Origin of the sequence: Bacteroides luhongzhouii (assembly GCF_009193295.2) — a bacterium.
In the GTDB taxonomy this organism is placed as follows: Bacteria; Bacteroidota; Bacteroidia; order Bacteroidales; family Bacteroidaceae; genus Bacteroides; species Bacteroides luhongzhouii.
On sequence record NZ_CP059973.1, the window covers coordinates 1,326,444 to 1,384,114 of the forward strand.

The 57,671-nt window shown below is 42.8% G+C and carries 42 protein-coding genes and 2 pseudogenes (2 of these 44 cut by a window edge); 20 read left to right on the forward strand and 24 right to left on the reverse strand.

The genetic code is table 11. The annotated features are described in order from the left end of the window. From GD631_RS04885 to GD631_RS04900, 4 genes are all read right to left on the reverse strand, one after another. Positions 1–218: the 5' portion of a hypothetical protein gene (locus tag GD631_RS04885; protein WP_049701509.1), read on the reverse strand. The gene continues 13 nt to the left of window position 1, outside the view; only the first 218 of its 231 coding nucleotides appear in the window; it begins with the start codon at positions 216–218; the stop codon falls past the left edge of the window. Between the two features lie 1,127 nt (positions 219–1,345). Beyond that, the gene (locus GD631_RS04890) at positions 1,346–3,097 is read right to left on the reverse strand and encodes an RNA/DNA-binding domain-containing protein (protein WP_223225807.1); all 1,752 of its coding nucleotides are present in this window, start codon (positions 3,095–3,097) and stop codon (positions 1,346–1,348) included. A gap of 13 nt (positions 3,098–3,110) precedes the next feature. Beyond that, on the reverse strand, positions 3,111–3,725 hold the full coding sequence (locus GD631_RS04895; protein WP_143256610.1) for a polysaccharide deacetylase family protein: 615 nt from the start codon (positions 3,723–3,725) through the stop codon (positions 3,111–3,113). A gap of 111 nt (positions 3,726–3,836) precedes the next feature. Beyond that, complete coding sequence (locus tag GD631_RS04900) at positions 3,837–7,250, reverse strand: glycosyltransferase family 117 protein (RefSeq protein ID WP_143256611.1); 3,414 nt, start codon at positions 7,248–7,250, stop codon at positions 3,837–3,839. A 172-nt stretch (positions 7,251–7,422) separates the two neighbouring features. On the opposite strand from GD631_RS04900, the gene GD631_RS04905 reads away from it, so the two are divergent. The 10 genes and pseudogenes from GD631_RS04905 (at position 7,423) to GD631_RS04950 (ending at position 20,346) form a co-directional block, all read left to right on the forward strand. Next, complete coding sequence (locus GD631_RS04905) at positions 7,423–7,965, forward strand: RNA polymerase sigma-70 factor (protein WP_143256612.1); 543 nt, start codon at positions 7,423–7,425, stop codon at positions 7,963–7,965. 57 nt (positions 7,966–8,022) lie between these two features. Beyond that, a complete protein-coding gene (locus GD631_RS04910; protein ID WP_143256613.1) occupies positions 8,023–9,033 on the forward strand; it encodes a FecR family protein in 1,011 nt (336 codons plus the stop codon). Between the two features lie 162 nt (positions 9,034–9,195). Then, positions 9,196–12,540 (forward strand): TonB-dependent receptor, encoded by a 3,345-nt coding sequence (locus GD631_RS04915; protein WP_143256614.1) that lies wholly within the window; start codon positions 9,196–9,198, stop codon positions 12,538–12,540. Positions 12,541–12,558: 18 nt separating this feature from the next. Further along, positions 12,559–14,160, forward strand: coding sequence for a RagB/SusD family nutrient uptake outer membrane protein (locus tag GD631_RS04920; protein WP_143256615.1), 1,602 nt, complete (start codon positions 12,559–12,561; stop codon positions 14,158–14,160). 62 nt (positions 14,161–14,222) lie between these two features. Further along, positions 14,223–15,176 (forward strand): glycoside hydrolase family 18, encoded by a 954-nt coding sequence (locus GD631_RS04925; RefSeq protein ID WP_143256616.1) that lies wholly within the window; start codon positions 14,223–14,225, stop codon positions 15,174–15,176. A gap of 54 nt (positions 15,177–15,230) precedes the next feature. Next, positions 15,231–16,871: a BT_3987 domain-containing protein gene (locus GD631_RS04930; RefSeq protein WP_143256617.1), complete on the forward strand. Its 1,641-nt coding sequence runs from the start codon at positions 15,231–15,233 to the stop codon at positions 16,869–16,871. A 205-nt stretch (positions 16,872–17,076) separates the two neighbouring features. Further along, entirely contained in the window at positions 17,077–17,670 is a 594-nt protein-coding gene (locus GD631_RS04935; protein ID WP_143256618.1) for an ORF6N domain-containing protein, read from the forward strand. A gap of 145 nt (positions 17,671–17,815) precedes the next feature. Further along, positions 17,816–19,078, forward strand: coding sequence for a DUF1735 and LamG domain-containing protein (locus GD631_RS04940; protein ID WP_143256619.1), 1,263 nt, complete (start codon positions 17,816–17,818; stop codon positions 19,076–19,078). 482 nt (positions 19,079–19,560) lie between these two features. After that, positions 19,561–19,893 carry a hypothetical protein gene (locus GD631_RS04945; protein WP_143256620.1) on the forward strand — a complete coding sequence of 111 codons (333 nt, stop codon included), beginning with the start codon at positions 19,561–19,563 and terminating at the stop codon, positions 19,891–19,893. Further along, positions 19,890–20,346 (forward strand): annotated as a pseudogene (locus GD631_RS04950) (nucleotidyl transferase AbiEii/AbiGii toxin family protein). Before GD631_RS04945 ends, GD631_RS04950 begins: the two are co-directional and overlap by 4 nt. Positions 20,347–20,419: 73 nt before the next feature. Here GD631_RS04950 and GD631_RS04955 read toward each other — a convergent pair. The 10 genes from GD631_RS04955 to GD631_RS05000 all read right to left on the reverse strand — a co-directional run bounded on the left by GD631_RS04955 (position 20,420) and on the right by GD631_RS05000 (position 31,311). Continuing rightward, positions 20,420–21,256, reverse strand: a complete 837-nt coding sequence (locus GD631_RS04955) for a metal ABC transporter ATP-binding protein (RefSeq protein ID WP_008770478.1) — start codon at positions 21,254–21,256, stop codon at positions 20,420–20,422. Positions 21,257–21,293: 37 nt separating this feature from the next. Beyond that, positions 21,294–22,223: a metal ABC transporter solute-binding protein, Zn/Mn family gene (locus GD631_RS04960; protein WP_143256621.1), complete on the reverse strand. Its 930-nt coding sequence runs from the start codon at positions 22,221–22,223 to the stop codon at positions 21,294–21,296. A gap of 38 nt (positions 22,224–22,261) precedes the next feature. Continuing rightward, positions 22,262–23,062, reverse strand: coding sequence for a tRNA (5-methylaminomethyl-2-thiouridine)(34)-methyltransferase MnmC2 (gene mnmC2, locus GD631_RS04965; protein ID WP_143256622.1), 801 nt, complete (start codon positions 23,060–23,062; stop codon positions 22,262–22,264). Between the two features lie 51 nt (positions 23,063–23,113). Next, entirely contained in the window at positions 23,114–23,593 is a 480-nt protein-coding gene (locus GD631_RS04970) for a YqaA family protein (protein ID WP_143256623.1), read from the reverse strand. Further along, entirely contained in the window at positions 23,578–24,588 is a 1,011-nt protein-coding gene (locus GD631_RS04975) for a hypothetical protein (protein WP_143256624.1), read from the reverse strand. Before GD631_RS04975 ends, GD631_RS04970 begins: the two co-directional genes overlap by 16 nt. Before the next feature lie 114 nt (positions 24,589–24,702). Next, a complete protein-coding gene (purD, locus tag GD631_RS04980) occupies positions 24,703–25,977 on the reverse strand; it encodes a phosphoribosylamine--glycine ligase (RefSeq protein ID WP_143256625.1) in 1,275 nt (424 codons plus the stop codon). 66 nt (positions 25,978–26,043) lie between these two features. Further along, complete coding sequence (locus tag GD631_RS04985) at positions 26,044–28,242, reverse strand: S9 family peptidase (RefSeq protein ID WP_143256626.1); 2,199 nt, start codon at positions 28,240–28,242, stop codon at positions 26,044–26,046. Positions 28,243–28,256: 14 nt separating this feature from the next. Then, positions 28,257–28,805, reverse strand: coding sequence for an ORF6N domain-containing protein (locus tag GD631_RS04990; protein ID WP_004313721.1), 549 nt, complete (start codon positions 28,803–28,805; stop codon positions 28,257–28,259). A gap of 144 nt (positions 28,806–28,949) precedes the next feature. Continuing rightward, positions 28,950–30,389: a THUMP domain-containing class I SAM-dependent RNA methyltransferase gene (locus tag GD631_RS04995; protein ID WP_143256627.1), complete on the reverse strand. Its 1,440-nt coding sequence runs from the start codon at positions 30,387–30,389 to the stop codon at positions 28,950–28,952. A 16-nt stretch (positions 30,390–30,405) separates the two neighbouring features. Further along, complete coding sequence (locus GD631_RS05000; RefSeq protein WP_004296704.1) at positions 30,406–31,311, reverse strand: serine O-acetyltransferase; 906 nt, start codon at positions 31,309–31,311, stop codon at positions 30,406–30,408. A 123-nt stretch (positions 31,312–31,434) separates the two neighbouring features. Between GD631_RS05000 and GD631_RS05005 the strand changes: the two genes are divergently transcribed. Both GD631_RS05005 and GD631_RS05010 read left to right on the forward strand, forming a co-directional pair. Beyond that, positions 31,435–33,468, forward strand: coding sequence for a tetratricopeptide repeat-containing sensor histidine kinase (locus tag GD631_RS05005; protein ID WP_143256628.1), 2,034 nt, complete (start codon positions 31,435–31,437; stop codon positions 33,466–33,468). After that, positions 33,465–34,244 carry a LytR/AlgR family response regulator transcription factor gene (locus tag GD631_RS05010; RefSeq protein WP_143256629.1) on the forward strand — a complete coding sequence of 260 codons (780 nt, stop codon included), beginning with the start codon at positions 33,465–33,467 and terminating at the stop codon, positions 34,242–34,244. The genes GD631_RS05005 and GD631_RS05010 overlap by 4 nt, the downstream gene beginning before the upstream one ends. Positions 34,245–34,334: 90 nt before the next feature. Here the strand turns inward: GD631_RS05010 and GD631_RS05015 are convergent, their stop codons facing one another. Both GD631_RS05015 and polA read right to left on the reverse strand, forming a co-directional pair. Further along, positions 34,335–34,730 carry a DUF3836 domain-containing protein gene (locus GD631_RS05015; RefSeq protein ID WP_143256630.1) on the reverse strand — a complete coding sequence of 132 codons (396 nt, stop codon included), beginning with the start codon at positions 34,728–34,730 and terminating at the stop codon, positions 34,335–34,337. 267 nt (positions 34,731–34,997) lie between these two features. Next, the gene (gene polA / locus GD631_RS05020; protein ID WP_143256632.1) at positions 34,998–37,847 is read right to left on the reverse strand and encodes a DNA polymerase I; all 2,850 of its coding nucleotides are present in this window, start codon (positions 37,845–37,847) and stop codon (positions 34,998–35,000) included. Positions 37,848–37,935: 88 nt separating this feature from the next. Between polA and GD631_RS05025 the strand changes: the two genes are divergently transcribed. Then, on the forward strand, positions 37,936–38,910 hold the full coding sequence (locus tag GD631_RS05025) for a polyprenyl synthetase family protein (RefSeq protein WP_143256633.1): 975 nt from the start codon (positions 37,936–37,938) through the stop codon (positions 38,908–38,910). Here the strand turns inward: GD631_RS05025 and GD631_RS05030 are convergent, their stop codons facing one another. The 8 genes and pseudogenes from GD631_RS05030 to GD631_RS22310 all read right to left on the reverse strand — a co-directional run. Beyond that, a complete protein-coding gene (locus GD631_RS05030; RefSeq protein ID WP_143257067.1) occupies positions 38,911–39,591 on the reverse strand; it encodes a DUF1266 domain-containing protein in 681 nt (226 codons plus the stop codon). A 399-nt stretch (positions 39,592–39,990) separates the two neighbouring features. After that, positions 39,991–40,893: a deoxyribose-phosphate aldolase gene (gene deoC, locus GD631_RS05035; RefSeq protein ID WP_143256634.1), complete on the reverse strand. Its 903-nt coding sequence runs from the start codon at positions 40,891–40,893 to the stop codon at positions 39,991–39,993. Continuing rightward, a complete protein-coding gene (locus GD631_RS05040; protein ID WP_009041169.1) occupies positions 40,880–41,218 on the reverse strand; it encodes a nucleotide pyrophosphohydrolase in 339 nt (112 codons plus the stop codon). Before GD631_RS05040 ends, deoC begins: the two co-directional genes overlap by 14 nt. 32 nt (positions 41,219–41,250) lie before the next feature. Continuing rightward, the gene (dtd, locus tag GD631_RS05045; RefSeq protein ID WP_143256635.1) at positions 41,251–41,703 is read right to left on the reverse strand and encodes a D-aminoacyl-tRNA deacylase; all 453 of its coding nucleotides are present in this window, start codon (positions 41,701–41,703) and stop codon (positions 41,251–41,253) included. Positions 41,704–41,939: 236 nt separating this feature from the next. Next, the gene (gene uvrC / locus GD631_RS05050; RefSeq protein WP_143256637.1) at positions 41,940–43,781 is read right to left on the reverse strand and encodes an excinuclease ABC subunit UvrC; all 1,842 of its coding nucleotides are present in this window, start codon (positions 43,779–43,781) and stop codon (positions 41,940–41,942) included. A 69-nt stretch (positions 43,782–43,850) separates the two neighbouring features. After that, positions 43,851–44,381, reverse strand: a complete 531-nt coding sequence (locus GD631_RS05055; RefSeq protein WP_143256638.1) for an adenine phosphoribosyltransferase — start codon at positions 44,379–44,381, stop codon at positions 43,851–43,853. A gap of 50 nt (positions 44,382–44,431) precedes the next feature. Then, positions 44,432–46,318 carry a tRNA uridine-5-carboxymethylaminomethyl(34) synthesis enzyme MnmG gene (mnmG, locus tag GD631_RS05060; RefSeq protein WP_143256639.1) on the reverse strand — a complete coding sequence of 629 codons (1,887 nt, stop codon included), beginning with the start codon at positions 46,316–46,318 and terminating at the stop codon, positions 44,432–44,434. A 921-nt stretch (positions 46,319–47,239) separates the two neighbouring features. Beyond that, positions 47,240–47,329: pseudogene (locus GD631_RS22310) on the reverse strand (HU family DNA-binding protein); the annotation flags it as partial. A 308-nt stretch (positions 47,330–47,637) separates the two neighbouring features. Here GD631_RS22310 and GD631_RS05070 point away from each other — a divergent pair. The 7 genes from GD631_RS05070 to GD631_RS05100 form a co-directional block, all read left to right on the forward strand. Further along, entirely contained in the window at positions 47,638–48,933 is a 1,296-nt protein-coding gene (locus tag GD631_RS05070) for a VapE domain-containing protein (protein WP_143256641.1), read from the forward strand. Positions 48,934–49,297: 364 nt separating this feature from the next. Continuing rightward, positions 49,298–49,867 carry an RNA polymerase sigma-70 factor gene (locus tag GD631_RS05075; protein WP_143256642.1) on the forward strand — a complete coding sequence of 190 codons (570 nt, stop codon included), beginning with the start codon at positions 49,298–49,300 and terminating at the stop codon, positions 49,865–49,867. A gap of 247 nt (positions 49,868–50,114) precedes the next feature. Next, positions 50,115–51,317 carry a FecR domain-containing protein gene (locus GD631_RS05080; RefSeq protein WP_143256643.1) on the forward strand — a complete coding sequence of 401 codons (1,203 nt, stop codon included), beginning with the start codon at positions 50,115–50,117 and terminating at the stop codon, positions 51,315–51,317. A gap of 39 nt (positions 51,318–51,356) precedes the next feature. After that, positions 51,357–54,731: a SusC/RagA family TonB-linked outer membrane protein gene (locus tag GD631_RS05085; RefSeq protein ID WP_143256644.1), complete on the forward strand. Its 3,375-nt coding sequence runs from the start codon at positions 51,357–51,359 to the stop codon at positions 54,729–54,731. Positions 54,732–54,748: 17 nt separating this feature from the next. Continuing rightward, positions 54,749–56,263, forward strand: coding sequence for a RagB/SusD family nutrient uptake outer membrane protein (locus GD631_RS05090; RefSeq protein ID WP_223225806.1), 1,515 nt, complete (start codon positions 54,749–54,751; stop codon positions 56,261–56,263). Between the two features lie 11 nt (positions 56,264–56,274). After that, positions 56,275–57,021, forward strand: coding sequence for a DUF4843 domain-containing protein (locus GD631_RS05095; RefSeq protein ID WP_143256646.1), 747 nt, complete (start codon positions 56,275–56,277; stop codon positions 57,019–57,021). Between the two features lie 21 nt (positions 57,022–57,042). Further along, positions 57,043–57,671: the 5' portion of a PKD-like family lipoprotein gene (locus GD631_RS05100; protein ID WP_143256647.1), read on the forward strand. It continues 1,069 nt past the right edge of the window; the window shows 629 of its 1,698 coding nt (coding positions 1–629); it begins with the start codon at positions 57,043–57,045; its stop codon lies off the right edge, out of view.

The window sequence follows — 57,671 nt, forward strand, 5'->3', positions numbered from 1 at the left end:
TTGACGGAGTTGCTATTGTTGATGTCGTTGGATAAGTCGCGGAAAAAGTCATGGTTGAGGATGCAGGATATACGCCATAGCAGATGAATGTCGATATTCTCTTTTCTGAAAATCTTGTAGACGTTGGGCCGGGTACAACATAATTGAGTAGCGAACCAAGTGACTGTGCGCCCTTGTTCGTGAAGTTTTTGTTCGATCAGCTGTCCGGCATGAACCATGTGATGACTCCTGTATACTATGTCCCTGATTCCCGCAGACGGACGGATTGGTATGTTCGGTAATGGAGAATATACAGAAAAGGCGTGGGAATCTCACCTTCGTTCGTTCTGTGTTTCAAGGCCTTCGCAATGCCATATCACCGAGAACGAACAACGCAGAAAGCCCACGCCGATATGTACAACACCCGCAGCCTCTCTTTGTTTTCCAAAGTGAGGCACGGATGTATATAGATACACATCAGGAGGACGTCTTTATTGCTGTTCATCTTTCCGGTGGGTCAAAAATTGCGAAGTTCTGAAACACAAAAGATAAACGCTTGTAAACGTCTTCTCAATATAAACGGCTCTCCCCTTTCCACCCATAAGGCTTTCTGCGGAAGAGTCCGTTGCAAATGTAGAAAAAAATATGTTTGGAGATAGCAATGTGATTAAGAAACTTTTTAGATGTAGGTTCTTTTGTCCGTTTTTTATCTTGTATCGGGCGAAATATACTTGTGCCAGTCACGTGTAGGGTAGGGGAAGGATCTTTCGATTTTGAGCCCGGAACGGGCCTTAAACGGCAAAAGGCTGCCTCAAACATGTTCTGTTGGTTACAGAAGATGTTGCTTAGGTGGTGCCTTCCTCAGATTTGAATATTTCTTCTTCATTATCAAGCATATATTGCAAACTCTTATCAAACTCTCTCTATCGCTGAGTTGAGAAATTGACTCCATATGGAATTCTCTTTAGCTTATCGAAAAATCGCTTTTAGTTGCCAAAAAGACCTGCCTTTTATCCAATGAGGGTTAGGGTTCCGGGAAGAATTTAGTCAGATAAAGCATGCATTTTCGAAGTTCATAGTTTAACGGTTCATATTTCTTTTTTGATTTAAAAAGATTACTAAATATGACTTTTTTTTAAGTATGTTGAATGACTAATAACTTGCTGGTATAGCCCCACTATGGAGGTAAGTAATGGCCAGTCGTTAGCTTAGATTAAGGGTGGGTATCATGAGATGGAATTTCATTTTTTTTTTTAACTTGGTCTTTTAACTAATTGTCTAAGTAGTTGATTGCTAGTATTTTGATTCTATATTATATATTGAATGGTGATATATTTGGCCCTTGCTTGGTCTTTGCTTGGTCTTTTTACATTTCTCCACGTCTTTTTAGTTCTTCGCAGCCGAGGATGAAAGCTTTGTTCATTAATTCATCTTTCTTTTTGTAGTCGTTTCCCAATGAATAAGACGTTCCATAACCTTTACCTTCAGATATTAAAATTTGGTTGTCTACTAGTTGTTGAATAAACGTTCTCACTTGTTTCCGACTGAGGTGCCCATCAAATAAGTTGACGAATTCTCCCATTTTAGCCTTTGAATTTTTATTGAGATAGGATACGATTAGTGAAAAGGCTTGAGACAAATCCCAACTTGTTCTTTTAAAATATTCAACTTTGTTGTCGGTGAACTCATAATAACTTTGAGAAAGAATATAATAAGCTCCTTTTGTCTTGCCTCTTTTTTCAATGAGCCCTCTTTTTTCAAGTTTTTCTATTATTTTTCTATCCACTTCTTTATAATCATTTCCTTGCCTTATTTTATCTAAGGCTATGATCTCAAAAACGGATAATTTTTGTTCTTCAGTCAAACTTTGTTGGACAGATTCTAAAAATAAAGCAAAAGCTTTGTCTTTAATTGTTGCAGATAATCTAAGTTCCACTTTAAACATATCGCTATGGGAATAATCGGGGGCTTCTTTTCCTTCTGATAAGGTATTTTTAAAGATTTTGTCTACTCCCTGTCCAGAACGCTCTACGATTCCGGTCTTGGATAAAACATCAGCTAGCAGTCTGTTGCGTGGAGTGCTTGGTATGGTCAAAAGGTTGTCAATAGTTACTCCTATTGGAAATCCACCAATATTGGTAATGATTAGTTTTTGTGGATATTGCTTAATTACCGTTTCGCTATTTCTTCGATAGTCACGATGTGCAATGGCGTTATTTATTGATTCGCGGATGACTTCTTCATTGAAATAAGGAATATCAAAAATATAAGGCCCATCTTTTACTTGGACTGCTCCATTTCTAGCATCAATGTCTTTCCATAATTTATCGATCATGAGATAAAAAGCCTGTCGATATACTTTTCTGTTATCGAAAGGTATTTGAGATTCGGTTGAGCGATATTCGAGCATAATGGCTGCTTGTGGAAATAGCTTTTGTAAAATACTGTCTTTCCCTAATAGTAAAATTGCAGCGTTGGTGACTTTTTTACCTTCGATTAAACCAAGATCTGATAAGATTTGTTTTTTGGGTAAGGTGAGAAAAGAGGGGTTTTTTTGCTTGAGGGCATACTTTTGTCGTAAAATATTTATTGCGTCATCATCTAAGTCGTTAATGCTGGCATTTTCGCATAACTGTTCCGAGAAGTCAGGTTCTTGTTCTTGTATTATTTTCAAGAATACTTCGTCAGACATTGGTTTTAATTCTTCTCCTACTCTCATTAGAGCAACATCTTCAAACTTGAATACTCTTCCAAAAGGTCGAGAAGGTACTTCTATTATTAAAACACGTCCTTTTTTATTTATTTCGTTTTCGTAAAGTTCATATACTATTACTCGTATTCCCGTGTCCCTATATATGTCAGCTTCTAATTGTCCTATTGCTCCTTCACACTGGCTTGTGCCTATTATTCGGTGGGGATATTTATCTTCCATACCGATAATAATAGAACCGCCTTTTTCATTACATAATGCTGTTACATAGCCTAGGATACAACGTCTACGTTCGGATGGTTTAATTCGTGAACCGCCATCATAAGCGATATTCCCATGTTCTCCTTTTTTGAATTCGACTTTGTCTTCGGATTCTTTGCAATATTTTAATTGTTCTAATGTCCACATTTTAATGACTTTTTTATAACACCTTGAATTCATACCCTTCCTCTTTCAGGAATTCAATGGCACGAGGAAGTGCATATTGCAGGTTACCATTATTCCAGGACTTCAGTGAATCATGGAAAGTGATGATGGAACCGTTGCGTGCATAGCGCTTCACATTGTTCAATACTTGTTCCGGACGCATTCGCTTACTATAATCACGAGTCACGAGATCCCACATGATAATGCGGTAATGATAGCGCAAGGTATAATACTGCCGGAACCCCATGTGTCCGTGTGGCGGACGGAAGAGGTCGGAATGAATAATTTCGTCTACCTTTCTGGCGTTTGCGAGGTAATCCGGATTGGAATATTCAAATCCACGGATGTGGTTGAAGGTATGGTTGCCGATGCGGTGTCCGTGTTCTACCACCATCCGGTATTCATCCGGGTGCTTGCGTATATTGTCGCCTACCATAAAGAAGGTAGCTTTAATATGATGCTTTTCCAGTAGTTCCACTACCCAGGGAGTTACTTCGGGGATAGGTCCGTCATCGAAAGTCAGATAGACTGCCCGTTCGCTCGGGTCCATCCGGAAGATGGCTTGTGGATACAACGCCCGGAAAAGCCAAGGTGGTTGTTCTATAAACATGAGAGTCTGTGTTAAACAAGTATTAAGTAATAAGTATTAAGTATTATCCGTGTGGCAAACATATCGAAAGCTATGATAATACTTACTACTTACTACCTAAATATTTAATATTTATTTCCCTTTCATTCTCGTCACGTACTCGTTATAAAGTTGGTCGAGTTGTGTAGAGTAATGTTTTGCGAGTTCTTCTGATTTGTATTTTTCCATTAAGCGGACTTCGGCGTCAAGCAAGCTGGCGTTGTACACGAAGTTTTCGCTGGCGATGGCAAGCTGGCTGTCGCTTAGGCTAAGATACCAGATCATGTATTCGAGCGATTTGTTGGCAAGCTCGTCGATGATCTTGTTGGCTTTTTCGTTCTGTCCCAGTTGGTAATAAGATTCTGCCATTTGGAAGGCGCCGTTTGCCCAGTCATACGGTACGTTGTATGATGGAATCATCTTTTCGGCGTAGTCGAGTGCGGCAAGTGCCTTATCCTTCTTGCCTTCTTTGATAAGCTGGCCTACGAGTTGCGTGAAGATACGGCGGTGCGTGTAGCACATACGCATCACGTTCTCGTCGATATAGATACCCGGCTTGTCGATACCGCCGAACTTGAACTTGTTCATCAGGTTGTCGTACATCTTTTCGCTGTCAATCTTGCTGTCCAGTTTGTCTGTATCGAATGGCGTGAAACGGTAGGCAAGACCCTCTTGCATAAAGTGGTTACCCATACCCAGATGGTTTTCGCTTCCTACGGTGATTGCCATATAGATAGGACGTTCCCAGTTAGCGTTAGCAAGCATTTCGAGCATCATCAGTTCACTCTTGTAGAGGGCGCGTTTCGGGTTGCCGTTGGCGTCTCTAAGGGTGATTGTCATGTATTCGGGGATAGAGTCGCCCAAAGCTTCCGGTATCTTCATGCCGGAGCGGCGTACGGCTTCTTTGTCCACCTTCATTACGATGCTGTCCGTAGGGATCAGCGGCAGTTGGATATCTTTTCCTGTCTTTTTGAGAAGCTCTTTCAGTTGGTCGTTCTTGCCTAGCATCCAGCGGTTGATGATTTCCTTCAGTTCATAAGGATTCTCACCGAAGATGGAGTGAACGAGTGACAGTATAGTAGTGTCTCCCTGTGCAGCCAGTTCGTTTGCCTGTTTGAAATAGCTGTCGATGAAGGCTTTCATTTCCGTACGGATAGGGATATATTCGTTTTGTCCTTCCACATATTCCACACGGTCCCAAGTGATAGGAAGCGACGGAGAATCGTAGGCCGGACGTTTCATTTGGTCAATATACCAGTCTGTTTGCAAGTAACTTAGGTTACAGGTGCGGGCATCTGTACGGAAGCCTTCCGTTTCCTGGTTGTACCACAATGGGAAAGTATCATTATCACCATTGGTATAAATAATCGGATTCCCTTTCTCTTGTAAGGTCATCAGGTAGTTTTGTCCGAAGTCACGGGCAACGAAGCGTCCGCTACGGTCGTGGTCATCCCAGGTCTGTCCCGCCATCTGGATGGGGACGAACAAACAGAGCACTGAAGCCAGTACGGCTGCCGGAAGTTCCTGCATCTTGCAGTATTCTCGCAGCATACGGATGATACCTGCCACTCCCATACCTACCCAGATGGCAAAGGCGTAGAACGAACCGGCATACGCGTAATCTCGTTCACGGGGTTGTGCAGGGGTTTGGTTAAGGTAGAGCACGATGGCGATACCTGTCATAAAGAACAGGAAGAAGACCACCCAGAATTGCTGGATGCCCCGCTGACTATGATAAGCCTGCCAGAAGAGTCCGATTAAGCCGAGAATCAGCGGCAGACAGTAGAATACATTGTGACCTTTATTGTTTTTGAGATCCTGCGGAAGCAGTTCCTGATTACCTACCAGCAGGTTATCGATAAACGGAATACCGGTGATCCAGTTACCGTGTTCAATTTCTCCGCTACTCTGTATGTCGTTCTGCCGTCCGGCAAAATTCCACATGAAGTAACGCCAGTACATGAAGTTCAACTGGTAAGAGAAGAAGAATTTGATATTTTCCCATTGGTTAGGCATATTTACCATCACCATTTCTCCACACTGGTCGTAAGGAACGTCATGCCCTTTGATGTCTACCCATTGCTTGTAGAGCGGTGCGTGTGACGAACTGTACATACGCGGGAAAAACATATTCTGTGCATATTCATATTCCACACGTCCGGGAAGTTCGATATAAGAGTCTTTTTCGTCGGGAGAAGTCTTTTCCTTACGGACAAACTTGCTTCCGGCTTCCGATTGGCGTGGAATACAATAACCGTCCTTCACGTCGAGTGCCACTTTCGAAGAGTAGGCAGGACCGTAGAAAAGCGGACGGGTTCCGTATTGTTCACGACCGAGGTATTCGCCCAGTGTGAATATATCCTCCGGTGAGTTTTGGTCCATCGGAGTGTTGGCAGTAGAACGGATAACGATCAGTGCGTAAGAAGAATACCCGATTACGATCATCATGGTGCACAGCAATGCCGTGTTCATGGTGCGGGCGGTGATACGCCATCTCTCTTTGATTTTAGCCTGTACACCCGGAGCAAGATAAAGTCCCAGTGCGGCGATAATCAGAATACCGATGATGATACTGCTGGCTCCGTGTCCGTAGAATGGGATACCCAGCAAAGCGATCGTCAGGATAAAGGAGATAGCCATGCGGGCTTTGTTCTTTTCGGTGTAACTTTCGTATACACCCCAGATCAGAGCGGCCGCAAGCAGAATGATATAAACCACTACGCCCGAGTTGAACGACATTCCGAGTCCGTTGACGAACAACAGTTCAAACCAGCCGCCTACTTTCACGATACCCGGTACGATGCCGTAAAGCACGGCTGCAACGAGCACCATTGAACCTAATAGCGCAATTAACGAACCTTTGGCGGTAGCATTCGGAGTTTTCTTGTAGTAATATACCAATACGATGGCAGGCAGACAAAGCAAGTTCAGCAAGTGCACACCGATACTCAATCCGGTCAGATAGGCGATGAGGATGATCCAACGGTCGCTATGAGGCTGGTCGGCTACATCTTCCCATTTCAGAATCAACCAGAAAACGACAGCGGTAAACAGGGAGGAGAAAGCGTATACTTCACCTTCTACAGCCGAGAACCAGAATGTGTCACTGAACGTATAGACCAGTGCGCCCACCAGTCCGCTACCCATAATTGTGATAAGCTGTCCTTTAGTGATATTGTTTTCGTCCGTGATAATCAGTTTGCGTACCAGGTGGGTGATGCTCCAGAAAAGGAACAGAATACAGGCGCCACTCATGAGGGCACTCATGTAATTCACCATTTTAGCAACAGTTGTTACGTCGGAAGCAAATTGAGAGAACAGATTCGCCACTAGCATGAAGAAAGGTGCGCCGGGCGGGTGTCCGACTTCCAGTTTATAGCCGGTGGTTATGAACTCCGGGCAATCCCAGAAACTTGCGGTCGGTTCTATTGTCAGGCAGTAGACGGTTGCCGCAATGATGAATGTAAGCCAACCCATAAGGTTGTTTACGGTTCTGTACTGTTTCATTAGCACTATCGTAGTTTATTCGTTAAAAACAAATTATGAGGTCGCAAAGATAGTGATTTGTAAGGATAATGAGGAAGAAAGTAAGAAATATTAAGTAACGGAGAGGTGATTTACTATCTCTTTCGATTTATTTTTCTACTTTTGCTTACTGACAATAAATGCTTGTGAAGTAATGGACAAGGACGTAAAGCTGGAACAAGAATTCGATCTGGTCTTCAAGGCACACTATTCACTAGTGAAGAAGTTTGCGTTGATGCTCCTCAAATCAGGGCAGGACGCGGATGACATCGCGCAGGAGGTTTTCACACGACTATGGGCCAAACCGCAGATTTGGCAGGACAACCCCGGGATAGACAAATATATCTATGCTATGACCAAACATGCCATTTTTGATTTTCTCAAGCATAAGCGCATAGAGCGGTCTTACCAACAGGCACAGATGGAAGAAAACCTTTTCAAGGACTTGTCTCCGTCGGATGACACGTTGGACGCCATCTATTATAAAGAAATACGATTGGCCCTGCAAATGGCCGTTGAACAGTTCCCCGAGCGCCGCCGGCTGATTTTCGAGATGAGTCGTCTTCATGGAATGAGTTATCTGGAAATAGCGGAAAAGCTTGATATTTCAGTGCGTACCGTAGAGCGTCAAATCTATCTTTCCTTGCTCGAACTAAAAAAAATCGTATATATTTTGTTTTTTCTTCATTTCATTTGAGTACTCTTCATAGTTGTGTCGTGCTATATATAGATTCACTACTAATAGCACAACGATATGAAGAATTATTTTCGGCAGATACTGACCTCGTTCACTAAGAATAATTATTCGGAAACCATCCGGCAGAATGTCTACGGATGGTTGACGGACAAGGAGCATGCCGTAGAAAAGGACAAAGCCTTAAAAGAAATCTGGGCGGCGGCGCACGCTATGGGCGAAGTGTCTCATGTGGAGAAAGAGCTCGAACGATGGAAACGGAATAACGGCTTTCACACAGTCTCTACGCTTCCTGCAACTTCTAATTGTAAAACCCGGATATTGCGTCTTTGGCAGTCCGTAGCGGCTGTTCTGCTGTTGATTGCCGTTTCTCTTGGTTATCTGGTGATGCAGGCGGAGAGAACGCAGAATGACCTTATACAGGAATTCATTCCGGTGGCGGGAATGCGGCATCTTTCTCTTCCGGATGGCAGTCAGGTTCAGTTAAATTCAAAAAGTACTTTGTTATATCCGAAACAGTTTACCGGAAAAGAGCGGTGCGTTTACTTGGTTGGTGAAGCCAACTTTAAAGTAAAGCCCGACAAGAAACACCCTTTCATTGTAAAGTCGGATGATTTTCAGGTGACTGCTTTGGGAACGGAATTCAATGTCAGTGCCTATCCCGAGAATCCGGAAGTCAGCACAGCATTGCTGTCGGGCAGTGTATTGGTAGAGTGGGGAAATCTGACCCGGCGGACCGTATTGCGGCCTGACGAACAGTTGACGTATGACAAAGAGAATCGTCGGTTCCGGGTGGTGCATCCCGATATGGCAGATGTCACAGCCTGGCAGCGGGGTGAACTGGTATTCAACGAAATGACAGTGGAAGATATTATACGCGTACTGGAACGGAAATACGATTATACGTTTGTCTATAGTCTGAATCAATTGAAGAAAGACCGATTGAGTTTCCGGTTCAAGGATAAAGCACCTCTGGCGGAAGTCATGGATATCATTGTCGATGTGGCGGGCAATTTGAAATTCAAGATAGAAGGAGATAAATGTTACATCACACGGAAAATAAATCAATAACTTAAAAACACAATTACCGCCCATGAGAAAAAAGTATCCGGAACAGAGCGCCACTCCATCCCGGATATGAAATAATCAACTTTTCTGCATCAGAGTGTTATGCTCTGTTGATCTGATCTACGTGAATAACAACCTAGTTAACAAACTAATACTTAAAAGTTAATGCTACAAAATTACACATTTATAGCGGATAAGCGAGGTGTAAGAAGAAGTTTTCTACTCTTTTTCTGCTTATTTTTGCTACAAGTAACAGCTTTTGCTCAAAATGACGTGCGGATTACCATCCGTGAAAACAATATCACCGTCATTGAAGCATTGAAGAAAGTGGAAAAGCAGTCGGGACTGTCCATCGGATACAACAACTCGCTGCTGCGTGACAAACCTGCCCTCAATCTCAATCTGAATAAAGCCGGATTGGATTATTCTCTCTCTACTATCCTGAAAGGTACAGGCTGTACCTACGAATTGAAAGGGAAATACATCAAGATTATCCCTCAACCGGTACAAGAAAAACCATCTTCCGATAAACAAATCAAAGGAAAAGTGACGGACGAAACGGGTGAGCCGCTTATCGGTGTCAATATCCAGGTGCAAGGTTCTGCCAGCGGAGTCATTACGGACATTGACGGACACTATTCTATCGAAGCTCTGGCAGGCAGTATACTCAACTTTACCTATGTGGGTTATACTTCCCAAAGTGTAAAGGTCACGGACAAGAACGTGTACAATGTAGTACTTGCTGCCGCAGTAGAACAACTTAATGAAGTAGTTGTGACTGCTCTCGGCATCAAGCGCGAGCAGAAAGCCTTGAGCTACAATGTGCAACAGGTGAAAGCGGACGAAATCTCCGGCATTAAAGATGCTAATTTCATCAACAGTCTGAATGGTAAGGTGGCAGGTGTTACTATCAACAGCAGTTCTTCCGGTGTAGGTGGAGCCAGCAAGGTAGTGATGCGTGGTGCGAAATCTATCGAACAAAGCAGTAATGCGCTTTACGTCATCGACGGTATACCGATGTATAACTTTGGTGGCGGCGGTGGAATGGAGTTCGACTCACGGGGTGCTACGGAGAGCATTGCCGACATTAATCCGGACGATATCGAGAGCATCTCCGTATTGACGGGTGCCGCAGCAGCCGCACTCTACGGTAGTAATGCCGCCAATGGTGCGATTGTTATTACTACCAAGCGCGGGCAAGTAGGCAAGTTGCAAGTGACGGTGAACAGCAATACTGAATTTGCCCGTCCTTTCGTGCTTCCTGAATTCCAAAACCGCTACGGGACGGGAAGCCGTGGGAAAGACGGAGGTTCTACCATCCTAAGCTGGGGAGCGAAGTTGAATGACGCCTCCCGCACCAATTATGAACCGAAAGATTTCTTTGATACAGGACTGATCTTCACCAATTCTGTCACCCTTTCTACCGGTACGGAGAAGAACCAGACCTTCTTTTCGGTGGCGTCGGTCAACTCCGAAGGCATTGTTCCCAACAATCGTTATAACCGTTTTAATTTTACTTTCCGCAATACAACGAATTTCCTGAATGATCGGATGAAGCTTGACATAGGAGCCAGCTACATCATTCAGAACGACCGCAACATGACCAATCAGGGTATTTATTCCAATCCCATCGTGCCTGTTTATCTGTTCCCGCGCGGCGATGACTTCGGACTTGTCAAAGTGTTCGAACGTTGGGATCCGGCACGCAAAATCAATACGATGTTCTGGCCGCAGGGCGAAGGTGACTACCGTATGCAGAATCCTTACTGGATTGCTTACCGTAATCTGCGTCTGAATCAGAAGAAGCGTTATATGCTGTCTGCTCAATTGAGCTATGACATTACCGACTGGTTGAATATATCAGGACGTGTACGTGTGGATAACACACACACCAAGTATGAACAGAAACTCTACGCCAGCTCCAACCTTACGATTACGGAAGAGAGTACGCAGGGACACTATACCATCTCCAAGCCTGACGAAACACAGACGTATGCTGACGTGCTTGCCAACATCAACAAGCGTTTTGCCGACTTCTCGCTTGTAGCAAACGTGGGTGCCAGCATAGTGAACAACAGATACGAAGATTTAAGCTATCGTGGGCCGATTCGTGAAAAGGGAATACCGAACGTGTTTAATGTGTTCGACCTCGACAACACAAAGAAGAAAGCCCGTCAAGATGAATGGCAGGAGCAGACGCAATCTGTTTTCGCCAGTGTGGAAGTGGGTTGGAAGAGTATGCTCTATCTCACACTGACCGGGCGAAACGACTGGGCTTCGCAGCTTGCCAACTCTTCTACGTCTTGTTTCTTCTATCCGTCCGTAGGTCTTTCGGGTGTTATCTCCGAAATGCTGACTTTGCCGGAATTTATCGACTATATGAAGGTGCGCGGCTCTTTCAGTTCCGTTGGTATGCCTTATCCCCGTAACCTGACGTCGCCTACTTACGAATACGATGAGGCCAACCAGCAATGGAAACCCAAGACGCATTACCCTATCAAAGACCTGAAACCGGAGCGTACCAACTCATGGGAACTTGGGCTGGATATGCGTCTTTTCAAGGACTTTAGCCTCGGTTTCTCATGGTATTTGGCGAATACTTTAAACCAGACCTTCGACCCGAAAGTCTCCGTATCTTCCGGTTACAGCAAGATTTATCTCCAGACAGGATATGTGCGCAACTCCGGTGTGGAACTTTCATTGGGTTACGGACATACATGGAACAATAATTTTCATTGGGAGAGCAACTTCACCCTTTCCCACAACAAGAATAAGATAATAGACTTAGTGACCTATTATATCCATCCTGAAACGGGATTGCCTATCACACAAAATCGTTTGGATGTAGGAGGATTGGGCAGGGCACGCTTCATTTTGAAGAAAGGGGGAACATTGGGTGACCTCTATACGCAAAGTGACCTGAAACGGGATAATAGTGGCATGGTGGAGATTGACCCTTCCGGTGCGCTGACCACTGAAGACAACCTACCCGACATTAAGCTGGGCAGCGTATTCCCGAAAGCCAATCTGGCATGGAGCAATCGTTTCGAGTGGCGTGGAATCAGTCTAGGTGCACTCTTTACGGCACGTATCGGAGGTATTGCTTATTCTGCCACACAGGCGGCAATGGATCAGTATGGAGTCTCCGAACGTTCGGCACAGGCCCGTGATAATGGAGGTGTATTGCTTAACGGACGTACTTTGGTAGATGCGCAAACGTATTACAGCCTCATCGGTAACAGTAGCGGATTGCCGCAGTATTACACTTTTAGCGCCACTAACGTGCGTTTGCAAGAAGCTAGCGTGGGTTATACCATTCCACGCAAGTGGTTGGGAAATGTGTGTGACATCAATGTCTCTGTGGTAGGCCGTAATCTGTGGATGATTTATTGCCGTGCACCTTTCGACCCTGAAGCTGTAGCTAATACAGGCAATTACTATCAGGGCATCGATAACTTCATGCTGCCGAGTACCCGTAATATCGGCGTGAATGTGAAAATAAACTTTTAATCCATTAAATCGGATCGTATGAAACAAGTGAAATCTTTTTTAAAGATATTTTCCCTGGGACTTCTTCTGGTTGGCGGAGCAGCCTGCACGGCTAACTTCGATGAAATCAACCGCAAGGAATACGAAGTGACTAAGGGGGAGCAGGGACGTGAGAACTATAACATAGGTTCTACTTTGCGAGGTTTGCAAGGGCTGGTGGTTCCCACCGAAGAGCATCTCTATCAGTTTATTGAGGCGTTGGCGGCAGGTCCGTTTGCCGGATATTTCGGAACTACGCTCGTGCGTACAGATAAATTTGAAACTTATAATCCGTCTGTCGACTGGCAGGACAAGACGTTCGGTGATATTTTCACCCAGTCTTATCCGCTTTACCGTGCTTTGCAGGATCAGAGCGACGATCCTGTGGCGCTGGCACTTGCTAAACTGCTGCGGGTATCTATTATGCACCGTATGACGGATATGTATGGTCCCATTCCTTATAGCAAGGTAATAGATAAGCAGGGCGGTGTTTCGCTGAACGTGCCTTATGATTCGCAGGAGGAAGTCTATGCGCAGATGCTGAAAGATCTGAACGAAGTGACGGATGTATTGAAAGAAAATCTCTCACTGGGCACTGAAGCATTCCGCAAGTTCGACGACGTTTATTACGGCGACCTTGGCAAGTGGTACAAATACGCTAACTCTTTGAAGTTGCGTATGGCCATCCGCATGGCTTATGTCGATCCTACTACGGCACAACAGGTGGCACAGGATGCCGTAGATGCAGGAGTGCTCACTGCCAATACCGACAATGCCCAGATGACAGTGGAAGAAAATCGTGCCTCGATGGTGTTCAACGGTTGGTCCGACCATCGGGTAGGAGCCGATCTGCTTTGCTACATGAACGGTTATCAGGACCCTCGCAGGGATAAGATGTTCACTCAAGTGGAAATCACGGAAACAGTCGGTGGTAAGCCGATAAAAGTATCTGGTTTTGCTGGTATCCGTATAGGCATCGACGTGGCGAACAAGGAAAGCGTGATAGACCGTTATAGCAAACCGATTATTTCCACCTCCAGTCCTTATCTTTGGATGACGGCTGCCGAAGTCACGTTCCTGCGTGCTGAAGGCGCATTGCGCAACTGGTCGATGGGCGGCGACGCCAAAGACCTGTATGAAGAAGCAATCGCTCTTTCTTTCGAGCAGTATGGGCTTCCCGCCACGGATGCCATTGCTTATGCTGCCAATGCCTCCAACACACCGCAAGCCTACACTGACCCTGTGGATGGAATCTATTCAGCCGGAGCCGTCAGCAGCATTACTGTTGCCTGGCAGGAGGGTGCCGAATATGCCGAGAAGAATCTGGAGCGTATCATTACCCAGAAATGGATTGCTATGTTTCCTTGTACGGTAGAGGCATGGAGCGAATATCGCCGTACAGATTATCCGCATTTGCTGCCCGTGGTGGTAAATAGCAGTGGTGGCACTATCGATGACAGTAAGGCTAAGATACGCCGCCTGTGGTACCCGCCTAGTGAATATTCCGGTAACCGCCAGTATATTCTGGAGGCCGTCGGCTTGCTGGGTGGCCCTGATAATGGCGCTACTTCTCTTTGGTGGGACAAGAAACCAAGACAGTAGAGGCACGAGACTGGATATGAGATTTAGAAAACAAGAAAATATAGAAACTAAAACAAGAAGATATGAATATGAAAATTTCCATTCCTGACATCTTCACTCATTTGTTCCTGCTGCTGGTATTGCTTGCTACCGCTTCGTGCAGCGACTGGACCGATCAGAAAGCCGTTGATATTGACCCGCAGCATGCCAAAGAACAGAATCCAGAACTTTGGGCTCGTTACATGGAGGCGCTGCGTACGTATAGACAAAGCAAACACTTTGTCACTTACGGTAGTTTCGATAATGGTGTCGAGGAACCGAAGAATGAAGGTGCTTACCTCCGTTCATTGCCCGATTCACTGGACATCGTAACGCCGGCACATCCTGAAAGACTGACTTCTTATGACTATGAGGATATTCTCCTGTTACAGGAAAAGAGTATCAAGGTGCTCTATTTAGTGGATTATACGGCTCAAATGCCTGCCTTGACCGATGCTGTCAAACTGGGTGCCTGGTTGGATAAGGCTGTTGCTGCCGCTTCCCAGTTGGGGATGAATGGGTTTGCCATTAAAGGTACTCCTCTTTATGGAGGAACGGAAGCTGAACAGGCTGCCCGTCGTGAAGCAGCCCAATTAATCGTCTCCAAACTCTCTGCCGCCGTAGGCGATGGCAAACTGTTGGCATTTGAAGGTGATCCCGCCTTTATTGATGCCGCTGACCTGAATAAGCTGGATTATGTAGTATTGAATACTGTTACGATTACTTCTGCTGTGGATTTAAAGCTCTATGTGGCAGGCGTGATAGAAAACTTCTCAATCCCTAAAGAGAAACTATTACTCTCCGCCAAGATCAATGAGAAGCTAGTGGATGAGGAAGGTGAAAAATTGGACGCTGTTACCGAGATGACAAACCGTGTTGTTTCTCTGGGGCCTGTAGGCGGGCTTGCTATCTATGCTTTGGGTGATGATTACTATCATACGAAGATGAATTATGAAACTAGTCGGTTAGCCATCCAAATAATGAACCCATCTAAATAAGGGGGTGTAACTAAGAGATTATTTATTGTGAAACCTGTAAAACACTATAATGATATGAAAAATAACCCATTTAAATACTTCGTCTTTCTGATGCTGTCACTGCTGATGGCAACAATGGCGGGGTGTACTGAAGATGATATTTCTATGCCTGCCGGGCAGTTGCCGGATGAAACGCCGATGAATAGCGTCGGAGGGCAGTTGTACAGTGGAAAAACTCTTTCTAATAAGATTACTGTCAGCATGTACGAAGATGATGGAGCTGTAACCGAAGAGATATGTTATGCACTGACAAAGCCTGCTACAACGGTTGTTACGGTAAAAGCCATCCCGTCTCCGGAGCTTGTGGCTAAATATAACAGTGACAACGAAACTGATATGAAAGAATTTCCTGCTGCTAACGTAACTTTGGGAAATGGCGGTTCGCTTACTGTGGCTGCTGGAAAGAAAGAGTCCGGGAATATTAGTATAACTCTTTCTCCTGATGGATTGGAGCCTGAAACACTTTATTTGTTAGCGATTGCTTTGACACAAAATCCGGTAGGAGTAGATGCACAAGAGAATAAACAAGTAATTTATTACAGAGTGAGTTTCCGTGAAAAGACTACTATGTGTGAACCTGATGAAGAGGGGCAAACACAAGAAATCCCGCCACTAATGTCTGGTGTAACTACGGTGTTCTATGTGAATACAGAAACGTATAGTCCTTTAATAGCTGGCGTATTGGCAATTAGAGATGAGGGAGTATACCCTCTTCCTCCTTATAGTCGCTTGGGGCATATAGTAAACTTGAAAAGGGCTACGATAGGTTACGATGCTGTTAGCCAGCGTGCTTTGCTCGCATCAGGAAGTGACCTGTCTTACGTATTGGAACATAGAGATAAATACATTCGCCATCTTCAGGAAATTGGCAGTAAAGTTTGTATTTGTATTGAGAATGGTGGTAAAGGCATCGGCTTCTGTAATATGAATGATGCGCAGATTGCTGATTTTGTCTATCAAGTGAAAAGTATAATAGAACGTTACTATTTGGACGGTGTAAACTTATGGGATGATGATAGTAAATATGGTAAGGCAGGGATGCCTGCAATGAATACTACTTCATACCCCAAACTGATAAAAGCTCTTCGCGAGGCTTTACCGGACAAGTTGTTAACGCTGGTTGATAAAGGAGAGGCTACGGAATATTTCTACGATGTAAATAAATGTGGGGGAATCGAAGCTGGTAGATATCTTGATTATGTATGGCATGGTTACTTTTCGCCAACAGAAGTGGTAGAAGCTATTACCCCTAATCCGGAGGGTATCCAAATTTATAGCAAATATTCGCGTAAACCTATTGCCGAACTGGATCCTGCTTGTTATGGAAGTGTAAATATACCTTGTTATTCTGACAATAATCCCACTATAAGACAGCTTGCTGCAGAGAATATAGCAAAATGGAAGGCTGCAGGATATAAAAAGAGCAACATCATTGTTTATGGAGGTGACCTTATCGGTACTGAATATGGGGGCTATGAACAAGCTGTTAAGGTTATGTTGACTGAGTATAGTTTTCAGTCATTTATGGATGAGGGTGATAGCTGGAATTTTGTAAGTGATGAGCTTGTATGGGGAAATGCTCTTTATGGGGCAAATTTTCTGGATTATCAATTAAAGTCTGGTCCCGATAAGAATCCTTACAGAAAAGACTGGTAATTTTTCCTTTGAATATTATCAATAAATACTTTTTCCATAAATAAAGGAAAAACTCGTTCTTTGACATATTGAAATTACCGTTGATAGTTGTCATTTGCTGTGGATTCTTTTCGTAAAAATGTAACTGCAATCTAAACTTATTGATTACTTTTGACCCCGATATATAATATGAATAGTTCGAGGCTATTTATAACAGACATACAAGATGGAACAATTGCAGATAATTCAAAATAAAATATATGAGTTTAGAGGTCAGAAAGTGATGCTTGACCGTGATTTTGCAGAGATGTATGGAGTGCAGACAAAAGTGCTTAATCAGGCTGTCAAACGAAATATAGAACGTTTTCCTTCTGACTTCATGTTTCAGCTTTCGAGTGAAGAAACCCAAGATTGGAGGTCACAATTTGTGACCTCCAATGCTATAAAAATGGGACTAAGACGTAATCCGTATGTATTCACAGAGTTGGGTGTAGCCATGCTTAGCAGTGTATTGAACTCTAAAGTTGCCATTCAAATAAATATGGGGATTATGCGTGCCTTTGTTGCCGTTCGGCAAATGATAAATCTTCCGAAAAGAGATAAGCTTGCAGAACTTCAAGTCGAAGTTGAGGAGCTGAAAGGTTATATAGAAGAAGTATTTGCTGATTATAATGATATTAATGATGATACCCGTATGCAATTGGAACTTATAAATCAGACTTTAGCCGAATTGCAGGCGCAAAAGAAATTGAAAGAAAGACCAAGTAATCCTATTGGTTTTATTCAGCATAAGAAACTGAAAAATGATGATCAGGAATAGAGAATAGTATAGTAAAAGCTTTAATAGTATATCAGACGGTAATTTCGATATGTAAATTTGCCGTCTTTTTTTGTGTTCGGACGGCTATATAAATAGGGCACATAAGTGATTTATGTTTTTGATTAAACTTAATATACGAACTGGTATGAAAACAAAAAAAATACTTCGAGGTATGCTTACTGTCATTTCACCGGCTATCATAACTACGGCCCTGTTGTTATGTGCCACCGGCTGTGATAATAAAGACTATAGCAATGCTTCCCCTTTCGATAATGTCGTTTATCTGGATGCAGCCAAGCTAAAGGACGTGTCCAATTTTACTTTTAACCGTACCATAGAGACGGGACAAAAGGAAATTTCCGCTTTGTTGGCACGTCCTGTAGGCGAGGATATCAATGTAGGTATTAAAGTAGACGCCTCGCTGGTGAATACTTATAACGCCCGCCTTGGTGCTAATTATACCATGCTTGATGCCAAGCATTATAAGTTGTCAGCAGGTCAGACTGTTATCCCGCAAGGTGAGATTAGTTCCAAACCTGTCACTATCGACTTCTCCGGTCTTACTGACCTTGAAATTGATGCAGGCTATTTGCTCCCCATCACTATCGACCAGGTGTCGGGTGGCATGGGTACACTAGGTGGTTCAAAGACTATTTGTTATGTGGTACGTCGTTCCAGTGCCATCACTACGGCTGTCAACTTGAAAAACAATTTCTTTGAGGTACCGGGCTTCGATAAAGATAGTCCTACGGCTGGTGTGGTGAACAACATGAAGCAACTTACTTATGAGGCTATTATCCGTGTAAATGACTTTAAGAATGGTACAATTGCAAGGGAAATATCCACTATTATGGGGATTGAACAATATTGCCTATTCCGTTTGGGTGACGCAGGCTTCCCGGCGCAACAACTGCAATTCTCGTGCAATGAGATTAAATTCCCGAACGCCGACAACAGTAAACTGTTGCAGGAAGGCGAATGGTATCATGTGGCTGTAACGTTCGATACAGAAAAGAAAGTGGCGGCTATCTACGTAGATGGTCGTGAACAGAGCCGTATTGAAGATTATGGTAAAGGAGAAGCTATTAATTTGGGTATGCAGAAGCAGGGTGACTTCAAGTTCAAGATCGGTCATTCTTATGGTGAGATGACGGACTTCTCCCGCCAGCTCGATGGTGAAATCTGTGAAGTACGCATTTGGAACGTAATGAGAACCCAACAGGAGATCTTCAACAATATGTATAACGTAGATCCTACTACTACCGGACTTTGTGCTTACTGGAAATTTAACGAAGGGCATGGTGACATTGCCGAGGATTACACCGGACATGGAAATGATGCTCATGTACATACATCGCCTGCTGTATGGCCGCAAGGCATTGAGGTGACGCAGAAGAACAAAGAATAGTTTTGGAATAAGAGAGTAGAATGATAAAATGCCCCGCCAAGCAGAAATGTGAATTGCATTTCTATGACTTGACGGGGCATTTAGTTGCTTTTTTTTCATTAGTCATAAACTATAAACGTAACTTGCGTTTATAGTTTATCCTTACTCAAGCATAACTTTCCTGTTAGAGAAGAGCAAGTTTACTATTAAGACAACGGAAGTTTACTATTAATAGCTTGGCTGTTAGGTGTTAACACTTTTAATATCAGCTGTTAATGGTTGAGATTTCAGGTATTAATACTCGGGTTGCTGTATACATATGTTTGGGATATTGAGTATGTGTATCCCTAGATATACATACTACACTACAGAAATAATAAGGGGATAACCGTAAAAAGAGTAAATACTGATATCGAACGTTTAGTATTATTCAAAAGTGATTGATTTATTTGTAGATGCAAAAAAGAACAACTATTTTTGTCTTACCTAATAAACAGTAACCTATGTCTGTTGATGTTATAAAGCAGGAACTATTGTCGAAATTGAAGCAGGAACATTGCTTCTGGTCGTACAATGAAGATTCAATCAAAGATATTCCGGATGATATGCTGATTGAAAAAACGTTGTTGCATCTTGATTTAGAGGAAATTAATCAGCTTTTTCTGGTTTATCCTTTCAAGAAAATCAAGCAGGTATGGCTGGATTATCTCATTCCACAAGAGGAATATCTCTATACGTTGAACCGTTTTTTTGCATGGTACTGTTTTAAAGCAAAGAAACCGGACGCTTATATAAAATCTATGGCTACTCGTCACCTAAATAAAATACTTCTATGAAAGGATTAGCTCCACACACACTGCAGATTTTTGAAGCGGTTTCCCAATTGGATTTTATGAAGTGGCGCACTTCCAAGATAGAGAAGATGGAAATAGCTTGGTATCAGATAGAGAAAGAACTAGCTACGATTGGAGAGATTCAGCATAAAGATATTCTGGATATAGATCATGTGGAATATCTTGTGTCAGGAGTGAAATTTTCGTTTTATGCTTGCCCTAAATATTCTCCGGTAAGTGAGCCGGTAAACTATCTTAAAATCCGGTGTGCCTGTCAATGATTTAATATCTTTGGCTTTAAGCTACTCCGGACACAAGCTGAAGTCCAAGAACCTTTTGGCAATGCTTACTAATAGCAACCGCTTTACGAGGGATTCCCATTTTGAGCAGCTTGAACCTGTTTATGATGTGACTGCACAAGAAATAGAGGACTATATAAAGAATTGTTTGCTCTAATTTGTTTGCACGAATCTACCAATGAACTTTTTTGCACAAATAGATTCATGTAGGTCGTCTTTTGCAGATATCTTTAATGATGGTGATGATGTTCTCCTAAAACCCGATGAGGCAATGTGCCGTGTCCCAATAGCTCGATGGGGCAGTTGAAGTTTCTTTCCAACCATTCGGTAGTGACGCCCGTGTCCGGATGGTAATCCAGCGTTTCATTGACACAGGCGATGGATTTTACCTGTTGCAATACAGTGCCGATATCGTGACTGACGAGGATAATGGCACATTCTTTATTGATTTCAGCCAATAACTCATAAAGGCGTGCTTCGAAACGCTTGTCGATATACGTGCTGGGTTCATCGAGAATCAACACTGCGGGATCCGAGATGATGGCACGTCCTAACAAGGCACGTTGCAGTTGTCCGCCGCTTAATTGTCCGATAGAACGGCTCTCAAGCCCCTCAAGTCCCATGCGGGCGATAATCTGTTTGCCTTTCTCTCTTTGTTCGGGAGTGAACCGGGAGGTGAGCGACTTCTGTATGCTCAAGCCGGATAGGATCACTTCTTCCACGGAAATAGGGAACTTCCGGTCTATGGTGCTATATTGCGGTAGGTAACCGAGGAAAAGCTGGGATTTCGCGGAAGAACTTTGGTGGGAGTTTTTGGCAGATGTTTCTGTCGAAGTTCCTTCCGTAGATGTTCTTATGGGAGCCTTCTCGGGAGTATGGAATATAATTTCCCCTCCGGTTGGTTTTAACAGACCGAGGATGCACTTTATAAGTGTTGTTTTGCCGCCTCCGTTCGGACCTATAATACCTAGAAAATCCCGTTCGTAGATGCTTAGATTAACATCGTGGAGAACAGTGCGACCGTCATATCCGGCGGAAAGATTCTTTATTTCGATTATTGGTTTCATTATTGGAAGTGGCTTGATTGGTTCTTTCTTTATGCGTTTATTTGGTGGCGGCTTGCGGCGCAAGGGCTTTGGCTACGTTCAGCATCTCTTCCTCCCAGTCATAACTTAGCGGGTTGATAGGGACCACTTTCGTCCCGGTTTGCTGTGCGATGGTTTCCGCATTGCGTTTGTCAAACTCCGGTTGAACGAAGATAACGCCTACATTTTCCGCCTGACAGAGGTCTATCAGGGCTTTCAGATGAGCGGGAGAAGGTTCTTTGCCTCCTTCTTCAATCGAAATCTGATGCAACCCATAGTCGCGGGCGAAGTAGGAGAGGGCCGGATGATAAATCATGAAGGCTTTGGCTGCTTCGGGGGTGGAGAGTTGATGGCGAATCAGGCTGTCGGTGTGCTGGATGCGCTGACAGAGAGAATCGTAACGGTTTCTATAGTATGGTTCGTTTGCTTTATCCAGTTGGCTGAGGGCCTTGTAGGTATTTCCGGCGATGATTAAAGCATTACCGGTAGAATTCCATACGTGCGGTTCTACGGCGTGGATATGGCCGTCATGACTGTTATGTCCGTGGGTATGGTCATGCTCATCATTATTGAGTATGAGGTCGATTCCTTTGGAGGTGTCGAACACTTGGATATGGGGAGTATTGTTCATCAGGCGGTCCATCCAGGTTTGTTCGAAGCCGATGTATCCGATGCGGAAATAGGCTTTGCTGTCTCCTAAAGAAACAAGTTGCTGGGGGATAGGATCGTATGTCTCCGGGCTGGAACCTTTGGGCACCATGCTGATTACTTTGAATTTATCTCCGGCAATAGCCTCGGTGAAATAACGTTGCGGTTCCAACGTGACGGTTATCACCGGCTTTGTCTCGTCATCGTTACTTGCTTGGGAGGAACGTCCTGTGCAGGCTGCCATCAGGAGGCAGGCACCAAGAAGGATAAGTGTTCTCATATCTTTTAGTTGTTGTTTCATGATTTTTTCTGTTTCGGGGTTTCAATCTTATCTTGTTTCTACTCTTGTTTTCGGGCCCGTAATATTTCCCGTTTACCACCCGGAGGTCCGGGAAGGCGTTCTACTATGAATCCGGCTGTCTGCAACATTCGGCGTACTACACCTTTGGCACAGTAGGTGGTCAGAATTCCGTCTTTATCTAATAAAACATAGAGGCGGTTGAATAGTTCTTGCGACCACATTTCCGGTTGCTTTTCCGGGGCGAAGGCGTCGAAATAGATTGTATTAAACGGAGAATTGAATGTTGAGTATTGAGGAATGACTGCATTGTTGTTGGTGCTGTTCATTTTTGACTCTTCCTGCTTTCCCATTATCCATTGATTGACGTCCGTTTCTATTTTCCGTAGGGTGAAGTGTGGCGTAAGCTGCACGTCTTTTTCCCAGGGCGATGTATGAAGCAGCTTAAACAATTCGATAGCCGATTGTTGTTCTTCTTCATCCGGGGTAAATTGCTCGTCGGTTGTTGTCTGCTTCCGATGTATGGTAAGCAGCTCATCGCTGGAGATATATTCTAGCTGTTCTACTGTCTGCCAGTCCAGCGGATAGAGTTCCAGTCCTGTATAGTGTATCTTTCGTCTGCTTCTTTCCGCTTCTTCAAGGGTGAGCCAAGCGTTGAGTCCTGTCCCGAAGCCGATCTCAAGAACACGTGGAGTAGCAGCAGGAGAGGCTTTCAGCCCCATATCGATGAAAATATGTTGAGACTCCGTGCGTGCCCCTTTCGTCGAATGATAATGCTCATTCAATTCCGGAACAAACAGAGTAGCGCTCCCGTCATCGGTTCTCTCAATTATTCTTTTCATCACCCAATCTTTAATACTTAATACCTAATACTTAATACTTTAAAAAAACACCTACCCTGCCATAGCATCCCAGGCACTTTCGAGCACATACAGGAGGAGGATATAACGTATCAGTTTGCCGACAAACATGGAAACGATAGTCAGCCATGTATTGCTTCGCATAAATCCCAGTGCAATGGCTATCACTTCCCCAATGGCAGGAAGAAAGGTAAAGAATGCCATCAATGCCCCTTTTCCTTGCAGGAACTTCACCATTTTGTCTACCTTTTCCTTCTTTACCTTGAAATATTTCTCAATCCAGTTAATTTTGCCCAAACGTCCCATGTAGTAACAGGTCATTCCGCCCACTGTATTGCCGAGAGTGGCGGATATCAGACAGGCTATCGGGGGCAAACCGAGTTTCACCAGTGCCACCAGCACCAGTTCGGAACTGAAAGGCACGATGCTCCCGGCCAATAAAGCCGAAATGAATAATCCCGGCAGTCCCCATTCTATGAGGAGTTGTATCATTGAATTTACGAAAGTGTCCATATATTAAAAGCGAATAAGAGGATGAGGCCGACCAGTGAAATTATAAAGAACACATTCGAACTTTTACTATTGGTCAGTACAAAGAAATGTCCGATCAGGATGCTGTTGCTTATGATAAGCAAGGGCAACAGAGCACTGCAATATGTCGGTTGTAAGGCAATCAGCAGGAACAGGAAGAGCGTCAGGTCTATCAAAAACTGGAGATAGGCACGCGTGCGTATCTTATCCTCAAATCCGGCAGCGATGCAATGGACGGCACTGACGATAAACATCACAAGCAGATAGCCGAGTATAGCCAATTCCCAAGGCTGAAGGATTTGCAAATTGAAGACTTCTCCGAAGGCTAATAGCTGGTTGAAAGGGCGATAGAACAATTCCATCTCATGATAGAAGAAGGCGTGTCCGAACAGCATCCAGTAGGGTAGCATCCATCCGATCAGCGCACCGCAAAAACTACGCGGGGTGAGCGACTGAAAGCGGTAGGCTTCGAGCAACCAAAGTGCCGAGAGGATGGTGAGCTGTGGGAAAAGAATGCTTCCTGCTCCGATAAAGAAGAAGGAATAGAATAAATAGCCCGCAGCTTGTGCTTGCTGATAGCTTTTAAACAGAAAATAAATAGAAATGAGAGTGCCCAGCGCGACAATGTCTCCTGTGTATAGTAAATGCATTCCCGGACAGACGGTGACCAGCAGGAAATAAATAGCTGTCTGCATGGAGGCCCTCATACGGATAATGCTGAACTGGTTGTTCAGCTCTATCAGAAAGTAGCCGATGATTGCGTAAACCAGAAAGCTGGCAATTCGCTCTGCCCATCCCGAAAGTAGTAAATCGCGGGTGGATTGCAAGAAAGAAGAGCTGTTTTCGACTGCTGTTGAGGCTATGGAGCCGGGAAATAAAAAGTAAGTCAACACCCAGCATAAGGCGCAGATGAAGATAACGGCAGGCAGGGTCCACCGTCCTGCCGTCACTTGACTTTGTAGTCTTTTATTTCTCATTTGTCTGTCAGTTCTTTTGCCGTTCGGCGGGCATATATCATCGCTTTGTAGGATCTGTATACCGTGCAAATAGGAGATTTATACCTGCCGTGGCGTATCATTGTAGGTTGTTTTTTACAAATCGAATCCGATGTCGCGGCGGAAATACTTCTTGTTGAAGTCGATCATGTCTGCCACTTTGTAGCTCTGTGCCAGTGCTTCTTCTTTTGTTGCACCGTAAGAGCAGACGGCAATCACACGTCCTCCGTTTGTCACCACTTGTCCGTCTTTCATGGCTGTTCCGGCATGGAAGATGATGCTGTCGGTGGCGGCAGCCTGTTCCAGTCCACTGATAGGGAATCCTTTTTCGTATGCTTCGGGATAACCGCCGCTGACAAGAATGACGCAACCGGCCGAACGCGGGTCCATCACCAGTGTCTTCTCGTTCAGGTTGCCGGCTGCTGTGCCTTCAAGCAACTCTACGAGGTCGCTCTGGATGCGGAGCATCACGCTTTCTGTTTCCGGGTCGCCCATGCGGACGTTGTATTCGATAACCATCGGTTCACCTTTCACCTTGATAAGACCAAGGAAAATGAAACCTTTGTAGGTGATCTTTTCTTCTTTCAGACCATGGATGGTCGGTTCGATGATGCGTGTGCGTACTTTCTCCATAAACACTTCGTCAGCAAACGGAACCGGAGTCACGCTACCCATACCGCCTGTGTTCAGCCCTTTGTCGCCTTCACCAATACGTTTATAGTCTTTAGCTACGGGGAGGACTTTATAGTTTTCTCCGTCTGTCAGTACGAATACAGAGCATTCGATGCCGCTCAAGAACTCTTCAATCACAACGGTTGCCGATGCGGAACCGAACATGCCGCCGAGCATTTCTTTCAGTTCTTTTTTGGCTTCATCAAGCGTAGGAAGGATGAGGACTCCTTTTCCGGCACAAAGGCCATCAGCTTTCAATACGTAGGGAGCTTCCAACGTTTCGAGGAAGGCAAGACCTTCTTCGATATTTTCGGAAGTGATGCTTTTGTAGCGGGCTGTCGGGATGTTGTGACGCATCATGAAGCCTTTGGCAAACTCCTTGCTGCCTTCCAGTTGTGCTCCTTGAGCTGAAGGACCGATCACGGCAATATGCTTTAGCTCCGGTCGGTTTTGGAAGTAGTCGTAGATTCCTTCTACCAACGGATCTTCGGGGCCTACCACTACCATTTGGATGTTCTCTTTCAGAGCAAAAGCACTGATTGCTTCAAAATCGGTTGCTTTGATGTTGACATTCTCGCCTACGGCAGTTGTTCCGGCATTCCCCGGAGCAATGTATAGTTTTTCAACTTTCGGACTTTGGGCAATTTTCCATGCCAGTGCATGTTCGCGGCCGCCCGAGCCTAGTAATAATATCTTCATCTTTGTATTGTTATAAATTTATACTGTTATCTATGATTTGTATGGATACGATGGGGTTTGTTAGTTTTATAAGTTCTGCTCAAAGTACCGGGTGATTTTCTCATGCAGATGTACACGGTCACGTCCTGCTACGTTGTGCTTGTGGCACGGGTAGATAAACAGATCAGGATAAGTGCGGGCATCTACACAGGCTTTCATGAACGACAGAGTGTGTTGTGGCACGCAGGTGTCGTCATGGTCGTCGTGAATAATCAGCAGGTGGCCTTTCAGTTGGCCGGCAAGGTTTTTCAGATTACATTCTTTGTAGCCTTCCGGATTGCTTTCCGGTGTATCCATATAGCGTTCGCCGTACATCACTTCATAATACCCCCAGTCGATTACCGGGCCTCCGGCAACGCCTACTTTGAATATTTCCGGGTAACGAAGCATCAGGGCGGTAGTCATGTGACCTCCGAAGCTCCATCCGTGTACGCCGATGCGCTCACTGTCTACGTAGGGGAGGGATTTCAGGAATTCAACGCCTTTTACCTGGTCCTTACCTTCTTCGATGCCGAGGCGGCGGAAAGTGGCATTTTCAAATGCCAGTCCACGGTTGCTGCTGCCACGATTGTCGATGGTGAACATGATATAGCCTTTGCCTGCCATGTATGTGTCCCATCCACGTGCGCCGTTCTGCCATCCTCCGGTGACGCATTGTGCGTGAGGACCTCCGTAGACGTATATGATGACGGGATATTTCTTGCTCGGGTCAAAGTTGGCCGGCTTCATCAGGCGGTAATGCAGGTCGGTGGTGCCGTCTGCCGCTTTGATTGTTCCGGTTTCGATGCTTGGCATCTGGTAGCCTTTGTAAGGGCTTTCAGCTGTCAGGAGGTTGACTGTTTCTTTGAAGTTCCTGGTGTCTACCAAGTTGATGACGCGAGGCTGGTCTTTTGTTGAATAACGGTCGATAAGATAAGTGCCGGAAGCGCTAAGCATACCGCTATGTTCGCTCTCCTTGCAGTTCTCGAATGGTTGGCTTATCTTTCCATTGCTCACGTTTACAGCGAAATGTCCGCTTTTCAAGCCTTCTACGGCTGTGAAGATGATTTCTTTACGCTTTGTGTTGAATCCCAGGACGTCGCTGACCAGCCAGTTGCCTTTGGTTAATTGTTTGGCTTTGCCGGCCTGGAAATAAGTACCACCGTTGGCGCTGCTATAAGTTTCACCTTTCATGTTGGCTGCATCGGCATCGAAGAGATAAAGATGGTTGTAGCCGTCACGCTGGCTTTGATAGATGAACTTGGTAGAATCCCACGGTAAAAACACGATTGCGTTCTGTGGTTCCACGTATTTAGGATGCATTTCTTCGTAGAGAACGCCCATCGGCTCTCCTGTCTCTGCGTTATACTGGCAAAGTTTGGCGTGATTCTGGTCACGGTTTATTTCAATCAGGTAGAGGCTTTTTTCATCCGGTGCCCAGCTGATATTGGTAAAATAACGGTCTGTGGGATCACCTGCGTTCAGATAAATGCTTTTGCCCGTAGCAGGGTTGTAAATGCCCACTTTTACCTGATGGCTCGTCATTCCTGCCATCGGATAACGTACATTGTTCACTTCACCTACGCGTGCAGTGATGTCTACAAGCGGATATTGTGTCACCATGCTCTCGTCCATACGGTAGAAAGCGAGCAGGTTGCCTTTCGGGCTCCAGAAAGTGCCTTTGTTGATACCGAATTCATTGCGGTGCACCGTTTGCCCACAAACGATACCTTCGGGTTCATTAGTTACCGCTTTTTCGTTCACATACAGATTGTTGCCTATCGTGTAAGCCACGTTTCCACTGGCTGCGCAATAGTCTTCATTAGCCGCTCCGTCTTTTGGCTTGAGAGTGCTGACAACTTGATTGTTCTTGAAGTCATATACAATGAACTTTCCTCCTATCGTGAATAGCATTTGTGTTTTGTCTGCCCATGGGAAACGGACGGAATACAAGTGTGATAACTTTCCTGCCTTGTTCTCTTCAAGCACTTTGTTGATCTGTTCACGAGTGATAACCATTGTTTCTTTTCCCGTTTTGGGTTGGATAGAATAAAGGGTATCTACGCCCGGCTTGATACATTCGTCACCCCACCATTGCAGTCCGTACAGGTTGTCTGCATAGCGGTAACTCTCGCCACCCGGAATCAATTCTTCCAGTGTCGGCTTTTTGGTTTCTTGTGCCATAACATTGAATCCGATTGGTAGTGCCAACAATAAAAGCATGGCTCTTTTTCCAATTTTACTCATTGCTCTTTTCTTTATTATTTGTTTTTAAATCCTTCTATTTTTACTCTGTCCAAGGGAGTCTGCTTTATTTGAATGGCAGCACTCAACTTGGCGAAAGCGGTGAATAGGTCGTCAAATTGCTTCTCGTAGCTTTCTCTGTCGGAGGATATGTCCTCTTCCAAGTATTCAATCCTTTTCCTCAATTCTTCCAATTCCTGTTTCGGAGCATGGGAGAGCAGGTATTGACGCATGTGGACGAAGGCATCCATAATATTAATACTGACTTCAATAGCACGGGGACTTTTCAGAACTCCAGATAACATTGCTACACCTTGTTCTGTAAAAGCGTAAGGCATTTTGCGAGTACCACCCCAACTTGATATTCCATTTTGGAATATCAAGTTGAACTCATCTTTATTTAATTGAAACATGAATCTTGCAGGAAATCGTTCGATGTTTCGTTTAATGGCTTTATTGAAGTTACCTGTGGTAACTTCATACATCTCCGCCAAATCAAAGTCCAACATAACTTTTTGACCTCTGATCTCATAAATTTTATTTTCAATGATAACAATGTCGTTCATTTTTTCTTTAATTGGTTGCTATCATAGATAGCTTATTGGCGAAAATGTTATTTGAACTTGAGGTTGCAATTTGTGACCTTAAGTTGGTTATCAGGGTGTTAATGAGTGTGTGATGTTATAATGTGTCATTAACTATTGAATGGTTTATTCCTCTTCCTTCTTCGGAATCCTCGGCTCCCGGTTCCCCCTAAATTCTCTTGGCCCTCTTGAATCTCTTCCTCCGCGGAATTCTCCCCGTGGCTTTCTATCTCTGTCACCACCTTTGAACTCACCACCTTCTCTGCGCGGCTTGTATTCTCCCTCTCTGCGAGATTTGGATTCACCATCCCGACGCGGTTTGAACTCACCTTCGCGGCGTGGCTTAAATTCTTTTCTTTCTTTGAATCTTGGAGCCTGTTCTCCTTCAGCCTCTTTCTTTTCTTCTCCCTCTTCCTGGCTCTTGAACTCTTTGTATTTTCCGTCAAAAATCTCATATTTGCGGAACTCACACTCCAACGGTCCATTAAACAAAGGAACCTTCTGACTTGCTTTCAGACCAATCTGGTCGAAACACTCTTCCCGATAAGAAAGCACCCATGCCTCGTTTCCTACAAACGCATGTTTCAGACGTTCACCGATCATCTGATAAAGTCCAAGCAAATCATTAGTGGAAATACGTTCACCATAAGGCGGGTTAGTGATGATAATCGACTTCTCCTGCGGTTGCTCAAACTGCTGGAACGGTTGCAGCTTCAACACGATGTCTTTCGATACACCGGCAGCTTTTATATTGTGAGTCGCAATCTCATTAGCTTTCGGATTGTTATCGTATCCGTAAATCTTATGAGCAAATTCACGCTCCTGACTGTCATCATTGTAAATCTCATCGAACATATCCGCATCGAAATCTACCCATTTCTCAAAAGCAAACCCCTTACGGAATACTCCCGGAGCGATATTCTTGGCAATCAGTGCCGCTTCGATAGGGATAGTGCCCGAACCACACATCGGGTCGATCAGGTCACATTCTCCGCGCCATCCGGTCATTAGAATCATGCCGGCAGCCAATACCTCATTTAACGGGGCTTCTACTGCCTCCTGGCGATAACCGCGACGGTGAAGTGATTCTCCGGACGAGTCCAAAGACAACGTACAGGTAGTCTGTGCAATATGAATATTCAGAAGTACATCCGGATTGTTGATACGTACCGACGGACGTTTTCCTGTTTTATCACGGAAATAATCCACAATCGCATCTTTCACCTTATACGAAACGAATTTCGAATGGCGGAACTCATCGCTGAATACTACTGCATCGATAGCGAACGTCTTGTTCACATCGAGATATTCTTCCCATGGAATAGCCTGTATTTGATTATAAACCTCATCGGCATCTTTGGCTGTAAAGTTTTTAATTGGTTTCAGGATACGGATGGCGGTGCGAAGGCAAAAATTCGCCTTATACATCATACGTTTATCTCCTGTGAATGAAACCATGCGACGTCCTATTTGAATGTCGTTGGCTCCTAATGTTGTCAGTTCTTCTGCAAGTATCTCTTCCAGTCCCTGGAAAGTCTTGGCTATCATCTCGAATTGTTCGCTCATATAGATTCTTTTGATTTTATTTTTTTGCTTTAGTTTGTACGATTCTTGCTCCTGCAGGAACATTCTCCGTTACCCAGATATTACCGCCTACGGTTGCGTCACGCCCGATGGTGATTCTTCCCAAAATAGTGGCGTTGGAATAGACAATCACATTGTCTTCCAGGATCGGATGGCGGGGGATTCCCTTGATTGGTTTTCCGTCGGCATCCAGCGGGAAACTCTTGGCTCCCAAAGTGACGCCCTGATATAGTTTGACGTTGTTGCCGATGATACTTGTGGCACCGATAACGACACCTGTACCGTGGTCGATAGTGAAGTGAGTGCCAATCTTTGCGGCCGGATGGATATCAATTCCCGTTTCGCTATGCGCCATCTCCGTGATGATGCGGGGAATCAAAGGAACACCCAGTTCCAGCAATTCATGCGCGATACGGTAATTGCTGATCGCTTTAATGGCCGGATAGCAGAAAATCACCTCTCCATAGCTTTCGGCAGCCGGGTCACCGTTATAGGCGGCTTCCACATCGGTTGCCAGTATTCTTCTCATGGCGGGTAACTTACTGATGAATTTAGCAGCAAGACGTGCAGCCTCTTCCCGTTTCGAGTCGGAGCAGACGTTACATTTTCCCTCTATGGAAGTGCTAAAACATAATCCGGCGAGGATTTGCTCACAAAGTAAATCAAACAATTTTTCAATGTTGACGCCGATGTGATAATTAATTGTCCGGCTGTTAATAGTAGAATTTCCGTAATATCCGGGGAAGAGAATAGAGCGTGAAAGCTCAATAATTTCATATAAGACTTTAGCAGAGGGCAGTGGTTCGCCATCTTTGTGCTGATGAAACAGTCCTTTATAAGATTCGCTTTCCGATAGCTCATCGACTGCCTGTGTCAAAATGTGGGTGAAGTTCAGTGGACTCATTAGGTCAGTTGCTCATATTTATATGGGCACAAAGGTATTAAAAAAATAATAAAATTCGCTGGGATTCAGGATAAATAATGTATTTTTGTCACATTCAAAACATGACATGAATAAGGGGGACTGATGAATCAGAGGACTGCTATGAAACTATTTGGGCTGTTAGGGCTGTTGATGTTGTTGAGTTGCGGATATGCTGATAGACACCGCAATAGCTCTTCGTGCGAACAGGTGTTGATTGATTCTCTGGAAGTTCGTGTACAGGACTCTTTGTTTTCCAATGTACATTATTCCCGCTCACAGGTGCTTGACGCACTGACACAGGCACAAGATTCCCAAGCTTATTATCGTCTGCTTGCCCTTTATGGGAAAACATTCTTTGTCTCTTCCGATTTTGATTCTATACTCTATTACAACTGCCGGGTAAAGGAATTTTCCCGGAAAGCTTCCGAATGTCCTCAATGGAATGATGTGTTATCCGATGTTTATAATATCGAAGGTAACGTGTGGATGCAACTGAACCGTCCTGATTCTGCAATTATCGATTATAAGAAAGCCTACGAATATCGCCTGAAAGGAAAGAAACTGCACCTGCTCCCGGATATTTGTATCAATACTGCTGATGCCTACCTGCATCGCAGTGACTTGGCACACACAGCTTCGTATTATCGTCGTGCCCTGTTTCTCTGTGATTCGCTGAATTTGTCCGAACACGCGAAATTCCCTGTCTACTACGGATTAGGGCAAACTTACATGGAACTGCGGGATTTCGATTTATCCAATTATTACTATGAATTGGCCGGACAGTATTTCGACGACATGAACGTGAGCGAACAATGGACTTATCTCAACAATCGCGGTAATCATTATTATTACCGGAAAGACTATCAGGAAGCTTTGAAGTATATGCGCAGAGCCAATGTGCTCGTCTCTTCTTATCCGCAGATGGTGTTTGAACAGAATTTTATCAAAGTAAACCTGGGAGAATTGTACTTGCTGACTGACAAACTGGACTCCGCACAGGTCTGTCTGGATGAGAGTTATCGGTTCTTCTCCGATATACAGCATAACTCGGCCGTACATTACATCGAAACCCAGATGATTGAACTGGCATTGAAGAAAGGAAATATAGCTCAAGCGAAAACAATGATCGCCCGGACTGCTCCTGTCGGGCATCTTGACGCCAATATGCTGACTATACGCAATCAGTATCTGCAACATTATTTTGAGCATATCGGTGATTACCGCCATGCCTATGAATATCTGAAACGTGATTGTCATCTGGATGATTCCATTCGTAGCGAACGAATACAGATGCGTGTTGCCGAACTGGATATGCGCTATAGGCAAGATACAATCGTACTTCGTAAAGAAATACAGATTCAGCGACAGGCAGGAGAGATGAGGGTGCTCAAATTGAGCGTATCTATTTGGGTGCTTGTCTGCGTGCTGCTTGTAGTGGGAGTAGTGGTGGTTGTCTGGTATATGCGTAAAAAGAGGGAGTTTCTTCGTCAGCGATTCTTCCAACAAATCAACCGTGTTCGCATGGAGAACTTGCGGAGCCGTATTTCTCCTCATTTCACTTTTAATGTATTGGGACGTGAAATCAACCAGTTTAACGGCTCGGAAGAGGTAAAACATAATCTGATGGAACTGGTGAAGTATCTTCGTCGAAGCCTCGAACTTACCGAGAAGTTGAGTGTATCCTTGCAAGATGAACTGGATTTCGTGCGTACATATATCGAATTGGAGCGCGGGCGTGTGGGGGAAGAGTTTGTAGCGACGGTCACAGTGGAGGACGGATTAGATGCAACCCGCATCATGATTCCTTCTATGATTGTACAAATTCCGGTAGAAAATGCGATTAAGCATGGACTGGCGGGAAAGGACGGAAAAAAGGAACTAAGTGTATATGTTTCCCGTGAAACAAATGGGATTCGCATGACGATTACTGACAACGGACGCGGATATCTTCCGCAAGTGGCTTCTGCCACACGGGGGACTGGCACAGGACTGAAAGTGCTTTATCAGACCATCCAATTACTGAATACAAAGAATAAAAGTGATAAAATACGTTTTGATATAACCAATAGAAGCGATGGACAAACCGGTACGCAAGTGTCGGTATATATCCCGTTTCATTTTTCTTATGATTTATGATGGAGACAGAAGAAAAGTATAAGGTAGTCATCGTTGACGATGAACGTACAGCGATTGATGCTTTGCGCCGCGAGTTAGAGCCCTATCGTGAATTTGAAGTAAAAGGAATCGCAGGGAATGGTGCAAAGGGTAAAAAGATGATTATGGAGTTGCATCCGGATTTATTGTTTCTCGATGTGGAGCTTCCGGATATCTTGGGGCTTAACTTACTAAGTGAAATTAGAGAGGATATTTTGTGGGATATGAAGGTGGTGTTTTACACTTCTTATGATAAATACTTGCTTCAGGCATTGCGTGAGTCGGCTTTCGACTTCTTGTTGAAGCCTTTTGAAGCGGAAGACCTGAAAGTGATTATGGAGCGTTACCGGAAGGCGATGACCTCTGCTTCGCTTCCTCTTTTGCCTTCTTTTGCCTCTTCTATCAGTGCATTAATGCCACAACAGGGCATGTTTATGATTAGTACAGTGACGGGTTTCAAGCTTTTACGCCTGGAAGAAATCGGCTTTTTTGAATATCTGAAAGACAAGCGTCAATGGCAGGTAGTCTTGTTTAATCAGACTCGTCTGAATTTGAAACGGAATACAAAAGCAGAAGATATTATCAGTTATTCACAAGCTTTTGTACAGATTAGTCAATCGGCTATTGTAAATGTTAATTATCTGGCAATGATTGATGGTAAATGTTGTCAACTCTATCCGCCTTTTCACGACAAAAACGATCTGATTATTTCCCGAAGTTATCTGAAAGAACTGCAAGAGCGTTTCTTTGTTTTGTAATGTAGACCTCATATAATGAAATACGCCACTTCTTCAGCAGAAGCGGCGTATCCTTTTGTTAGAATATTAGAATGAGAGAGAGAGTTTATGTTACATATTTGTATTATCCATCGTAACGGTCATTTCGGGTACCAGTACGTAGGCTTGTTTTTTAGCGTTCCATTTATAATAATTGGTAGTGACGGTCTTGCCTTCGTATGTATAGTTGATACGTAGGTCTTTTTCCCATTTGTCCTTGTTGCTGTTCCACTTCAAGGCTTCGCTTTCAATCATACGTTTATTGTCATCGTACTTGTAGTTGTATTTCATGTAGTTGGCAAGTGTGTTTCCGTCCATTTTGTAAACGGTCTGTCCCACTGTCATACCATTCTCTTCGATTGGATTATAAATCAATTGATTATCGTAGCTACGTGCAGAAGTAGCAAGCGATACAACAAGAAGAGCTGCAGATAAAACGAACATTTTTAAAGATACTTTTGCTTTCATGGCTATTTAAATTTTTGAGTTATACTTTCATTTGTCTACTAAACGTGTAGGTTTTACGCTGCAAATCTACATATTAATTTGGTATTTATGCATATTTGGAGATAAAAGATTGTCAAAATGTCAATAGGTGAGGTTGGGAATAGGTTGCTTTTTGCCAAGATTGGTGACAAAAAAATATCCGGCAGTCAATCTGCCGGATATAGAATGAATCACTTCGTCGAAAAAGGAATCCTTTTTATAGCTTTCTGGATAATGAGTTAAATAATATTAATGTGCTTCAAGCCAGTTTTTACCCCATCCGCAATCTGCTTTCAAGGGGACGTGCATACGGTATGCTTTCTCCATTTCTTCAATGACAATTTCTTCTACGCGCTCTTTTTCGTTGACGGGAACGCTGAAGTTTAATTCGTCATGTACTTGCAGAATCATTTTGGCTTGTATTCCTTCGGCCTGGAAACGTTGATAGATACGTGCCATAGCTACTTTTATAATATCTGCCGCACTTCCCTGGATAGGGGCATTGATGGCATTTCGTTCCGCATATCCGCGTACAACGGCATTGCGGGAATTGATATCCGGCAAGAAGCGTTTTCGGTGGAAAATTGTTTCCACGTAGCCTTTTTCCTGGGCCACCTGAATACTTTTGTCCATATAGGCTTTTACTCCCGGATAAGTTTCAAAATAACCGTCGATTAGTTCTTTGGCTTCTTTGCGGTCTACATTCATCCGTTCGGCAAGGCCGAATACGGATATGCCATAGATAATACCAAAGTTGGCTGTCTTGGCTTTGCGGCGCATGTCGGAGCCTACATCTTTCAGGTCAATCTTATAGATTTTGGCAGCGGTGGCAGCATGAATATCGTGATTGCTAAGGAAAGCGTCGATCATATTTTTATCCTCGCTGAGGTGCGCCATGATACGCAATTCGATCTGCGAATAGTCGGCAGAGAAAAAGAGGCAGCCTTCATCGGGGATGAATGCTTTACGGATTTCTTTTCCATTCTCGTCGCGGATAGGGATATTCTGTAAGTTCGGGTTGCTTGAACTAAGGCGTCCCGTAGCGGTTACAGTCTGGTTGAAAGACGTATGTACCCTTCCTGTGCGTGGGTTGATAAGTAGGGGAAGCGCGTCGATATACGTGCCCAATAGCTTTTTCAGTCCGCGATGTTCCAGAATCTTTTCTACCACAGGATGTTTATGCCGGAGGCTTTCGAGCACTTCTTCCGAGGTGACATACTGTCCGGTCTTGGTCTTTTTAGCCTTTTCTACAATCTTCAGCTTGTCAAACAAGACTTCGCCGACTTGCTTGGGGGAAGCGATGTTGAAGGTCTCACCGGCCAGTTCGTAAATCTCTTTTTCGATTTGCTCCATCTGGGCGGTGAAATGAGCGGATGATTGTTGCAGTGCTTCCGTGTCCAGCAATACTCCGTTTCGTTCGATATTGACCAATACCGGAACAAGCGGCATTTCTATATCATAGAATAAACGTTCGGCGTCATTCTCTTTCAGCTCTTTCTCCAATACGTTTTTCAGTTTTAGAGTGATGTCCGCATCTTCGCAAGCGTACAGATATACATCTTTCGGGTCGAGGTCGCGCATGTTCTTCTGATTCTTTCCTTTGGGACCTATCAGTTCGTCAATATGGATAGTCTGATAATGCAGATAAATTTCTGCCAGGTAATCCATTCCATGACGGAGTTCCGGTTGAAGAACATAGTGAGCGATCATCGTATCGAAAAGCGGACCTTTTACTACTGCACCATAATTTTGAAGAACGATCATATCGTACTTGATATTCTGTCCGACTTTTAACGAATTCTCATTTTCGAAGACAGGGCGGAACTCCTTTACGATTTTTAACGCTTCGTTCCGATCTGATGGAACAGGAACATAAAACGCTTCATTTTCGGCAATGGAAAAACTCATTCCGACCAATTCGGCATCCATTGGTTCGGTTCCGGTGGTTTCCGTATCTAACGAGAGAATTTTCGATGTAAGCAACTTTTGAATAATTTCTAGTCTTTTCTCCTCTGTATCAATAAGTTGATAGTTGTATGGATGCGATTCTAACGTCTCTAGATTCGATTTTTTTGCTTCATTCGGCTCATTGGACGTGAAATTCGCAAACAAATCGCCTTGTATTCCGCCTCCTTCTTCGGGAAAAAGTGGAAGAGGAGAGGGGGCGTTTTTTCCGGTGGCGACTTTACTTCCGGGAGCGGAGGTTATTCCATTTCCGGAAACCTCTTTTTTTAGTACCCGGTCGATGAGCGTTCTAAATTCCAGTTCTTCGAAAATATTTCGGAGTGAATCTTCATCTGCTTCTTCGCGGACGAGAGAGTCCATTTCAAGTTGGATGGGGACATCAATTTTAATCGTGGCGAGGAATTTCGAGAAAGTAATCATTTCCCGGTTCGTTTCCACTTTTGTTTTCAGTGCACCTTTCAGTTGGTCGGTATGCTCTAATAAGTTTTCGATGCTTCCGAATTCAGAAATTAGTTTTTGGGCAGTCTTTTCTCCTACTCCGGGACATCCGGGGATATTATCCGAAGAGTCGCCCATCAGTCCGAGTATGTCAATCACTTGTGCCGGAGACTGAATGTCAAACTTGGCTTTCACTTCCTCAACACCCATCACTTCGAAACCTCCTGTATGCTTGGGACGGTACATAAATACCTTGTCGCTTACCAGCTGCCCGTAATCCTTGTCGGGAGTCATCATATAAGTGGTGATGCCTTGACGGCCGGCTTCGGTGGCAAGTGTACCTATTACGTCGTCGGCCTCGTAGCCTGCAACTTCCAGAATAGGGATGCGGTAAGCACGTATAATATCCTTTATAATAGGTACGGAAAGGCGGATCGCTTCCGGAGTTTCCTCACGCTGTGCTTTATATTGTTCGAAAGCTTCGTGGCGGAAGGTAGGTCCTGCGGGGTCGAAGGCTACTCCTATATGAGTAGGATTCTCTTTTTTCAGCACTTCTTCGAGGGTGTTTACAAACCCCAGTATAGCTGAAGTGTTGAATCCTTTGGAATTGATTCTTGGGTTCTTAATAAAGGCATAATACGCCCGATATATCAGTGCATAAGCGTCTAAAAGAAATAATTTATTACTTGAATCCATAGATTTAATTAATTTTTCATGGTAAAAGTACAAAAAAATACGGTATTCAGCGTTTTATTATTACTTTTGTGCTCAAATTGTGTAATTAATGGACAGCATCTCACTCATCAGAACTCCGATTGAAGCAGAACTGAGAGACTTCAAAGAACTTTTTGATAGTTCTCTCTCCAGTTCAAATGCATTGCTCGATAGTGTCGTATCTCACATACGGCAGAGGAATGGTAAGATGATGCGTCCTATTCTTGTTTTGCTGGTGGCACGTCTTTATGGTGCTATATGTCCTTCCACTCTTCATGCAGCTGTTTCATTGGAGCTCCTTCATACAGCCAGTTTGGTACATGACGACGTCGTGGATGAAAGTACCGAACGTCGTGGACAACTCTCGGTGAATGCTATCTTTAATAATAAAGTAGCCGTGCTGACGGGCGACTATCTGTTGGCAACCAGTCTGGTACATGCCGAACGGACGAACAGTCACCGCATTATTCAATTGGTATCTACTCTTGGGCAGGATCTTGCTGACGGTGAGTTGCTTCAGCTTTCAAATGTAAGCAATCATAGCTTTTCTGAGGAGGTTTACTTTGATGTAATCCGTAAGAAGACTGCCGCTCTTTTTGCCGCCTGTACGAAAGCTGCCGCTTTTTCGGTAGGTGTAGGGGAAGAAGAAGCCGAACGGGCCCGTTTGTTGGGCGAATATATTGGTATCTGCTTTCAGATAAAGGATGATATTTTCGATTACTTTGATAATAGAGAGATTGGCAAACCGACAGGTAATGATATGCTTGAAGGTAAACTGACATTGCCCGCTTTGTATGTATTAAATACGGCAAAAAACGATGAGGCGCAAGGATTGGCAATCAAGGTAAAGGAGGGTACGGCTACTCTCGATGAAATTGCCCATTTGATCTCATTTATCAAAGAAAACGGGGGTATTGAATATGCCGTTCAGATGATGAATGCCTATAAGCAAAAGGCTTTTGATTTACTGGCTTCTTTGCCGGAATCTGATATTTGTGTAGCTCTCCGGGCTTATTTGGATTACGTAGTAGACCGCGAAAAATAATTACTTACGGTACTTGCCCAAAAGTGAATAACACAACAGCAACCGGTCCCAATCTTCTATTTTTCCCGATTTCATCGCTTTTCCTAAAAGGAAGCTCTTGTCTATTTCTTCAGCTGTATGAAGATCCAGGGAACATAATTGGGCTGCTTGTCCTATGTACTTCCAAGCTTGTTCCTTGCTGATATGCCCGCATGTTTGGGAGGCGCGTGCCAAGCTGACAAGCAATCCCATGTCCCATCCGATGATCCCTTTTTCTAAGTCATTTATCCATATAATCGGATCCCTTCTTTCCTCTGTATATTTCACGAATTTGTATAGATTCTTTCCTTGCCGGATGAAGCGTTCTACTCCGAAAAAACGCTTTTGGATGATGCTTTCGAACTCGTTGATGTTCTCTGTGGAGAGTAAGTAGGGGAGCATAATCTGGTAGGAGACCCTGTCTCCTTCGTTAATCAGGAACTGGAATAATCCGGTGACGGACTCGGTGTCGGTGCAGTGGAACTCTTCTGTCAGTAGTCTGGATAGTTTCTGCGGATGAACTCCGGTTTCCATGGAGTTGAGATAGAAGCCTTGCAGTCCGGCCTCCATATACCCGATGCGTAGCCCCTTCTTTTTCTCTGTTCCGAGGATAAGGTTCCGAGGGTTGTGATTGAATCGTAAGGTTCTCGTGTAAGCGTCCATCCTTGATACCTCCATAAAGTTCATGAAAAGCGTGAGAACTGTTGCTATGTATTGTCCTGAGGCTTCGGCAAGCCGTTATGAGTACACAAGCAACAGTCCCACGCTCCATTCGATATATAACAGAATTATATACATGAAGGTGCGTGAGACCCGTTTGCTTATTACCATTCATAACTTTGAATTTTGCCGAATTCCAGGAACTGGTAATAAATGAAACGTTCTCTAATATAACTAATTAGCTATATTTTCATCGCTAAACCTTTTACAAAGATAATTATTTTTCCGGATTGTTCAGTAACTATCTTTAGATTTTCTTAAATAAAAAATACCGCGTCGATTCCCGTATATACGGGAGTCGCGCGGTAAGGCGTATTTGATTGCTAATGTAGCCTTTAACTTTTAGAAGAACTTGATTTCTTCACCTTTGATGTCCGATAGTAGGAGGTTGGCCAAACGGCTGGTTCCCAGGCGGAACAGTTGGTTGTCAAGCCATTCTTCACCTAATAGTTCTTTTACAATAGTATAGTAAATAATTGCATCATTAACAGTGTTGATTCCACCTGCCGGTTTGAATCCAATCTTGTTTCCTGTCTTCTGGTAGTATTCTTTGATAGCTTCACACATCACATAAGCGGCTTCCGGCGTGGCGGCAGGCTGCTGCTTTCCGGTAGATGTCTTGATGAAATCTGCGCCCGAATACATGGATAGGATAGAGGCTTTCTTGATGTTGGAAGCACTCTTTAATGCGCCTGTTTCGAGGATTACTTTGAGGTGTCGTTCCTTGCAAACTTCTTTTAGTTCCTGTATTTCTTCACACATTCCTTCGTAGTCTCCGCTAAGGAATTTGCCGATGGAAATCACAATGTCTATTTCATCTGCGCCGTCTGCAATAGCCAGTGCGGTTTCTGCTACTTTCACTTCAATGAATGTCTGTGAAGAGGGGAAACCTCCTGATACACAGGCAATATTGACTCCGTCTACCTCCAGCGTATTTTTTACGACGGCTGCAAAGTTGGGGTATACACAGATGGCAGCTACGTTTTTCAGATCAGGATATTCATCGTCAAACTGATTGACTTTTTCGGTAAAGTGCATCACGCTTTCATCGCTGTCCGTACTGTTCAGTGTGGTCAGATCAATGCAGTTGAACAGGAATTTCTTAACGTCTTCCGTGTTGTTTTCCGGCACTTTTTTCTCAATCAATTCAGCTACGCGAGCTTGAATATCTGCATCGCTCAGATTGGTATTATACTTTGCCAATGCGGCCTTGTACTTGTTGGGCTGTGAGTTATTCTCTTCCATGATCTTTCAGTTTTGGATTGTTGATATGTCTTTTATTATCTCGTTTTGTTTTTTTCTCCATGCTTTTCCGGAAAGCGTCAGTGATGTCTACTCCCGTCTGGTTGGCGATGCAGAGAAGCACCCATAAGACGTCTGCTATCTCTTCATCTATATTGTCTTTTTCTCCTTCCTTGAAGGATTGATCGCCATATTTGCGGGCCATGACACGGGCCAGTTCTCCTACTTCTTCCGTCAGGACCGCCATATTGGTCAACTCGCTGAAGTAACGGACACCGTATGTTTTCACCCACTGGTCCACTTGTTTCTGTGCTTCTTCCAGAGTCATTTTTTTATTGATTAATGATTAGTATAGAATATCTATTCCTTGTTTTTGGTATCCATGCATATAGTAACAGGACCGTCGTTTAAAAGTTCAACTTTCATGTCTGCTCCAAAGGTTCCTGTGCCTATTTCTTTTCCCAGTGCGTCGCTTAAATCTTTGCAGAATTGCTCGTAGAGTGGGATAGAGACATCCGGTTTGGCGGCTTTGATATAAGAGGGGCGATTTCCCTTTTTGGTAGAAGCGTGTAGAGTGAATTGGCTGATAACTAAAATCTCGCCTCCATCTTCTAGAATAGACTTGTTCATCACCCCATTTTCATCGTCGAAGATACGTAGATTCACTATCTTTTTGCAGAGCCAGTCGATGTCTTCCTGTCCGTCTGCTTCTTCGATGCCAACTAATATCAGCATCCCTTTTCCGATGGACGATTTGCAGTGTCCTTCGATTGTTACTGATGCATGGCTTACTCGTTGTATAACTATTCGCATTGTTATTTATTCTATTTCGTGGTTAGGAAAGGCAAATTTACAAAATTCGGAAGAGAAAACGGTGTATTGGCGGGAAAATATTATAGGGTTTTGCCGAAGGCTTTAATGGTTTATTGTTTAGGCGCAGATTACATGGATAACGCGGTTTGGTAATTTAACCGTGAAATCCGTGTAATCTGTGTAATCCGTGCCTGAAATGATAGAAAGATAACTCGCTCCACTCCGCCGGCTTCTTATTAATCTTCTGATGATTCGTTGCTTAATCCCGTTTTTACAGTCTTAGCTTTCGCTTCTCCGATGATAGCGGCAATCTCCTCAAAAGAGGCTTCTTTTATTCGTTTTACGCTCTTAAACTCTTTCAAAAGTGCTGTTTTTGTCTTTTCACCGATCCCTTTGATAGTATCCAGTGCGGACGCAACTTGTCGTTTGCTGCGTTTGTCGCGATGAAAACTGATGGCAAAACGGTGAACTTCGTCCTGAATCTGTGTCAGCAGACGGAATAGTGGGCTTTGTTGTTTGATACCAATAGTCTGCGGAGGAAATCCAAAAAGCAGTTCCGATGTGCGGTGGCGGTTATCCTTTGCTAGTCCGGCAATAGGGATGGTCAGATTCAGCTCGTCTTCAATGACTTCTCTAACGACCTCCATTTGGCCTTTTCCACCATCGGTGATAATCAGGTCGGGTAGAGGGGAATTCTCTTCGATAGCGCGTTGATAACGCCTTCTGACAACCTCTTTCATGGAAGCATAGTCATCAGGCCCTACAACCGTCTTTATATTGTATTTCCGGTAATCTTTCTTTGATGGCTTGGCCTTTTTAAATACAACACAGGCTGCCACGGCGTCAGAACCTTGTATATTGGAGTTGTCAAAACACTCGATTTGCAGTGGTGGCCTTTCCAAATGTAACTCTTGCTGAATTTCTTTCATTAAACGCATGTTTCTTTGTTCCGGATTCAGCTTTTCTGCCTGTTTCAGGCGGTCGGCCTTGTACTGTTTCACGTTTAGAACCGAAAGATCCAGCAATTTCTTCTTATCTCCCCGCTGTGGAATGGTAAATACGACATTGTTTAACTCCAAATCGAGTTCAAAAGGCACTATAATCTCTCTGGACTGGCTTTTATAGCGTTCCCTCATTTCGATAATACCAAGCGTCAAAAGCTCCTCTTTTGATTCATTCAGCTTCTTTTTATATTCGAATGTGAAGGCCTGATTGATGGCGCCGTTTGTAATGTGCAGATAATTGATGAAAGCAGAATTCGACTCGTCTTCTTCGATTGAAAATACATCGATATTGTGCAATACAGCGCTTACTACCTCTGATTTGGAGCGGTAGTTCTCTATTAGAAGATATTTCTCTTTCACCTTCTGTGCCTCTTCAAACTTCATTTCGGCTGCCAACGTCTGCATCTTTTCCAGCAGCATACGACTGATGTCTTGTGTATTCCCTTTCAGGATTTCCTTGATTTCATCTATGTTTTTGAGATATTCTTCCTGTGATTGCAATCCGATGCATGGCCCGGCGCAGTTTTTTATATGATATTCCAGGCATACATTAAATTTGCCCGCCCGTATGTTTTCCGGACTTAGGTTTAAATTGCAAGTGCGCAAGGGATATAAATGCTTTATCAGGTCCAGCACCGCATACATCGATGGAATGTGGCTGTACGGGCCATAATAAGAAGAACCGTTTCTGATAACCTTCCTTGTTTTGAAGATTCTCGGGAAGTACTCATTCTGCACGCAGATAGAAGGGTAGGTCTTGTCGTCCTTTAATAGAACGTTGTAGCGTGGTTTATATTTCTTTATCAGATTATTCTCCAGCAATAGCGCATCTTCTTCCGTATTGACAACGATATAGCGGATGTCAGCGATTTTACTGACTAGTACTCGTGTCTTTCCCGGCTGATGCTCTTTGCTGAAATAAGAATAGACTCTTTTCTTTAGATTTTTAGCCTTTCCAACGTATATAATCGTCCCTTCCGTATTTAGATATTGGTAAATACCCGGTTTCTCGGGAAGGTTGGCTACAATTCCTTTCAAATATTCATTGGTTCTGCTTTCCGGTTCTGCATTCATAATTGTTGGGTATGAGAGATCGCTAGCTGCTTACTTTTGACACATTCTCTGCAAATAGACGCAAATCCTTTATAAAGTCAATACCGATTCTACTTCTACGTCGTCTCCGAACATTGATTTTCCATTCAAATCTTTCAGCTCAATGATGAAGTTTACATATACCTTTTTAGGCTTTAGTCTTTTCACCAATTCGCAAGCCGCTTTCATCGTGCCTCCTGTTGCCAGCAAATCATCGTGTAATAGAATTACGTCATTCTCATCCAGTGCGTCTTTGTGAATTTGCACGGTGTCTTTTCCGTATTCCTTGTCATAGCTTTCTTCAATCGTTTCTGCCGGTAGCTTGCCGGGCTTGCGGATAGGAATGAAACCTGCGTTCAGGCGGGTGGCTAAAATCGGTCCCATGATGAAGCCTCTTGATTCTATTCCTACTACTTTGGTGATCCCTTTGTCCTTATACATATCAAACATGATGTTTGATAATTCCTGCAAGCACCAAGGGTCTTTGAATAGAGTGGTGACGTCGTAGAACAGGATTCCGGGAATCGGAAAATCGGGTATTTCCCGAATGCTTTTGATTAGTGTTTCTTTGCTCATAATCATTGAATTATATCGTTTCTTTAAATGTTTTGTTTCACGTGAAACGTTGCCGCCTATCGTCCCGAAAGTACGAGCAACACGTTGATGTCGCTTGGAGAAACTCCCGGGATTCTGCTCGCTTGCGCAATTGTTTCCGGATCTATCTTTACCAGCTTTTGCCGAGCTTCGGTGGATAGGGACTGAATGGTAGAATAATCAAACTTCCCTTTGATTTTTATACTTTCCAGTCGTGCCAGCTTTTCAGCAATCATTCGTTCTCTGTCAATGTATCCTTGATACTTGATTAAGATTTCGGCAGCTTCGAGAATCTCTTCTTTCCGATCCTGATCCGAACTTGTCGCTTTCTCCAGTTCCCGTTGAAACGCCGGAACGTGTTCTGCTATATTCTCAATTGTCACTTGCGGACGGTTTAAGATTTCTATCAACTTGCATCCCTGACGTAGGGGAGTTGTTCCTATCTTTACGAGAGCATCGTTAATTAATGCCGGTTTCATCGAATAGTTGCGCGCGAAAGAAACGATTTGTTCCACAGCTTCCTTCTTGCTTCTTACCAGTTGATAGCGATCTTCCTTGGCCAATCCAAGCTTAAATGCTTTTTCTGTCAGGCGCATATCTGCATCATCCATACGAAGCAAAATACGATATTCTGCACGGGAGGTAAACATACGGTAGGGCTCATCCACACCTTTGGTAACCAAATCGTCGATTAATACGCCAATATATGCTTCGTCGCGGGCCAAAGTAAATGCCTCTCCACCGTGGCAGTTGATATGCGCATTGATGCCGGCTACCAATCCTTGTCCTCCTGCTTCCTCGTATCCGGTAGTGCCGTTCACTTGTCCGGCAAAGAACAGGTTTTTGATAATCTTCGATTCCAACGTATGTTTTAATTGGGTCGGATCGAAGTAGTCATATTCGATAGCGTATCCCGGACGATAAATAACCAGATCTTTGAAAGCCGGGATCTGCTTCAGTGCTGCAATTTGTATTTCCATCGGAAGTGAAGAAGAGAATCCGTTAAGGTATAACTCTTGTGTGGTTTCTCCTTCCGGTTCCAGAAATAACTGGTGCTGGTCTTTATCGGGGAAAGTAACAATCTTGGTTTCGATGCTCGGGCAATAGCGTGGCCCGATACTTTGTATCTGTCCGTTGAACAGGGGAGAATCCGGCAAACCTTCACGCAAAATCCGGTGTACTTCTTCATTGGTGTAGCATGTCCAGCATTGAAGTTGCTTTAAGTGGTGCGTACTGGTATTCATGAAGGAGAATTTATGGAAGTCGCATTCGCCGGCTTGTGTTTCCATTTGGTCAAAATGAACGCTGCGCGCATCAATTCGTACCGGAGTACCGGTTTTCATTCTTCCGTAAGTGATACCGTGGCGGGCGATGGATTCGGTCAATTGGTAGGAAGCCGGTTCGGCCATTCTTCCTCCCGGTAATTGGTGGCGTCCTATATGCATTAATCCGTTGAGGAAAGTTCCTGCGGTGAGCACAATACATTTTGCTTTGAAAGTGACACCCCATGCAGTAACCAATCCGGTAACTTCACCGTTTTCAACGAGCAGTTCGCATACTGTATCTTGCCAGATATGAAGGTTGGGCGTATTTTCCAGTCTCTCTCTCCAGGACCAAATGAACTTAGCCCGGTCGCATTGGGCGCGGGGGCTCCACATGGCAGGGCCTTTCGAGCGGTTTAGAATTCGGAACTGAATGGCTGTTTCATCTGTCACCAATCCCATCTGTCCACCCAGTGCATCTATTTCACGTACAATTTGTCCTTTGGCGATTCCTCCTACAGCCGGGTTGCAACTCATCTGTCCAATCTTGTTCATGTCCATTGTGATGAGACAAGTTTTGGAACCTAAATTAGCTGCGGCTGCCGCTGCCTCACAACCAGCATGTCCGGCACCAATTACAATTACGTCGTACTTAAAATCCATTCCTATCTTATTTATTATCAAACGCTGCAAAGTTACGGAAAAGTTGCGAGACTTGTATCTTCAAGCTGTTTTTGCTTCTGAAAATCCGGGGAGGAATCCGGCTTGACTGAAAAAAACGCCGTAATTTTGGATTAGAAATATGCAGATTGTTCGAAAATAGGCTGTTTATTGCCTTTTGTGTTTTTATATTTTTGAATGGAATGGCAATATATTGTATTTTAAATCCCCTGTTTTGCTTTCTTTTTGTTAGTTGCACGTTTGCCCGATTATGAGTGCAACTAGAGAGTAAAAGGAACGATTTGTAGAAAATACGGATTGCTGTGGGAATAAACTTGAGATTTACATTCAAAATCTACCCTACGTCTTGACATAAGTCAAAAAAACAAGCCTAAATGTGTTTTTTTGTATAATGGCTTTTGTTGTTTTCGCAAACAGCTATACCTTTGCAGTGTAGTTGTGAAACTACTTATATTTTAGGTATTAGAAAAAGGTAATAATTAAAAGGTATTAGTTTATAAAATTGAGGTATTAGATTTTAAGATTAGTTTTTAGGAAAAAGATTGTTTTGATTAGGTATTAGGAAAAAGACGTTTTCAGGTAAAGAGTAAATGAAAGATGAAGAAAAAGAAGAATCCCATTTATGGGGATTCTTTAAAGGTGGGGCGGAATAATTCGCTCTTTTTTTGTACCCTTTGCTCTCGTGAATAATAGGTTCATCAGTAATAATATACATTCGGCTGTCTGATGAGATATGACGATGCAGGATATAGTTTTATGCCAATATCTTTTCTTTACTGAATGTTTGTTCATTCTCTTCACATGAGGATAAGTATCAAGCTATCAACTCTTTCGTGTGATTACTCTAAGAAATATGCTTCTTTCACATCTTCACAGTCGTTAGCGTGAAGGATGTGCCGCATCTTTTCCATTCATGAAGATACGCGGATGCAACGCTGCTTCTTCTTCCGAGGAAGCATTAGGATTTTCATACCAATCAAACACAATAGCCATTACTTCTTATTAATTTAAATGTGTAACTTCATCATAGGACAACTTTAATCGGCTATTCGGACGAGTGGAATCGGCTGTTCAGTCAACTATTGTCAGCCAACCGGACAACTCCAGTCGGCTTCTCCTAAACAAGTACTAAAGATACGACAAAGTAACGACTTATCCGCATAAGAAAGCTTGTTTTTCATTTCAGGAGAAAATAAACTTTTTCTTAGTTAAATACTTGCAAATCCCATATCCCATGTTATACCTTAGCAGTATCAACCGGTCGAAAAAACAACATTTATTCATTTAAAAAGAAGAAAAATATGAAGACATTAGAATATAACTCGAAACGTTTGGCAAAAAGAATACGAGCATTGATGAAAGAATCGTCAAACGTCATCGTTTCACCGAACACGTCAAAGGAAGAGCCAAAAATGCAAGAAGTGCATGAGCAGGAAGCACATAAGCAACCCGTCCTTCTGACACAACAAGTGATTGACTTCCTGAAAGCACAATATGACTTCCGCTACAACCTGCTCACCGAAGAAACCGAATTTCGGCCATCCGGCCAACGAGACGTTCCTTTCTGCCGCATAGACAAGCGAGAACTGAATACTTTCTGCCTGGAAGCCCACAAAGAAGGAATCAACTGCTGGGACAAGGATCTTCAAAGATATATCTACTCTACCCAAGTGGAAAGTTACCACCCTTTCCGACTTTATATGAACGAACTACCTACCTGGGACGGAACAGATCGGTTAAAGTCCTTAGCGAAGCGAGTATCCGACATTCCTCTATGGATAAAAAGCTTTCACACCTGGATGCTCGGACTTGCCGCCCAATGGCTGGGAGTGAATCAAGCACAAGCGAACAGCGTAGCCCCGATACTTATCAGCGAAGAACAGGGACGCCATAAATCCACTTTCTGTCGCATGCTGATGCCGCCACAACTGGCCCGTTATTATTCGGATAATCTGAAATTAACCGCACAAGGCAATCCCGAACGTCTCCTGGCCGAGATGGGATTACTAAACATGGACGAATTTGATAAATTCGGAGCGAAAAAGATGCCATTACTGAAAAATCTGATGCAAATGTCCAGCCTCAACATCTGCAAAGCCTATCAGAAAAATTTCCGGTCGCTTCCCCGTATCGCTTCTTTCATCGGAACGAGTAACCGGACGGACTTACTGTGTGACCCGACAGGCAGCCGCAGATTCATCTGCATTGAAGCGGAACATGATATTGACTGTACCGGAATTGAACATTCACAAATCTATGCCCAACTGAAAGAGGAATTGCTTGCAGGTGCCCGCCACTGGCTTAATAAGGAGGAAGAACATGCTTTGCAATATCATAACATGGCATACTATCATGTCAACCCTATAGAAGACATTGTACGCAACACATACGCACCTGCCACGTTGAACGAACCGGATTGCTTGTCACTCTCCGCTGTTATTATTCATCAGGAATTAAAAAAGAGATTTCCTGCCGTGCTTCGCAACTGTACACCTATCCAACTGGCGCAAATTCTGACCGCAGCAGGTATCAGCCGACAGCATACGAGATTGGGTAATGTGTATTTGGTGAAGAAGGTGAAAGGCTGTGAAGAGTGAGAATGATCCTGTTTGTTCACATTAGATATCTGTGAATAAGGTAGTTGTATCTTTGTGACGACTGTGAATAACAGCATATGTCATTATAATCAGAAAGTAATAAATAATCAAGCCTCGGACATATTTTGATTGGTAATGACTTTAGTTCCAATAATGTTGTTACTAATCGAAGTATTTCTTGTTTTATATTCTTCTTTAAAGCTAGTCTTTATACCTTGTTGCATTTTATTTTCTATTTTGTAAGCCGGCAAGGTCTGCGTTTCTGAAAAAAACAATATATTTGCATCCGTAATTATCGCAAAAGTAAGTAGTTACGGCGGTTTTTGTGAATTCTGTTCTCTTTTTTCGCAGGTAATGTGACAGTATGAACGATAAAATTGACACCATAGTAGCGGGAGTAAACCGGAAGGATGAAAAGATGTGGGGCGATTTCTACGATCGTTTTTATGCTGCTTTATGTGTTTATGTTTCCAAGATATTGCCGGTTCCTGATGCGGTGGAAGATTTGGTACAGGAAGTCTTTATTTCTATATGGGAGGGGAAACGTACTTTTTCTGGTATTAAAGAGCTTACCAATTATCTTTATCGCGCCTGCTATAATAACACCTTATTATATATACGCAATAATCAAATCCATGATACCATATTGAGTTCTTTAGCTGAAGAAGAAAGCGTGGAGGACGAGGATATGATTTATGCATTGACGGTAAAAGAAGAAATTATCCGCCAACTGTATTGTTATATTGAAGAACTTCCTGCCGAACAGCGCCGGATTATTTTAATGAGAATCGAGGGATATACATGGGAGGAGATAGCGGAACGTTTAGAAATAAGTATCAATACTGTTAAAACTCAAAAGACACGCAGCTATAAATTCCTTCGTGAGAAGCTGGGCGACTCTGTTCATTCTATTATTCTTTGTTTATTTCTCTAAAAAGATAAAAAAGTCAATTTGATACATCTTTGTCTTTTTATTGATTACTTAAGATTTATTTTCTTTGTTAAAAACAAGCGGATTCCTTTAATAATGTGACATAATGTTATATTTTCGCCCCTAGAATCCTCTCCTTTACATTCTTATCTCAAAAAAATATCATCTTTTTGTCACCCTTTTCTGTGAGTTATGTATATCTATAATAAAGCAAATTAAACAGTTGTTTAATTTAAAAAGGGAAAATAAGATGAAGAAGTTCGAAAATGTATATCAAGATGCCGCTTTAATGAAGAAAGCTCTTTTAGGAGAAGCTAATGAATCGGAACAGCAAGAGCTTGAAAAGCGATTGGCGGAATGCCCGGACTTGCAAAAAGTGTATGAACAATTGCAGAATGGCGAGACATTAGGAGTTGCATTTGAAGAATATAAAAATTATTCATCAAAGAAAGCCTATGAATCTTTCCTTCAGAAAATCGGACAAACGGAACCGGAGGTAATAAAGAAGCCTCGTATTTTCCGGATTTGGTGGTCTATTGCAGCAGCTGTTGTTTTTTTAGTAATCGGTTTATCTTTCTATATGTCGAATTATGTTTCGACTGAAGAGGAAAGCAAGCCATTGATTCAGCCGGGAGTTCAACAGGCACAATTGACTTTACCCGATGGTAGCATTATTGATGTGCATAAGAAAGAAATTAACGTAATAGTAGACGGTGTCCAGGTAAAATATAAGGAAGGAGTGCTGTCATATAAACCGACCGCCACAACACAACACACACAGAAAAGCGTCGAAGAAAAGCCGGTAGAATCAAATGAACTAGTCATACCACGTGGAGGGGAAAATACTGTGGTCCTCGCCGATGGAACAACAGTTCATTTGAATGCTGGTTCCAAGCTGACTTATCCGGTACGCTTTATTGGCAAACGCAGGATTGTAGCTTTGGAAGGTGAGGCCTATTTTGATGTTGTGCAGGATGAATCTCATCCGTTTGTGGTACAAACTCATCTTGGAGAAGTGATGGTGCTTGGTACGGCATTCAATGTGAATGCTTATGCCGATGCTTCCGTTTGTTACACTACATTGGTACATGGAAAAGTACAATTCTCTGCACCGAATGTCGGAACGGTAACTCTTCAGCCGGGTGAACAAGCAGTGGTCTCTGCCAATGGAACAGAGAAACGTACCGTTGATCTGGATGAATATATCGGTTGGGTAAACGGTGTGTACAACTTTAAAAATCGTTCTTTAGGGGAGATTATGGAGACATTTGAACGCTGGTATGATATACAGGTTTATTATGAAACGCCGGAACTGCGCGATATAACTTACAGTGGTAGTTTGAAACGTTATGGAGCGGTCAATTCTTTCTTGGATGCTTTGGAACTGACAGGCGATCTGACCTATAAAATCAGTGGCCGGAGAGTATTGATATACGATGGAATGAAAGAGTAAGAATAAATAGAATATTAGGTAAAGTTTAATCATTAATTTATGAGAGAAAAACGATGGCTACTATGTTTTTTAGTGGCAGTGTGTTGCACATTTAGCACATGGGCTCTACCGTCACAGGATAAGACGGTAACTTTGAATCTGCATAATGTCTCTATCGAGACAGTTTTGGATGCAGTGAAGAAACAAACAGGAGTGAATATGTTGTATAATTCACAAATGTTTAAAGGAGTTCCTCCCGTATCAATTAATGCGAAAAATGAGAAATGGGAAGTCGCTCTGAAGTTGATTTTAAATCCCCAAGGATTTGATTATGTGGTGAAAGACGGTATTGTTGTTGTTCGTAAATTGCAGACCGAGAAGCGTGACAATCGTATCCGTGGTACGGTTATTGATTCGAATAAGGAACCGATACCAGGTGCCAGCATCATTGTGAAAGGTACTCGTACAGGTACTTCTACAAATATCGAAGGTGAGTTTACTTTGGATGTTAAGGATGATAAGGTGACTTTGGAAATCTCTTTTATTGGTATGAAAAAGCAGACTCTTCAGGTGGATGCTACCCGTCGGAAAAGTCTTGAAATTACTTTGGTTGATGATGTGAAAACACTGGAAGATGTGGTTGTGACCGGATATAACAATGTTCGTAAGACCAGTTTTACCGGTAGTTCTACACAGATATCAGGGGATGATCTGCGTAAGGTTTCTCAGACAAATATTCTGGGTGCTTTGCAATCATTCGATCCCTCTTTCCGTTTGATGACAAACAATCAATTTGGTTCCGACCCAAATGCTTTGCCGGAAATGTATATCCGCGGACGTTCAGGAATAGGAGTGAAAGAACTAGATAGAGACCAACTGTCTAAATCTAACTTGGAAAATAATCCGAATCTTCCCACCTTTATTATGGATGGCTTTGAGGTTAGTATAGAAAAAGTGTATGATTTGGATCCGACTCGTATTGAGAGTATGACTATACTAAAAGATGCTGCTGCTACGGCTATTTATGGTTCTCGTGCTGCCAATGGTGTCGTAGTAATTACTACTGTAGCTCCAAAACCAGGAGAAATACGAGTATCTTATAATTTCACAGGTACATTAGAATTGCCTGATTTACGTGATTATAATCTGGCTAATGCCTCTCAAAAATTAGAAATTGAGCGATTGGCAGGTCTTTTTGAGAAAGGAAATAATAACAATATAGATACTTCTCAGGGAATGAATGCTTACTATAAAAAATATGCATTAATTCAAAAGGGGATTGATACGGATTGGATGTCATTGCCTTTGCAGAATGCCTTTGACCATAAGCATAGTGTATATATAGAGGGAGGTACTCCTAATCTTCGGTATGGCGTAGATGCTTCTTATAATGGTGTGAATGGTGTAATGAAAGGCTCGGGCCGTGATAGGTATTCTATTGGGTTCTCTTTAGATTATCGGGTAAAGCAATTGCAGGTCAAAAATACGGTTACTTTTGGACATACTAAATCTAAAGAGTCACCTTATGGTTCGTTTAGCGATTATACACGTATGCAACCTTATGAGACTCCTTACGAAGATGATGGAACATTGAAGCAAAAAATGCTTTATTCAATATCATCAAGCTCACGTACTTCAAATAATCCATTGTATGAAGCGACATTGGGGAATTATGAATGGAGTGCTTACGATGAATTAGTGAATAATCTTAGTCTGAACTGGTATTTGAATGACTATTTGACTGTGAAAGGACAATTTAGTGTTACTAAAAAGTATGCTAGCAGTGAGAAGTTTTATGATCCGCTTTCATCAAAGGTAAGTGTCTATGGTGAGAGTGATGATGCATATTTGGCTGGTGATTTGTATACGGAAAAGGGTGGAAACTTTGATTGGAATACAAATGCTTTTTTGTATTACACTCGCTCGTTTCATAGCAAACATAATATAAATGTTTCTGTGGGATGGGAGGCAGCTTCATCCAATACCGATAATACAAAGGCTCACTATCGGGGATTTCCGTCCGGTGAATTTAATTCGTTGAATTATGCTACTGAGATTTATAAAAAACCTACCCGTACAGAAAACACGACTCGCCGTATTAGTACATTAGCTACTGCGAATTATACATGGAATGATATTTATTTGGCTGATGCTTCAGTTCGTTTCGATGGTTCTTCTGAATTCGGAGCAAATCAGAAGTGGGCTCCCTTCTTTTCAGGTGGTCTGGGAGTCAACGTTCATAACTATGCATTTTTAAAAGGAAATAAAGATATTAATAAATTAAAAGTCAGAGCATCTTATGGGCGTACTGGTAAAGTGAACTTTCCAGCCTATGCTGCAACGACAATGTATCAGTCATTATTTGACGAATGGTATATAACGGGATATGGAGCTGTCCTTAAAGCATTAGGTAATAAGGACCTGACTTGGGAAAAAACGGATAAATACAATATAGGTATAGAAACATTGTTCTTTAACCAACGTTTGACAGTTGAGGCCGAATATTATTATGAAAAGACGATCGATTTGATTAATGATTTTGGTTTGTCTAGCACTTCAGGTTTCTCCTCCTATAAAAACAACATGGGTGAGGTTTTAAATAAAGGATTTGAACTGCAATTACGGGCAGATGTTTTTCGTGATCGTAACTGGACAGTAGCTTTATGGGGAAATATGGCCCATAATACGAATGAAATACTTAAAATTTCGGACTCTCAAAAAAAGTACAATGAGCGTGTAGCTGCATTTTATCAAAAAGAGATAGATAAACAGTTGACTACTAATAGTTCCTTGTCGGATGCCAATTATTCGGTTCCTATTCCACAGTATGCTGAGGGACAGTCGCTAACCTCTATTTGGGCAGTGCGTTCTTTGGGGATTGACCCTACTACAGGTAAGGAGATATTTCTTAATCGTGACGGCAGCGTGACAGACAAATGGGATGCAAGCCAAGAAGTGGCGGTTGGCAATACCGAACCTAAATTTAATGGTTCATTCGGTCTAAATGTTACTTATAAAAATTGGAGCCTATTTGCATCCTTCTTGTATGAATGGGGAGGACAAGAATATAATCAGACTTTGGTGGATAATGTGGAAAATGCAAATATTAAGACAGGAAATGTCGACCTGCGTGTGTTGACAGATCGTTGGAAAAAGCCCGGGGATATCGCACAATTCAAGGATATTAAAGACAGCAATCTGACAACTTTGCCAACCTCCCGCTTTGTACAGGATAAAGCCTTATTGCATTTAAATTCATTAACGATCAGTTATGATTTTGATCGGGAGTGGATTAAAAAACATTTACGGATGAATATGCTTCGTTTAGAGGCAAATACAAGTGAATTAATTAACTGGAACTCAATACGCCAAGAACGAGGATTAAGTTATCCGCGTTCATGGAAAATGAGTTTCTCTTTGAAAGCACAATTTTAAGGAAAGGAAAGAAGAAGATGAAAAAGATATATAATACCTTACTTTCACTGGGGATAGTGGCTATGATATTTTCTTCCTGTAGCGACTGGCTGGATGTTCGCCCGTCAGATGAAATTAAAGAAGAATTTTTGTTTGAGACGGGAAATGGATATCGTACAGCTTTGAATGGAATTTATCGTAAACTGTCCACTCAAGATTTATATGGACAAAACCTAAGTTGGGGTATTGTCGATGCATTGGGTGGGATGTATAATATGGATGGAGTATCAAGTGTTGGAGGAGGTTATGCTATACAAAAAATATCGACGCGTGCTTTCAAAGATATAGAACTGGTATCTACTACCAATGCAATGTGGGAAGCTGCATGGAACATCGTTGCCAACTGTAATAATCTGATTCAACAAGTGGAGAGTGCGGATACAACGCTTTTTTATGAGGGTGAAGAGGAGCGTAATATGATTTGGGGAGAAGCCATTGCATTGCGTGCTTATATACAATTTGATTTGCTACGTTTGTATGCACCAGCCCCATCTACCAATCCTGGAGAACGTACATTTATTCCTTATGTTGATGAATATCCTGCGTATGTGAATAATAAGCAAACAGTAGCGTATTGTCTTGATCATGTAGTTAATGACCTGAAAAAGGCGCAAGATATTTTAAAACCCATTGATGAGGCAAAATCATTTAGAGTTTATGATCGCTTAGAGTATATAGCTAGTGGTGAGGACCGTTTTCTGAGGGAACGTGGCTATCGTTTAAACTATTATGCGATTACTGCATTATTAGCTCGCGTTTATTTGTATGCCGGTAATTTAGATATGGCTTATGACGAAGCCATGAAGATTATTAAAGTACAAAATGCTAAGCGTTGGTTTAATTTCACTAGTGAATATAATATTACAGATAAAAGAAATATTAAGTTTTATGATGATATCATTTTCACGTTGTATACGACAGAGGTGACTGATTGGGATTTGGAAATAAGTTATAGTTCAGAGGATCAGCCGGATTATAGTCAACATTATTTGTGTTGGCATGCTGATAAAGTCAAGGATGTTTTTGGTAACGAAGGTAGTGATGATTATCGTCTGTTATATCAGTTTGAAGAAAAATATTGGGGATATCGTACATTGAAGTATCACAAGCAAGAAGAAAAAAGCACTGGTGGGAGATGGGGAAATCCCATGCTACCGATGATACGTATGTCTGAAGTATATTATATTGCTGCTGAAGCTATCTGTAATAAAGACTTGGGCGAGGCTCGAGAATATATTAAAAAGGTAAAAAATGGACGTGGAGTGAGTGTTGATTTATCAAATTTGGATAAGAATGGACTTGTAGATATGATTGTGAATGATGCACAACGTGAATTATTTGGGGAAGGACAAGTGTTCTTTATGTTTAAACGTTTGAATCGGCAAGTAGTAAACTATTCGGGCTCTAGCACATCAGTTAAAAGAGAGCCTGTTCTTCCAACAGAGGAAAATTTTGTTCTTCCGTTACCGGATTCAGAAAGTAATATAAAATAAAACATAATATTATGAGTAATAGATATATATTTTTGATAATAATAGGGTGTTTGATTGCCACATTTTTTTCTTGTGAGGAAAAAGAACTTATGGTTAATGCCAACGATGTATCTTATATCATTTTTGGAAAGGATATGATGACGGACACAACGAGTACTTCTTTTACATTTTATGATGAAGGTGAGGATGCAAAGGTTGATTTGGAAGTACAGATTTACGGGAAGTTGAGAGATACTGACGCTAAATTTACTGTTGCGGTAGATGAGAAAATTACTACTGTTCCTGAAGGATATTATGTCTTGCCTTCTGAAGGTATGATTGAGGCAGGAAAACTGAGAGGTACAATTACAGTTACTTTAAAGAATTATCCGGATTTAAAGGAATCTACTAAATTATTGGCAATAAAAATAAATGGTGAGGGAGATGTCAAACCTGGATCTTATCGATATTCAAAAGCCATCATAGCTGTAACAGATCGTTTGTTTAAACCAGAATGGTGGGCGGTGAATGACCGGGGAAATGAGACTTATTTCGAGAATACAGTTGAAAAGTATTATTTGGGTACATACTCGGTGGAGAAATATAAGATGTTCTTAAAGGAATTAATAAAAGATGATGTTGTCTTTGATGGAAAGGATATGCAGGTGATGCGGAAATATGCTTTGCGATTGAAGAATACGCTGAAAGAACTAAAAGCAGCAGGTACTCCGGCCTTGGATGAGCATGATAATGAAATAACTGTAGTTGTTGCTGGATAAAATAATAGAAATAGAAGAAGTATGAAAAAACTAATAATATATAGTTTATTGCTGTTCATAGTAACGGGATTTTACAGCTGTTTGGATGACAAGAATAACTTTGATTATAAACAGGTGAATGAGTTGGATGGTGAAATTCTTAATATAGATATTGCTGGATATGAGGTTAATGTAGGTGAGGAACTTACCATTTCACCTACTTTTAAGTTTACCATAGACAAAGAAAACCCAGATGTGAGTTATGAGTGGTATTTGGATGGTAAGAAGTTAGATGCAACTACCCCTTCATATACTTTCTCTTCTGATAAATATGGCATTTATGAGCTTACATACGCGGTTGTCGATAATAAAACCGGCGTTAAGTTTTCACTCTCTACAAAGATAACAGTGACATCAGCTTATTTGAAAGGTTGGGCGATATTATCTGATATAGACGGGCGTTCTGCGCTTTCTTTTATTAAAGTGAAGACAGTGAAGAAACTGTATTATAATTCGTATGGAGAGGAAGCTTATAAAGATTCTGTTGTGTATGAAGAAGTAGAAAAAGATATTATCCCTGACTTAGGGACAGAACCTCGTCGTTTACTTGAAAGTACGGGATATTGGGATTTGGCGTATCAGGACTTAAATAGTGGTGAAGAAGTTCTGTA

Excerpts from the sequence above, each read along its gene's own strand:
- GD631_RS04955 (WP_008770478.1), bottom strand. The coding sequence starts at position 21,256 with ATGAAACCAATAATCGAAATAAAGAATCTTTCCGCCGGATATGACGGT.
- GD631_RS05070 (WP_143256641.1), top strand. The coding sequence starts at position 47,638 with ATGAAGACATTAGAATATAACTCGAAACGTTTGGCAAAAAGAATACGA.
- GD631_RS05080 (WP_143256643.1), top strand. The coding sequence starts at position 50,115 with ATGAAGAAGTTCGAAAATGTATATCAAGATGCCGCTTTAATGAAGAAA.
- GD631_RS05055 (WP_143256638.1), bottom strand. The coding sequence starts at position 44,381 with ATGATTATGAGCAAAGAAACACTAATCAAAAGCATTCGGGAAATACCC.
- uvrC (WP_143256637.1), bottom strand. The coding sequence starts at position 43,781 with ATGAATGCAGAACCGGAAAGCAGAACCAATGAATATTTGAAAGGAATT.
- GD631_RS05095 (WP_143256646.1), top strand. The coding sequence starts at position 56,275 with ATGAGTAATAGATATATATTTTTGATAATAATAGGGTGTTTGATTGCC.
- GD631_RS04940 (WP_143256619.1), top strand. The coding sequence starts at position 17,816 with ATGAAAACAAAAAAAATACTTCGAGGTATGCTTACTGTCATTTCACCG.
- GD631_RS05075 (WP_143256642.1), top strand. The coding sequence starts at position 49,298 with ATGAACGATAAAATTGACACCATAGTAGCGGGAGTAAACCGGAAGGAT.
- GD631_RS05025 (WP_143256633.1), top strand. The coding sequence starts at position 37,936 with ATGGACAGCATCTCACTCATCAGAACTCCGATTGAAGCAGAACTGAGA.
- mnmG (WP_143256639.1), bottom strand. The coding sequence starts at position 46,318 with ATGGATTTTAAGTACGACGTAATTGTAATTGGTGCCGGACATGCTGGT.
- GD631_RS04945 (WP_143256620.1), top strand. The coding sequence starts at position 19,561 with ATGTCTGTTGATGTTATAAAGCAGGAACTATTGTCGAAATTGAAGCAG.
- GD631_RS04905 (WP_143256612.1), top strand. The coding sequence starts at position 7,423 with ATGGACAAGGACGTAAAGCTGGAACAAGAATTCGATCTGGTCTTCAAG.
- GD631_RS04985 (WP_143256626.1), bottom strand. The coding sequence starts at position 28,242 with ATGAGTAAAATTGGAAAAAGAGCCATGCTTTTATTGTTGGCACTACCA.
- GD631_RS04995 (WP_143256627.1), bottom strand. The coding sequence starts at position 30,389 with ATGAGCGAACAATTCGAGATGATAGCCAAGACTTTCCAGGGACTGGAA.
- GD631_RS05040 (WP_009041169.1), bottom strand. The coding sequence starts at position 41,218 with ATGACTCTGGAAGAAGCACAGAAACAAGTGGACCAGTGGGTGAAAACA.
- dtd (WP_143256635.1), bottom strand. The coding sequence starts at position 41,703 with ATGCGAATAGTTATACAACGAGTAAGCCATGCATCAGTAACAATCGAA.
- GD631_RS05015 (WP_143256630.1), bottom strand. The coding sequence starts at position 34,730 with ATGAAAGCAAAAGTATCTTTAAAAATGTTCGTTTTATCTGCAGCTCTT.
- GD631_RS05090 (WP_223225806.1), top strand. The coding sequence starts at position 54,749 with ATGAAAAAGATATATAATACCTTACTTTCACTGGGGATAGTGGCTATG.
- deoC (WP_143256634.1), bottom strand. The coding sequence starts at position 40,893 with ATGGAAGAGAATAACTCACAGCCCAACAAGTACAAGGCCGCATTGGCA.
- GD631_RS04935 (WP_143256618.1), top strand. The coding sequence starts at position 17,077 with ATGGAACAATTGCAGATAATTCAAAATAAAATATATGAGTTTAGAGGT.
- GD631_RS04990 (WP_004313721.1), bottom strand. The coding sequence starts at position 28,805 with ATGAACGACATTGTTATCATTGAAAATAAAATTTATGAGATCAGAGGT.
- GD631_RS04975 (WP_143256624.1), bottom strand. The coding sequence starts at position 24,588 with ATGAGAAATAAAAGACTACAAAGTCAAGTGACGGCAGGACGGTGGACC.
- GD631_RS04930 (WP_143256617.1), top strand. The coding sequence starts at position 15,231 with ATGAAAAATAACCCATTTAAATACTTCGTCTTTCTGATGCTGTCACTG.
- purD (WP_143256625.1), bottom strand. The coding sequence starts at position 25,977 with ATGAAGATATTATTACTAGGCTCGGGCGGCCGCGAACATGCACTGGCA.
- GD631_RS04910 (WP_143256613.1), top strand. The coding sequence starts at position 8,023 with ATGAAGAATTATTTTCGGCAGATACTGACCTCGTTCACTAAGAATAAT.
- mnmC2 (WP_143256622.1), bottom strand. The coding sequence starts at position 23,062 with ATGAAAAGAATAATTGAGAGAACCGATGACGGGAGCGCTACTCTGTTT.
- GD631_RS04970 (WP_143256623.1), bottom strand. The coding sequence starts at position 23,593 with ATGGACACTTTCGTAAATTCAATGATACAACTCCTCATAGAATGGGGA.
- GD631_RS04900 (WP_143256611.1), bottom strand. The coding sequence starts at position 7,250 with ATGAAACAGTACAGAACCGTAAACAACCTTATGGGTTGGCTTACATTC.
- GD631_RS04890 (WP_223225807.1), bottom strand. The coding sequence starts at position 3,097 with ATGTGGACATTAGAACAATTAAAATATTGCAAAGAATCCGAAGACAAA.
- GD631_RS05005 (WP_143256628.1), top strand. The coding sequence starts at position 31,435 with ATGAATCAGAGGACTGCTATGAAACTATTTGGGCTGTTAGGGCTGTTG.
- GD631_RS04960 (WP_143256621.1), bottom strand. The coding sequence starts at position 22,223 with ATGAAACAACAACTAAAAGATATGAGAACACTTATCCTTCTTGGTGCC.
- GD631_RS05085 (WP_143256644.1), top strand. The coding sequence starts at position 51,357 with ATGAGAGAAAAACGATGGCTACTATGTTTTTTAGTGGCAGTGTGTTGC.
- GD631_RS04895 (WP_143256610.1), bottom strand. The coding sequence starts at position 3,725 with ATGTTTATAGAACAACCACCTTGGCTTTTCCGGGCGTTGTATCCACAA.
- polA (WP_143256632.1), bottom strand. The coding sequence starts at position 37,847 with ATGGATTCAAGTAATAAATTATTTCTTTTAGACGCTTATGCACTGATA.
- GD631_RS05000 (WP_004296704.1), bottom strand. The coding sequence starts at position 31,311 with ATGAGTCCACTGAACTTCACCCACATTTTGACACAGGCAGTCGATGAG.
- GD631_RS04920 (WP_143256615.1), top strand. The coding sequence starts at position 12,559 with ATGAAACAAGTGAAATCTTTTTTAAAGATATTTTCCCTGGGACTTCTT.
- GD631_RS04915 (WP_143256614.1), top strand. The coding sequence starts at position 9,196 with ATGCTACAAAATTACACATTTATAGCGGATAAGCGAGGTGTAAGAAGA.
- GD631_RS05030 (WP_143257067.1), bottom strand. The coding sequence starts at position 39,591 with ATGGACGCTTACACGAGAACCTTACGATTCAATCACAACCCTCGGAAC.
- GD631_RS05010 (WP_143256629.1), top strand. The coding sequence starts at position 33,465 with ATGATGGAGACAGAAGAAAAGTATAAGGTAGTCATCGTTGACGATGAA.
- GD631_RS04925 (WP_143256616.1), top strand. The coding sequence starts at position 14,223 with ATGAATATGAAAATTTCCATTCCTGACATCTTCACTCATTTGTTCCTG.